Genomic DNA, 41,840 nt, shown 5'->3' with positions numbered 1-41,840 from the left:
AACCAAAAGCGTGCTGCGCAGCCACAGCTCGCCGCACACCGGTGGCTACAACGAACTGGCACTGGAGGACCGCGCCGGCCAGGAAAAAATCTACCTGCGCGCGCAACGCGATCTCGAACAACTGATCCTCCATGACAGCACCAGCCAGATCGGCAACGACCGCCGCGAACAGATCAGCCGCGACAGCCACAGCCTGATCGGCGGCGAGCGTTTTCAGCAGGTCGACAGCGACAGTGCCAGCCTGATCCAGGGCGATGAATCGCACACCACCCAAGGTGTGCGCCATACCGTGATCGGCAGCGACGAACTGATCAGCATCAGCGGCAACAGCAGTTCCACCACGGCGGGAACCCTGGTGATTCAGGCCGGGCCACACGCGCGCGTGACCGCCAGCCAAGTGGTAATCGATGCCGGTTCCAGCCTGACGCTGACGGCGGGCGGGCACCACATCGTGATCAATGCCGGGGGAATTTTCAGCAGCGTGGCGATTGTCGAGGGTGGCTCGCCAGTGGCGGGACTTGCGCCAAACCGCGCGCTGTCTGTTGGAGAGGCTGCCAGCGCTTTGCTTGACGCGCCATTGTTACTCCAATCGCAACGTTTGGCCCTGATGGCGAAACAACCGATTTGCGCGATATGCGAAGCCGCGAAACAGCCAAGCGAGCCTGCCAATGTTTAGGTTACCGCCACTGCCGGACGATTTGCCGTGGGCCATGCCGGCGTACCTGTTGGTGGACGGCGTCAGCGCGTCGAGCTTGCCGCAACCTCTGCACGATTGGAGTAATCCGACGTACTGCCTGTATCAAGGCACTCGCTGGCATGAGCTATCAGACATATCGCCGTGCTTGCTTGCCCTCACGGGCGAGTGTGATTCATTGCTGACGTACTACCAGCAAACCGCCGCGTTTGAATGGGGTTACCTGCTGTTCAGTCACGCTGATGCGCCGACACTTTGCGCGCATTGGCGTCGTCTGCTCACCGTTGAGCACCCCAGCGGCATTCAAGTCATGCCGCGCATTGCCGACCCGGCGGTGATTCATCCGTTGCTAAGCCTTGCGCATCAAGCACAGAGCGCGCGCTGGTTTGGCCCTGTCGATCAAGTGTGTTTGCCCGACAGCTTCCAGGCGGTTTGGCACCAACACACCCGCCCTGAACACGCACGACCTCACGCAGGCGAGATTTATCGACTGACGGACGAGGAACTCACGGCACTGGAAGAGGTGACGTTTCGCCGCGCGGTGTTTGCCTTGAATGATCACCTGCACACGTATTTTCCGGAGTTCAAGGCGTCAGCTTCTGCGCAACAGCGCTTGCGTCATATCGAGCGTTTGGCCCAAGAGGCTTACCAATACGGCTTCACGTCGGAGCAGGAAATTACCCTCTACGCCAATGTCTTTGGCTATCTGGGCGAACAACCTTTGGCCGCGCACGCGGACATTGTCGAGCTGCTGACAGTGCCCACCACGCAATCTCCCTTGAACCGTGTGCAACGCGCAGCCGAGCTGGCTTGCAGTCGTGCGGCTGACTCACAGGGAGGTCGCCGATGACCGCGCGCCAGCCGCCGCCCATCGACGCCAACGCCGCAGCCATGGCCACGCGCGCCAACGATGTGCGTTCAGCGCTAGGCCAATGTTCTTTGATGAGCCAAAAAATACAGTTGCTGCCGCTGCGCTACGGGTTGGTCGAACACCTTGACCCGTCATCCGAACTGTCCATGCCGCTCACACTGAACAGTCAGCCGCTTGGCATCCGGTTATTGCGCGACGGTTACCTGTACCTCATCGACAACGACACCCACTACCTTCACGAATACAGCATTGAAAAGGGCCGAATCACCAAGTTGCTGTGGAGCGATCAGGAAGTCGCAGGCGACACGCGCACCACTTCAGTCGGTGACCCTCACCTGGTTTTCCCCCGGCAGCACACGTTGTACGCCAGCTATTCGGAAATTCAGTGGACCGCTTACAAGTGTTCACAAGTGCTGAAAAACAGCGCTGAGCGCGAACGCTTGATGCAGTGCATCGAGTTGGCCAGTGCGTGCCCGGTCAATGGCGGCACAGACCTGTTGAGCCAGCAGCAGGCCGGAAAGTGGCTGGCGGAAGTGGCAGAAAACGCTACCCAGCCTGGCCCGATCGAGGCGTTACCCGACGGCGCCAACCCGCAAGAGAGTCAGCCCTATACATGGGAAAACACGGCGCTTTTTCGAGATGCCGCGATTGAAACCTTGACCAGTCAGGTGCTGGGGCCCTACCAGAACGATTTCCTGTTCGTGGTGCTGCGTGACGACATCGGTGTCATGCGCGATCTGGCCAGCGCACAACTGGAAGTCGCCGACTGGATTGGCCAATGGAGCGCCGACGATGCGAGCCAGCGCCAGTACCTGACGGGCGCTTATATCCAGTCCTTGTATCAGGTCAATTCTGCGCGTCTGGATGCCTTGGGCGCGGCCGATCCCGAGGCCCAGGCACTGATGCAAGACACATCGCCCGAGCAGCAGGCCGCTATCTATGAGCACCTTGATATCAGAAACGAATCGAGCGGCCCGAGTCGCTACGACGACATCGCGTTCTGGCGCAACTCGCCCAATCCGGGTGTGCAAGCCTGGTTCCGGATGTACGACTTGTTGGGTGTGGAAAAATGGCAAAAACACGCCAAAACCATCGGACGGCTCGAGCGGCAATCGAAAGACGCGCTGTTTGGCGACAAGATTGGTCAACGTGGTATCGATGATCTGGTGAACCGTCCCGCCATGGAGGCTTTTGTCGGTCGGCAACAAACGTTACTCAGTCATTGGCACCGAAGGCTGCAAAGCATTCGCGAAGACCGTTTGAACATGATCACCGACGGCCATTTTCATCGAGCGGCCTGGTACTACGATTTTCAACTCGACGCACAAATCAGGCATCGCCTGGAAACCGAATTTGTCTGCGTGGCAGCCCTGTGCTGGAATCGCGCCGCGACCGAACAACTGGCGGCTTACCTCGAGCAAAACCTGCTCACCCTCGTGCCGGGACTGGACACCCTGACCCTCGCCGACCAGCTCGATGTCGGCAAAAAACTGGCGGACCTGAGCAGCTTCTCGATCAAAGTCGGCACCGCCCAGGACAGCATTGCCAACGTCAATCTGCTCGCTAACCAGTTCAGCAGTTTGATGACCGAGCGATTGCCCAACTATGGGGATTTGAATACACGGTTTCAGGGGCTGCAGAGTTTGTTGGATGGGGCTTATAACCCGGCGAAGCAATTGAGGATTGCCGATAAGCTCGATTTATCTTTGCGTGACTTCCATCAGAGAAGCTACATCGATCCCAATAACTTCATACGCGACATCGGCGCACCCGCACGCCTGCAACTGCTGCGCGAGTTCTCTCGCAGCGGTTTGACGCTTCGCGCAGCCTCGGCTTACGAAATTCAAGCATTCAACAAGGCCCGGGATAACGCGCTCGCCCTGCGCGGCCAACTCCAGGAAACCTACAAACTGCGCCAGCGCGAGTTGGCACGGATCATCAGTGGTTTGGTGGCACCGGGCGCCGAGCAGATTCACAACCAGCGCATCAACCAACTCAAGGCTGCGCTGGCGCCATTGGAAGACAGCCTCAGCCGCGCATTGACCGTCGGCAGCGGCAACCCCGGACAGATTGGCACCGTGGTTGACGGCATGGCGCCGGCGCTGCGCGATGAAATGCACCGCACAGTGCGCGATTTCCGCGCGACCGGGACGTATGCAAAGCCCATGAGTAGTGCGCTCAAGTCCGGCGGGGATGGGGTTGCGCTGTTGTTGTTTGTGTTTCAGGGGCAGAAGTTTGTTGAGGCGTTGAGCAACACTTTAAAAAAGGAGGATCGCTCTTTATCTGACGCATCGGCAATCATTCAGTCTTTCGTAGCAATGTCGGCTGCTGGATTTTCTGCGGTACAGGGCCTGTCGGTAACGATTCTTCAGGCACATATCGAGCAAATGGACAGCGCCGCAGGCAAGCTCAATACCATGAGTCGTCTAGGGCGTTGGGCTGGCATTGCCGGGAGCGGTGCTTTTGGGTTCGGCGCTCTGGCCGCCACTGTTGATTTAGGTACGCACTCGCAGGAATGGGGGAAAGCGCTCGCCACGGGAGATCAAAAGGTGTTAGCTGCGACGAGCCTGCAAATGACTGGCGATGCCGTCCTAATTGGAACCAATACCTGGGGCGTTAAACATACTACGTCGATCATCATCAACGTCATGAAACAGCCCACCGAATTGCGTGCCCTGGCTTGGGCCGAGGCGAGCCCCAAGCTCTTGAGCATCGGCGTCAGAGCCAATCTGGTGGCGCTGATCGGCACGGCTCTGCAACTCACGGGCGAAGGTCTGCACAACTATTTCAATCTGGACGCTCTGCAAAAATGGCTGCAGGCCAGCGCATGGGGCATAGCCGATCGGCAACGCAGCCTGTCAGAGGATTGGAGCGAGTTGGCGAAGGTGGTACAACAACCGACCTGTGAGTTGATCCGCGAGGGTAAACGCACTTACCTGAGACTGGTGCTGCCCGGGGTTCGAACACGGGAAATGGACAGCCGTCAGTTGCAACTGCTGGCCTATCAGCAAACCCGCGATTTACACATACCCCGTCCCTACAGCGCTCATTTGCCGCCGCTGCGCTGGCAGGAATGCAGTGCGGCGTGGGTCGCCGTGGCGGTGGTAGTCAGTCAGGAAGATGAAGCGCTGACCCTGCATCTGCCCATCAGCGACACTTTGCAAACCTCGGATTTCGCCCTGGCCCTGAACATTGGCTACCAACTCGAAGCCGAGCGCGAGCTGATTCATCGCAGCTGTTTCGTGCTGCGTAATTTGTACATCCAGACCCATCGCGGTGTACGACTACCGGCCGAGGGTCGTTTCAAACTTGATCCGGTGGACACATTGCCGAGCGGCACAGGAAAGGCCCCTTACTGGATATTCACCCGCGACGAAATGGCGACAGTCGATGTTTAGAAACCTGTTCAAACGCAAGCGCAAATCCGCAGCCACCGAGCCCGCGCTGGACATTCGCAGTCAGCGGCCCCGTGCCGGGCAACGGCGGGTCAAGGGCCTGAATGAAACGTTGTTCCTCGCGCCGTTGCCGGTGTACACCGGGCAGGTGCAGGTTTCGCGTCGTAACTTTTCGGTCATGAACGAGACGTTTCTGGAGTTGGGGGGAAACAACTTCGGGATGGTGGAGGCAGGGAAGAGATTGGCGATACAGATTTGGATTCCTTTGTTTGTCGCTTTTGTGCTTCCGAGTCTTTTCATACTGTGTGGAGTGATTTTTTATCCAGAAAATTTCAGGACCCCGTGGCAAGAACTACTCATGTTTTTTGGAGTGGCGACCAAAATTGCTCTCGCATCCCTCCTGCCGATTGGAGCCTGCGTTTACGGCATGCTCTCCCCAGTCCTCACCTCCGCCAAAAGCTACCCGATCCGCTTCAATCGCCAACGCCGCGAAGTCTGCCATATCGACAACACCACCCACCGCGTGCTGATCGTGCCATGGGAAAGTGTGGTGGCCTGGGTCGCGAACAGTCAGGGCATCAGCAGCTACGGCGCAATGCGCGACTACACGTTTGGCATGGGGCTGGAGGACGAAGAAAACGACACCGTGCAGTTCGTGTTGTCGTCGCAACCCAGCGATGCGCATGCACTGGGCATGTGGGCGGCGATTCGCAATTACATGGAGGAAGGGGAGCTGGTGGACACGCCTAGCCCCATGCTCGCCGCGCTGGGGATCAAGTTGACCGAGGACGAACTCAAGCCTTATGAAGGCTTGCACACGTTTGAAATCGAACGCCTCGATGCCCGATTCATGGGCGACTTGGACGACAACATGGACGACGAGTATCGCAAACGTTACGGACATCCCCAGCCCACAAAATGGCCCCTGCGCTGGTGGTACGTCCGCCGCGTCCTGACTTTCTGGAAAATGCCCTACCTCATCGCTGAATGGGCCCACCGCAAGGGCCGTCCGACCTTGCCCGGACGGGTCCAAACCTGGTCGCAACCGCTGCCTCCCGATCAATGGGCGCAACCCAGCCCGGCAATGCAAAAAGCCAATAAATTGGTCAAAACCGCCATGGACAAGAACGGCGTGAACTTTGTCGACGCGTGCAAAGCCGCGGGGTTGCATTGAGAGGCCTTTTCAGGCGTTTCCGTAAAGTTGCCTACCGTCGCAAAAGCAGCCTTTCAGGAATATTTTTTATGCCTGAAATGCATCGTCTTTTTCACGTTTCGCTACAGGTCATACGGGACGTGGCTTCGACAAATTCGATTCTTTCAATTATTCGAATAAGTTCTATAAATAAGGTTAAAAATTACTTTAAGAGATAAGCATCCAGCCCAATGATTGTCCCTTCGGAACATTCCGCAGGGGGATCTACATGCGGGTGTCCCGGGTATTCGTCAAGAAACCGCAGGGAGTAAAACCATGGGCAATGTCCAGACCGCCGCCGGCGCGCATGAGGTGCTGTGGCGCCACGCGCCGAGTGGCGAGTTGGTCGACCTCGGCCGCGTGCATCGGGTGCCGTTGGGCCAGTTGCGTTTGCAGCGTGCGCCCAAGGGGATTTTGAGCCGTCGTGAAGCGATTCTGCTCGGCGTGCTCGCGTTGCTGGTGCATGGCGCGGTGATCTATTGGCTCAATCAGCAACCGCTCAAGGAATTGCCGATTGTGCCGCCGGAAATTCCGCCGATGACCATCGAGTTTTCGCGCCCGGCGCCGCCCGTGGTCGAGCCGCCACCGCCGCAACCGGTACAACCGGTGGTCGAGCCGCCGCCACCCGTCGAAGACGAATTGGCCGTAAAACCGCCGCCACCCAAACCGGTTCCGAAGCCTAAGCCAGTCGCCAAACCGCTACCCAAGCCAACGCCCAAGCCAACGCCGAAAGCGGTGGAGCAACCTCCCGCACCGCCACAACCGACAGCGCCGGTCGCCGCGCCTGCGCCACCGGCACCACCAGCGCCCGCACCGGTAACGCCGGCCTCGGCCAACGCCGCGTACCTGAAGAACCCGGCGCCGGAATACCCGTCGCTGGCTCAGCGTCGCGGGTGGGAAGGCACGGTGTTGCTACGAGTGCATGTGTTGGCCAACGGCAAACCGGGGGAAATCCAGATTCAGAAAAGCAGTGGTCGCGATCAGCTCGACGACGCGGCGCTCAGCGCGGTCAAGCGCTGGAGTTTTGTCCCGGCCAAGCAAGGTGAGGTGGCCCAGGACGGCTGGGTCAGCGTGCCGATCGATTTCAAGATTCATTAAACCGAAACCCAATTCGCGCCAAATGTTTACACGAGGGAATACATCATGACGTTACTGGCCTCTCCACTTGAATCCATCGAAAGCGCGGTGATCTGGCTGCTGGTGGTTTTTTCCGTTGCCACTTGGGGTTTGGCGTTGCTTAAAGGCGTGCAGTTCGGGCGTCTGAAAGCTCAGGATCGCAAGTTTCACAAGCAGTTCTGGGCGGCTTCGAGTCTGGATGCCGCCGCCGAATTGAGCGAAACCCAGCCCGGCGCCGCCGCACGGGTTGCCCAGGCCGGTTACGCGGCGATTCAGGTCGGTGAAGCGCCGCAGGCGCAGGATTTGAGCCAGGCGATCAATCATCAGGACCGGCTGGAGCGCGCCTTGCGTCAGCAGATCGTCCGCGAACGGCGTTCGCTGGAAACCGGGCTGGCGGTGGTCGCGAGTATCGGCAGCACCTCGCCGTTCATTGGTTTGTTCGGCACGGTGTGGGGAATCATGGAAGCGTTGAAAGGCATCAGCGCGGCCGGTTCGGCGAGCCTGGAAACGGTCGCCGGGCCGATCGGCGCAGCACTGGTCGCGACCGGTGTGGGGATCGCGGTCGCGGTGCCGGCGGTGCTGGTTTACAACTACTTTTTGCGCCGTTTGAAACTGACTGCGGCGGACCTCGATGACTTCGCCCACGACTTCTACAGCCTGGCGCAGAAGAGTTCGTTCCGACTGCTGATTCACCCGACGTCGCACAAAGTCGTGGCCCAGGGTGGCACGCACAAAGTGAAGGAGGCGTCCTGATATGGCGTTCTCCACGCAAGACAGTGATGAGGTGCTGAGCGAGATCAATGTCACGCCGCTGGTGGACGTGATGCTGGTGCTGCTGGTGGTGTTTATCGTCACCGCGCCGCTGCTGACCAACGCGATCCCGATCAACCTGCCGAAGACCGAAGCGGTTGCGCCGGTTGAGCAGAAGGACCCGCTGGTGGTGAGCATCGATGGCGCCGGCAAATTGTTTATCAACAAGGATGAAATCCAGCCGGACTTGCTGGAATTCAACCTCAAATCAGCGAAAGCCAAAGACCCGGAAGTGCGCGTGCAATTGCAGGCCGACGACGGGGTGAATTACGGCGAAGTCGCGCGGGCCATGGCCTCGATTGAACGGGCCGGAATTACCAAATTGTCGGTGATCACCGCGCGCTAGATTTTCCACAGTTTCCGGGGCCGTCTCCTTGGCAGGGTGCGGCCCTTTTTTTATTCGGGATCACCACAAAACCTGTGGGAGCCGAGCTTGCTCGCGATAGCGCTGTGTCAGTCGCCATCGATGTGGCCTGACCCACCGCTATCGCGAGCAAGCTCAGCTCCCACGGAGATCAGTTTTATATTCGATATAGGTCTTAATAAATAGCTTCTTATTCCTTAACGAATATAACTCACGTCCCTATACTCGGTCCGGAACAGACACGCAGCAGGAGAGTTCCCCCATGCGCAACGAATCAATTCGCTACCTGATTGTGCCGGGCTGGCAAGGATCGCCAGATGATCATTGGCAAAGCCACTGGCAGAACAGTTTGCCGAACAGTGCGCGCGTGGAGCAGGCCGACTGGCTGACGCCGCGTCGTGAAGATTGGGTCGCCGCGCTCGCCGAGGCGATTGCCGCCGACAGCACGCCAGTCATCCTGATCGCCCACAGCCTCGGTTGCATCACCGTCGCGCATTGGGCGGCGACCGCGCCGTCGCAGTTTTTGCGTCAGGTGCGCGGTGCCTTGCTGGTCGCGCCCGCGGACGTCGAGCGCCCGGCCTGCGCGCCGGCCCTGCGCAACTTTGCACCGATTCCGACGACGTTGTTGCCGTTCCCCAGCCAAGTCGTCAGCTCCGACAACGACAGCGCTGTCAGCGCACCGCGCGCGCTGGAACTGGCGCGCCACTGGGGCGCCGAGGCGGGGATTCTGTCCGGTGCCGGGCACATCAACGTCAAGTCCGGTCACCAGCGCTGGGAGCAGGGTTTTGCCTATCTCTATCGCCTGCAAAACCGCATGGAACATCACGCCCTGCGCCGCGCTTGAATTTCTTGTTTCTTTAAACGCCCCCGTCTCCCGGCGGTTTTGGGCGGGAGTCTGCCATGAATTTTGAAGCCTTCGGTCAGCCGCTGCTGACCTTTCCCGACGCCGAAAAAAGTCCCCTGAGCATCCGCGCCAAAGCGTTGGTGTTTGTCGATCCACGTTCACGCCAGTTGCGCGAGGAACTGGAGCAACTGGCTCCGCGCTCGGTGTGCGTGTTGATTCGCGGCGAAACCGGCAGCGGCAAAGAATTGCTCGCGCGCCACATCCATCGCGCCAGTGATCGCGGCGGTTTGTTCGTGTCGGTCAATTGCGGCGCGATCAGCCCGACTTATGCCGACGCTGAATTGTTCGGTTACGCCGCCGGCAGCTACAGCGGCGCGGCGAGCAGTCGCGCCGGGTGGTTTGGCTCGGCGAATGGCGGCACTTTGTACCTGGACGAAATCGGCGACTTGCCGCTGCCGATCCAGATCAAATTGCTCTCGGCGCTGGAGAACCACGAAGTCACCCGCGTCGGCGCGCAGCAGCCGAGCCCGGTGGACGTACGCCTGGTCGCCGCCACCAGCATCGACCTCGCGCAAGCGGTGGCCGCCGGAAAATTCCACGAACGGCTTTATCACTACCTCAGCGAAGGCCAGCTGGAACTGCCGGCCCTGCGTGAACGCGTGGGCGATATTCTGTCGCTGGCCGAATATTTTCTCGGCATCTACAGCCAACGCCTCGACCTGCCAGTGCCGCTGATCAGCGAAACGGCGCAACAGGTGCTGGAAGCGCACAGCTGGCCGGGCAACACCCGCGAACTGGAAAACGTCATTCACTTTGCGCTGCTGGTGAGCACCGGCGACGAAATCCTGCCCGAGCATTTGAACCTGCCAGAGGCGACGCCATCGTTGGAGCAGATCGAGCGGCAACTCAAACACATCCTCGCCAACGGATCCGCCGCCGAACAAGCAGCGCTAAACCAACTCCTGAAAAACACCGCCACCCTGTAGGAGCAAAGCTTGCTCGCGAAGCAGACGACGCGGTGCATCAGGCAGACGCCGTCCCCTGTAGGAGCAAAGCTTGCTCGCGAAGCAGACGACGCGGTGCATCCGGCAAGACGTCGTCCCCTGTAGGAGCAAAGCTTGCTCGCGAACCGAAACGACGCGGTGTATCAGCAAGGACGCCTTCGCGGGCAAGCCTCGCTCCTACGGCCAATGCGCGAGCCAGACGTGTATGAACAAAATGGAATATGAAAGTGAATAAAAGATATTGTTCGGGAATAAAAAATCCCGGTATTGTCCGCCTCACGCCAGCGATAGCACATCACTGGCACTCGTACTAATAGCCGTCGCCACTGGCGACCGTGATTTTCGATAAGGACACTGCATGAAAAAGGTTCTGTTGTTCACCGCACTGGCGGCTGCCCTGACTGCTGGCCTGGCCCAGGCCGGCGAGAAACTGGTGGTTGCGGCGACCCCGGTCCCACACGCCGAGATTCTGGAACTGATCAAACCGACCCTCGCCAAAGAAGGCGTGGATCTGGAAATCAAAGTCTTCACCGACTACGTTCAGCCGAACGTACAGGTCGATCAGAAGCGTCTGGACGCCAACTACTTCCAGACCCTGCCGTACCTGGACAGCTTCAACAAAGGCAAGGGCACTAACCTGGTCACCGTGATCGGCGTGCACGTCGAACCGTTCGGCGGCTACTCGAAGAAAGTCAAAAGCCTGGCTGACCTGAAGGACGGTGCCACCATCGCCATCCCTAACGAAGGCAGCAACAGCGGCCGTGCCCTGATCCTGCTGCAGAAGGCTGGCCTGATCGAGTTGAAAGACCCGAAAAACGCTTTGGCCACGCCGAAAGACATCGCCAAGAACCCGCGCAACTTCAAGTTCAAGGAACTCGAATCCGCCATGCTCCCGCGTGTGCTGGATCAAGTCGACCTGGACATGATCAACACCAACTACGCGCTGGAAGCAGGTCTGAATCCGGCTAAAGACGCGCTGGTCATCGAAGGCGCGGATTCGCCTTACGTGAACTTCCTGGTGGCGCGTCCGGACAACAAGGACAGCGACGCCATCCAGAAACTGGCCAAAGCCTTGACCAGCCCGGAAGTGAAAGCGTTCATCGAGAAGAAATACAGCGGCGCCGTACTGCCGGCGTTCTGATTCGACGCAGCACCAAACCCCTTCAAGGTTTCAACGCCGACGGCTGCTACAGCGTCGGCGTTTTTGCGTGCGCCGCAGACCCCTGTAGGAGCGAGCCTGCTCGCGATAGCGCCGGGTCAGGCGATGCAAGTTTCGAATGTCAGTCAGCCATCGCGAGCAAGCTCGCTCCCACAAGGATTTGTGTGATTCAGGAAATCTGATCGATCAACTTTTCTCCGCTCCTTTGCCGCTTTCAGCGCACATCCGCAGATAGTTTTTTGCGTGATATCAATATGCTTTAACGGTATTAAATTCTGCTTTTTGCAAGCCTTGGTGCCGCAGGGCAGCTCGGTGAAAACCCTGGACGACTTGGCGAGCCGCACGACCATCGTCACAACGGGCACCACGGCGGATATCTGGCTGACGAAAAATCACCCGGACTGGAAATTGCTCAAGTTCGAGAAAAACTCCGAGTCGCTGCAAGCACTGGCCAATGGTCGCGGTGATGCCTATGCGCAGGACAATCTGGTGCTATTCAGTTGGGCCAAACAAAACCCCGGCTACCGCGTGCTGGAGCAGACTCTGGGCGCCGAAGCACCGATTGCGCCAGCGGTGAAGAAGGGCAATATCGAACTGCGCGACTGGGTGAACACCGAGTTGGCGAAGTTGGGTGAAGAGAAGTATCTGTTCAAACTGTACGACCAATACGTGCGCAAGGAACTGAGCGTCGACACCAAGCCTGAGAGTGTGATTGTTGAGGGTGGGAAATGGCAGGGGTGATTCTCTGTTGGTTCTGCGGTGCGGCTGAGAACCAACCCCTCACCCCAACCCTCTCCCCAGAGGGGAGAGGGGAGAGGGGAAAGGGAGCCGATCTTCATGCTTTTCAAGGCCTGAGTTCAACTCGGTTTTTCAGGTCGATGCAGCTCTAAGAACACCTCGGTCAGTCCCCTCGCCCCTTTGGGGAGAGGGTTAGGGTGAGGGGTCATTCTCAAGCCAGACACTCAATCCGGCCAGTGCCACGCAGGTTCGTCCAGCACCCGCTGCCCGACAATCCCGGTCTGGCCCAGGGTTTTCTCCAGCACGATGCAATTGCACTCGGGGTCTTCCTGCAGCGCTGAAATCAACCGCCGCGCGTGCGACACCACCCACACCTGACACTGCTCGGACGCGCGGATGATCAAGCGCGCCAGCGCCGGCAACAGGTCCGGGTGCAGGCTGGTTTCCGGCTCGTTCAGCACCATCAGCGTCGGCGGCCGGGGCGTCAGCAGCGCCGCGACCAGCAACAGATAGCGCAACGTGCCATCGGACAATTCCGCCGCCGACAATGGCCGCAGCAAGCCTTCCTGATAAAACTCAATCGCAAACCGCCCGCCCTGTAGCGGCGCGATGTTCAGCCGCGCGCCGGGGAAGGCGTCGCTGATCGCGGCTTGCAGCGCCTCGGGATCGCCGATCTCGCGGATAGTCTGCAACGCGGCGGCGAGGTCGCGACCGTCGTGGTGCAGCACCGGCGTGCGGGTGCCCAGTTGCGGCTGGCGCACCGGGGCGTCGGCGTCGCTGCGAAAATGATCGTAGAAGCGCCAGCGGCGGATGAATTCGCGCAGGTGCATGACTTCCGGCGAAGTGCGGAAACTGCCGACCTGATCGAACAGGCTGTCGAAATTCGGCGTGTGCTGCGCCAGTACGTCCCAACTGCGCCCTTCGCGCGCGCGAATCATCGGGTCTTCGCGGTCCACCAGCAGGCTCGCGGGGCGATAGTGCGGGCCGGACCAGATGCATTCCTTTTTGATTTCCGGGTCGAGGGAAAAGTACGAAAGGGTTTTCTCCGGCAGGCCCAAGGCAATCGAATAACTGAAATCTTCCCCGGCAAACCCCAGGCGCAGGCGTTTGACGCCTTGGCGCACGGTGGCCTCAATCGGCACTTCACCGTTGCGCATGCGGCGGCTGATGGTTTCCGGCCCGGCCCAGAAGGTCGAATCGAGCCCGCCCTCACGGGCCAGCGCATTGATCACGCCACCCTGAGCGGTTTCCGCCAACAGGCGCAACGCGCGATACAGGTTGGATTTGCCGCTGCCATTCGGGCCGGTAATCAGGTTCAACCGACCCAGCGGAATCACCAATTTATTGATCGAGCGGTAATTGGCCACCGCGAGAGTCTTGAGCATGGGAAGCTTCCTGCTGCGTAGCGGGGCAGTTTGCCTTATCTTCAGCAGAACAGTGACCTGTAGCAGCTGGCGAAGCCTGCGTTCGGCTGCGCAGCAGTCGTCAAACCTGAGTACTCGGTCTACTGATACACCGCGGTGTCTGATTTCACGACTGCTTCGCAGCCGAACGCAGGCTCCGCCAGCTGCTACATGGATAGGCGGTGTGATCGCATTATTTAACGCGTTCAGTGCGGGCGTTGAACCCTGTTCTAAGCTCACAGTCGTATCGTCACTTGCACGTTCGTACCACGAAAAGGAGTCTGCATGGCGGGTACCGGGTTGAAAATTATGGCGGGGCTGGGCGTTGTTGCTCTGCTGACGGCATGTGGTGATAAAAAACCAGTCGAAAAAGACCTGCCACGGGTGTTCGTGCAAGCGGTGCAGCCGGCTGATTACGCCGCTACGGTGACGCTCACCGGCGATGTCCAGGCGCGCGTGCAGACCGAGTTGTCGTTCCGTGTCGGCGGCAAAATCATCGAGCGCAAAGTCGAGGTCGGCGACCGGGTTTCGGCCAAACAGGTATTGGCCAGGCTCGACCCGAAAGACCTGCAGACCAACGTCAATTCGGCCCAGGCGCAAGTCGTTGCCGAGCAGGCGCGGGTCAAACAGACCGCCGCCGCGTTCGTCCGCCAGCAAAAACTTCTGCCCAAGGGTTACACCAGCCAAAGCGAATTCGACGCTGCGCAAGCCGCCTTGCGCAGCAGCCAGAGCGCGCTGACCGCCGCTCAGGCACAACTGGCCAACGCGCGCGAACAACTGAGCTACACCTCGTTGATTTCCGAAGCGCCGGGCATCATCACCGCGCGCCAAGCCGAAGTCGGGCAAGTGGTGCAAGCCACCGTGCCGATCTTCAGCCTCGCGCGTGACGGCGAGCGCGATGCCGTGTTCAACGTCTACGAATCGCTGCTGGCCGAGCCGCCCTCGGACAAGTCGCTGGTGGTCAGCCTGCTGGGCAATCCGAACATCAAAACCACCGGCACCGTGCGCGAAATCACCCCGGCGGTCTCGGCGCAAACCGGCACCGTGCAAGTCAAAGTCACCCTGCATAGCCTGCCCGAAGGCATGCAACTCGGCTCGGTGGTCAGCGCCACGGCGAAAACCGCCGGCAAATCCGCCGTCGAGCTGCCGTGGTCGGCGCTGACCAAAAACCTCAGCGAACCCGCCGTGTGGCTGGTCGACGGCGACGGTAAAGCGCAATTGCACAACGTCACCGTCGGCCGCTACCTGACCGGCAAAGTCATCGTCAGCGACGGCCTCGACGCCGGGCAGAAAGTCATCATCGCTGGCGGCCAACTGCTGCACCCGGGAATGAAAGTGGAAATCGCCGAAAACACCTACAAGGATCTGGCGCCGGGGGCTGACCAATGAAGCGCCTGATGCTGCTGTCTGCCGGCCTGCTGCTGGCCGCGTGCTCGAAAGAAGAGGCGCCGCCGGAGCCGGTGCGCCCGGTATTGTCGATTGAAGTCAAAGCGCTGAATCAGGAAGATCTCGGGCGGTTCGCCGGGAGCATTCAGGCGCGTTACGAAAGCAATGTCGGTTTCCGCATCCCGGGGCGGATCGCCAGCCGTGAGGTCGATGTCGGCGCCGAAGTGCAGAAGGGCGCGTTGCTCGCCACCCTCGACCCGACCGATCAACAGAACCAGTTGCGCGCCGCCGAAGGTGATTTGGCGCGGATCCGCGCGCAGTTCATCAACACCCAGGCCAGCGCCCGCCGCCAGCAGGAATTGTTTGATCGCGGGGTCGGCGCGCAGGCGCAACTGGACATCGCCCAGACTGACCTGAAAACCACCCAGGCCTCGCTCGATCAAGCCAAGGCGTCGGTCGATCAGGCCAAGGATCAGCTCAACTACGTGCAACTGCGCGCCGATCACAAAGCCATCGTCACCGCGTGGAACGCCGAGGCGGGCCAGGTCGTCACCGCCGGCCAGCAAGTGGTGACGCTGGCGCAACCGGACATCAAGGAAGCGGTGATCGACCTGCCCGATAGCCTCGTCGATCAGTTGCCGGCGGACGTGGTGTTTCAGGTCGCCTCGCAACTGGACCCGAGCATCACCAGCACCGCGATCATTCGTGAAATCGAACCGCAGGCACAAAGTGCGACCCGTACTCGCCGCGCGCGCTTGACGCTGACCGACACCCCAGCGGGCTTTCGCCTCGGCACGGCGATCAGCGTAACGCTCAGCTCGGCGATCAAGCCGCGCCTCGAATTGCCGCTCAGCGCGCTGCAAGAGGTCGATGGCAAAACCCGCATCTGGGTCGTCGATCCGCAGAGCCAGACGGTTGCCCCGCGTGACGTCAGCCTGATCAGCCGCACCGATTCGACCGTGGTCCTGGCCAGCGGTGTGAAGTCCGGTGAGCGCGTGGTCAGTGCCGGTGTGAACAGCCTGAAACCCGGGCAAAAAGTCAAAATCGACGAGGAAAGCCCGCGATGAAAGGGAGTTTCAACTTATCCGAATGGGCCCTCAAACATCAGTCGTTTGTCTGGTATTTGATGTTCGTCGCGCTGCTGATGGGCGTGTTCTCGTACATGAACCTTGGCCGCGAGGAAGACCCCTCGTTCACCATCAAAACCATGGTGATTCAAACCCGCTGGCCGGGCGCGACCCAGGAAGAAACCCTCAAGCAGGTCACTGACCGCATCGAGAAAAAACTCGAGGAACTCGATTCCCTCGACTACGTGAAAAGCTACACGCGGCCCGGCGAATCGACGGTGTTCGTGTACCTGCGCGACACCACCAGCGCCAAGGACATCCCGGAAATCTGGTACCAGGTGCGCAAGAAGATCAACGACATTCGCGGCGACTTCCCACAGGGCCTGCAAGGTCCGGGGTTCAACGACGAGTTCGGCGATGTCTACGGTTCGGTGTATGCGTTTACCGCCGACGGCCTGTCGATGCGCCAGTTGCGCGATTACGTCGAGCAAGTGCGCGCGGCGATTCGCGACGTGCCTGGGTTGGGCAAAGTCGAGATGATCGGCGAGCAGGATGAAGTCCTGTACCTGAACTTCTCGACGCGCAAACTCGCGGCGCTGGGCATCGATCAGCGCCAAGTGGTGCAGAGCCTGCAATCCCAGAATGCGGTGACCCCGGCCGGCGTCATCGAGGCCGGGCCGGAGCGTATTTCGGTGCGCACTTCCGGGCAGTTTGCGTCCGAGAAGGACTTGGCCGACGTCAACCTGCGGCTCAATGATCGCTTCTATCGACTGGCCGATATCGCTGAAATCAGCCGTGGTTACGTCGACCCGGCAACCCCGCAATTCCGCTTCAACGGTCGCCCGGCCATCGGTCTGGCGATTGCGATGAAGAAGGGCGGCAACATCCAGGAATTCGGCAAGTCGCTGCACCAGCGCATGACCGACCTGACCGCCGACCTGCCGGTGGGCGTCGGCGTCAACAACGTCTCCGATCAGGCTGCGGTGGTGGAAAAAGCCGTCGGCGGCTTCACCAGCGCGTTGTTTGAAGCGGTGGTGATTGTGTTGATCGTCAGCTTCATCAGCCTCGGCGTGCGCGCCGGTCTGGTGGTGGCGTGCTCGATTCCGCTGGTGCTGGCGATGGTTTTCGTCTTCATGGAATACAGCGGCATCACCATGCAGCGGATTTCCCTCGGTGCCTTGATCATCGCCCTCGGCCTGTTGGTGGACGACGCGATGATCACCGTCGAGATGATGGTCACGCGCCTGGAAATGGGCGAAACCAAGGAGCAGGCGGCCACGTACGCCTACACCTCGACCGCGTTCCCGATGCTCACCGGCACGCTGGTGACCGTCGCCGGTTTTGTGCCGATCGGCCTCAACGCCAGTTCCGCCGGTGAGTACACCTTCACCCTGTTCGCGGTAATCGCGGTGGCGATGCTGGTGTCGTGGGTGGTCGCGGTGCTGTTCGCCCCGGTGATCGCCGTGCACATTCTCAGCGCCGAAGTGAAGCCGCATTCCGCCGAGCCTGGGCGCATCGGCCGCGCGTTCAACGCGAGCATGTTCTGGGCCATGCGTCATCGCTGGTGGGCCATCGGCATCACCATCGCGTTGTTCGCGGCGTCGGTGTTTTCCATGCAATTCGTGCAGAACCAGTTCTTCCCGTCCTCGGACCGCCCGGAGATTCTGGTTGACCTCAACCTGCCGCAAAACGCCTCGATCGAGGAAACGCGCAAGGCTGTGGACAGGCTCGAAGCGACGTTCAAGGACGACCCGGACATCGTGCGCTGGAGCACTTACATCGGCGAAGGTGCGATTCGTTTCTACCTGCCGCTCGACCAGCAATTGCAGAACCCGTACTACGCGCAATTGATCATCGTCAGCAAAGGCCTGGAGTCGCGCGCCGAGTTGAGCCAGCGCTTGCGCGAGCGGCTGCGCAAGGACTTCGTCGGTATCGGCAGTTATGTGCAGGCGCTGGAAATGGGCCCGCCGGTAGGGCGGCCGATCCAGTACCGGGTCAGCGGCAAGGACATCGATCAGGTGCGCAAACACGCCATCGCACTGGCCACCGCGCTGGATCAAAACTCGCATATCGGCGAAATCATCTACGACTGGAACGAGCCGGGCAAAGTCCTGCGCATCGACATCGCCCAGGACAAGGCGCGGCAACTGGGGCTGTCGTCGGAAGACGTGGCCAACCTGATGAACAGCATTGTCGTTGGTTCGCCGATCACTCAGGTGGACGATGACATTTACCTGATCAACGTCGTCGGGCGCGCCGAGGATGCCGAACGCGGCACGCCGGAAACCCTGCAAAACCTGCAGATCGTCACGCCGAGCGGCACCTCGATTCCGCTGCTGGCGTTCGCCACGGTGCGTTATGAGCTGGAGCAACCGCTGGTGTGGCGTCGCGACCGCAAACCGACGATCACCATCAAGGCTGCGGTGCGCGACGAGATCCAGCCGACCGATCTGGTGAAACAGCTGCAACCGACCATCGACAAATTCGCTGCCGATTTGCCGGTGGGTTACAAGGTCGCCACCGGCGGCACCGTCGAGGAAAGCGGCAAGGCGCAAGGGCCGATTGCCAAGGTTGTGCCGCTGATGCTGTTCCTGATGGCGACGTTCCTGATGATCCAGTTGCACAGCGTGCAGAAGCTGTTTCTGGTCGCCAGCGTCGCGCCGCTCGGGTTGATTGGCGTGGTGTTGGCGCTGATTCCGACCGGCACGCCGATGGGCTTTGTGGCGATCCTCGGGATTCTCGCGTTGATCGGCATCATCATCCGCAACTCGGTGATTCTGGTGACGCAAATCGAGGCGCTGGAGAAGGAAGGCCTTGAGCCGTGGGATGCGGTGTCGCAAGCCACCGAGCATCGTCGTCGGCCGATTCTGCTGACGGCTGCGGCGGCGAGTCTGGGGATGATCCCGATTGCCCGCGAAGTGTTCTGGGGGCCGATGGCCTACGCGATGATCGGCGGGATTATCGTCGCGACCTTGCTGACGCTGCTGTTTTTGCCGGCGCTGTACGTTGCCTGGTACAAAATCCGCGAGCCGAAGAAAGGAGCGCAATAAGGCGAGCGCTTCGCGCTTATCGCGAGCAAGCTCGCTCCCACAGTTGCCTGCATGCCCCTGTGGGAGCGAGCTTGCTCGCGATGGCGTCTTTTCAGGCTACGCCGGCTTAAGCCAAACACTCGCCAACCAAGGCTGTTGCTCGCGTGGCAATCCTGCCGGCCGGTAGTAATGCTCCAGTTCGACAAACCCGGCCTCGGTCAGCAACGCCTGCCATGCCGGCAGATCGTGATAAGCGCCGTAACGCGGACCGTTCCAGCCTTCCTGATTGGCCCCGCGCGGATTGGAGCTGAACAACACGCCAGCCGGTTTCAACGCCGCATGCAGCTCTTTCAATACTCGCGGCAATTCCTGACGCGGAATATGAAACAGCACGGCATTGGCGAAAATCCCGTCAAAGCGTTCGTCCGGTAGATCGAGCTTGAGAAAGTCCTGCTGCCAGACCTCGCAACCGCTGTCCTCGCGGGCCATCTGCGCAAATTTTTCCGAACCGTCGAGGCCGACGGCGATGTGGCCCATGCGCGTGAACGTCTGCAAATCACGCCCCGGCCCGCAGCCGAAATCGAGGATGTTGAACGGCGCGTCAGCCTGAATATGCCGCAGCAGCGCGTCGATGTTCTGCCGCACATCATGATCGCGCGTCCCTTCGCGAAAACTCTCGGCCACCGAGTTGTAGTGGCCGAGCGTCGTGGAAGTAATTTGCTGGAGGTCGTCGGGGGACTGTTTCATGGTCGGCTGCGCAGGCAATTGGGATTTGCCGAATATACGCCATCAACCTTGGGGCTGCTGCGCAGCTACTCGCGGGCAGGTTTTGTAGCGCTGCACCTGCGGACGATGACCTGTGGCGAGGGGGCTTGCCCCCGTTGGGTCGCGAAGCGCCCCCCAACATCCAATGAGGTGTGTCAGTTGAATAAGGTCGTCCATTTGGCGACTGCTGTGCAGCCGAACGGGGGCAAGCCCCCTCGCCACAATCAGCGTTTATTCAGGCCTTTCGCCAAGCGATCCCCGCCGAGCTGAATAATCGCCACCAACACCACCAGCAGCACAATCACCGTCAGCATGATCTGGCTGTCAAAACGCTGATAACCGTAGCGATAGGCAATGTCCCCCAGCCCGCCAGCGCCAATCGCCCCAGCCATGGCCGAGGAGTTGATCATCGTCACCAGCGTAATGGTGAAACCGCCAACAATCCCCGGCAGCGCTTCGGGCAACAGCACGTGCCAGACGATGTGCCAGCGGCGGCAACCCATGGCTTGCGCAGCCTCGACCAAACCGTGATCGACTTCGCGCAAGCTGACTTCGGCGATGCGCGCAAAAAACGGCGTGGCGGCAATGGTCAGCGGCACCACGGCGGCCCAGACGCCGTACGTGGTGCCGACGATCAGCCGGGTGAACGGAATCAGCGCGACCATCAGAATCAGGAACGGAATCGAGCGAAACAGGTTCACGAACGCGCCCAGCACGCGGTTCAGCGTCGGTGCTTCGTAGATGCCGCCCCTGGAGCTGGTGACCAGAATCACCGCCATCGGAATTCCCGCCAGCAGCGCAATCAACGACGACACGCCGACCATCAGGAAGGTGTCGATAAAACCTTGCAGCAAGCGATCAAACCACATAACCGACGACCTCCACGTGCTGCGCCCACTGACTGGCGCGCTGGCGTAATTGCTCGGCGCTGGCCGACGCGCCTGTCACCGCCAGCAGCAATTGCCCCAGCGCATGTCCCTGAATTCGCTCGACGCCCCCCTGCAGCAACCGCACGCGGCCACCGAGCGCGCCGAACAGCGCCGCCAGGTCCGGTTCATCGGTGGCGCTGCCGGTGAATTGCACACGCAACACCAGCGCCGCGTCCGCAGACTGCGGTTGCGCGCTCAAACGGCTTTGCAACTCTTCCGGCAGCGCGTGTTGCAGCGGCGCGAGCAAGGTCTTGCTGACTTCGTGCTGCGGGTTGCCGAAAACCTCCCACACCGGGCCTTGCTCGACGACGCGGCCATGTTCCAGGACGACGACGCGGTCGCAGATATCGCGGATCACCGCCATTTCGTGGGTAATCAGCACGATGGTCAAACCGAGGCGCTGATTGATCTCGCGCAGCAGCCCGAGGATCGATTGGGTGGTCTCCGGGTCGAGCGCCGAAGTCGCCTCGTCGCACAGCAGAATCTGCGGGTCGTGCACTAACGCGCGGGCGATGCCGACACGTTGTTTCTGCCCGCCGGACAGCTGCGCCGGGTAAGCCTTGTGTTTCTCTTGCAGGCCGACCAGTTCGAGCAACTCACGGACTTTCTTTCCGCGTTGATCCTTGGGCACACCGGCCACTTTCAGCGGCAACTCGACGTTCTGCCAAACGGTCTTGGCCGACATCAGGTTGAAGTGCTGGAAGATCATGCCGATGCGCCGACGCAGCGCGACCAGGCGGTCTTCGTCGAAGTCGCCGATGTCGATTTGATCGATCAACACGCGGCCGCTGCTCGGTTGCTCCAGCCGATTGATCGTGCGAATCAGCGACGACTTGCCAGCGCCGCTGCGGCCGATAATGCCGAACACTTCACCGCGCTGGATCGCCAGGTCGATGCCGTGCAACGCCGCCACCGGACCTTGCTTGCCGTTGTAGGTTTTGCCCAGGCCGATGAAGCGCACGTGGGCACTATTGAGGTCCGGGTACAGTTCGGTCTGTTGAGCTTTCTGAGGCTCTGGAATACCCAGTCGCCGTTGGATCGCGGCCGTCATGCTCAGCTTTCCCAGCCGGCTTGATAGAGCTTGCCGTGCGCCTTGTCGAGCGCGGCGCGGACGGCCGGCGAATGCTGGTAAATATCGACAAATTTGATCAGGCGCGGGTCGGTTTTGCTGTTCGGCTGGATCACGAACTGGATCACGTACTCCTTGTGATCGAGGCCATCGAACAGCAGCGCCGAACCGGCATCGAAGGTCTTCGCCAGGCGAATGTAGGCCGGGTAACCCTGAACCAGATCAGCGTCGTCGTAGGCGCGCACCAGTTGCACGGCTTCGACCTGGAGGATTTTGATTTTCTTCGGGTTGGCGATGATGTCTTCTTCGGTGGCTTTGTAGCCGACGCCCGGTTTCAGCGTGATCAAACCGGCCTTGGCCAGCAGCTGCAAACCGCGACCGCTGTTGATCGGGTCGTTGGCGATGGCGACGCTGGCGCCTTCCGGCAGCTCGTCGAAGCTTTTGTATTTTTTCGAATAGAGGCCGACGTTGTTGATGATCCCCGGGGCGAACGGCACCAGGTCAAACCCGGCAGCGGTTTTCGCATTTTCCAGGAACGGGATGTGCTGGAAGTAGTTCACGTCGATGTCACCGGCAGCGAGGCTGACGTTCGGCGCGATCCAGTCGGTGAACTCGACCAGCTCGACTTTCAGGCCTTGTTTGGAAGCCTCTTCGACAGCGGCTTCCAGCGGAATGGCGAACGCAGCGGTGGTGCCGACTTTCAGCGGCGCTTCGGCGGCGAACGTGATGGAACTGAAGAGGCCGAGGGCCAGGGCCAGTGCTTTGACTGGGTGGGAGAGGTAGTGCTTGGTCATGATGGTTATTCCAGTCAATTGTTTAATGTGTGAAGGCATCTTTGTGGCGCGGCGCTTGTGTGGCGAGGGGGCTTGTCCCCGTTGGGCTGCGAAGCGGCCCCCAAACCATTCAATAAGGGAAACCGGTGCACAGGTTTTGCGACTGCTTCGCAGCCGAACGGGGGCAAGCCCCCTCGCCACAGGGTTAGCGGCGGAACGCGGCGCCAGTGTGTTGCTGCGGCAGATGCGCTTCACCGTGAAACAGCTTCTCGCGCAGGCTGCCGCTGTCGTAGGCGGTTTTGTACGAGCCACGACGCTGCAACTCGGGGATCACCAGATCAATGAAATCGACATAGCTTTCCGGCGTGACAATCCGCGTCAGGTTGAAGCCGTCCAGGCCGGTTTCGGCGATCCACGATTCCAGCTCATCCGCGACTTGCTCAGGCGAGCCGACCACGGTGATGTAGCGGCCACCGAGGGCGTGTTGCTCAAGTAATTTGCGCCGGGTCCAGTCGTTGTTTTGCAGATTCTTGGTCGCCGACTGAATCGCGTTGCTCTTCACGTACTGGATCGGTTCGTCGATTTCGTACTCGGAAAAATCGATGCCGGTCGATGCCGAAAAATGCGCCACGCCGGCCTCGGCACTGGCGTAGCTCAGGTACTCGGCGTGCTTCTTCCAGGCCAGTTCTTCGCTGGCGCCGACGATCACGTTCAACCCCATGAACACCTTGACGTCCTCGGGATTGCGCCCGGCCTCGACCGCGCTGGCGCGGACCTTGTCCACCTGCACCTTGGTCGACGGTTTGTTCTGGCCGCTGATGAATACGCACTCGGCATGGCGCCCGGCGAACAGCAAACCGCGCTCCGAACTGCCGGCCTGAAACAACACCGGCGTGCGCTGCGGTGACGGTTCGCAGAGGTGATATCCCTCGACCTGATAGAACTCGCCTTTGTGCTCGACCTTGTGCACTTTCTCCGGTTGCGCATAGATCCGCTGCTTGGGATCGTTGAGCACTGCGTCGTTTTCCCAACTGCCTTCCCAGAGTTTGTAGAGCACTTGCAGGTATTCGTCGGCCTGATCGTAGCGGCGGTCGTGTTCGACCTGTTCGCTCAAACCCATGGCTTTGGCGGCGCTGTCGAGATAACCGGTAACGATGTTCCAGCCGACCCGTCCACGGCTCAAATGGTCCAGCGTCGACATGCGTCGGGCGAACAGATACGGCGGTTCGTAAGTCAGGTTGGCGGTGAGGCCGAAACCGAGATTTCGGGTGACGGCGGCCATCGCCGACACCAGCAGCAGCGGGTCGTTGACCGGCAGCTGGATCGACTCCTTCAACGGCACGTCCACCGAGTTTTGATAGACGTCGTACACGCCGACGATGTCGGCGATAAACAACCCGTCGAACAGTCCGCGCTCGAGCAACTGCGCCAGTTCGGTCCAGTATTCGAGAGTCTTGTATTGGGTCGAGGTGTCGCGTGGATGCGTCCACAAGCCGTGGTTGATATGGCCGACGCAGTTCATGTTGAACGCGTTGAGCAGGATCTTCTTTTTCGCCTCGGCCATCAGATAGTCCCCCGCAGCGGCGGGTTTTCATCGTTGAGGTAGTAATTGCCCACCGCGTGATACTTCCAGCGCACCGGGTCGTGCAGCGTGTGCACCCGCGCGTTGCGCCAGTGGCGGTCGAGGCCATGCTCGATCAACGTTGCCTGGCTGCCGGCCAGTTCGAACAAAGTGCTGCCGGCCGCGAGGGAGATTTCGGTGCTGATCGCGCGGGCCTCGGCGACTGCAATCGAGGCGGCGGCTACGGTTTGCGCGTTCGGGTTGGCTTGCGCCTGGTCGAGGAATTCACCCGAGCGTTCGAGCAAAGCTTCGGTGGCGTGCAGACGAATGCTCAAGTGGCCGAAGCTCTTGATCGTCAGCGGATCATCGATGGCTTTTTCGTGGGTGGCGTCGATCCACGGCCGGGTTTTGGTGCGCACAAAGTGCAGCGCATCTTCATACGCGGCGCGGGCGATGCCGGTGTCGATGGCCGCATGAAGGATCTGCGCCAACGGGCCGACGGTGGTCGGGCGTTCGAACGCGCTTTGAAATGGGATCACGTCTTCAGCGGCGACGTAGACGTCTTCGAACACCACCGAACCGCTGCCGGTGGTGCGCTGGCCGAAGCCGCTCCAGTCGTCGATCACGGTCAGGCCCTGGCTGTCGCGCGGCACGAACGCCAATTGCTGCACGCCGTTTTCATCCACCACCGAAGTGGGGATTCGCTGCGCGTAGATCGCGCCGGTGGCGTAGAACTTGCGGCCGTTGATGCGATAGCCGTCACCGTCGCGTTTGAGGCTGGTGACGCGGTCGTGCGCGGTTTTGGTCCCGAGTTCGGCGAGCGCATTGCCGAAGCGCTGGCCGGCCAATACTTCGGCGTACAGGCGTTTTTTCTGCTCTTCGCTGCCGTTTACGCGCAGCACTTCGAGGGCATAGAAATGGTTCTGCGGGATCTGTCCGAGCGAGCCGTCGGCCTGGGCAATCAGCGCGATGACCTTGGCCAGCGTGACGTTGGAAACCCCGGCGCCGCCGTACTGTTTGGGCACGCTGATGCCCCACAGGCCCGAGCGTGAAAACACTTCGAGTTCGGGGTGCGGCAAGCGGCGCTCGCGGTCGCGCAGGGCGCTGTCGCGTTTGAAATCGTCGGCCAGATCGCTGGCGACAATCAGGGCTTGCTCATCGCTGGTTATGACCGCGACGTGGTGAGAAAGGGGCATGTGTTTCTCCAGAGGTCTGGTTAAAAGTGTCTGGTCAAATCCAGGAATGGCGAGCCGGCAACGTGCCGTTGAGGTGGTAGCTGCCGACCGCGTGATATTTCCAGCGCACCGGATCGTGCAGGGTGTGCACGCGGGCGTTGCGCCAGTGGCGGTCGAGGTTGAATTCGGCGAGGGTGGCGCGGCTGCCGGCGAGTTCGAAAAGCTTTTCGCTGGCGAGCAGGGAGATTTCGGTGGTCAGCACTTTGGCTTCGGCCACGGCAATCGAGGCGCGCGCGGCGGACTCGGCGGTGAGCGGCGCGGCGTTGACCTGATCGAGCACTTGCCCGGCCTTGCGCAGCAGCGCTTCGGCGGCGTGCAGCTCGATTTTCAGTTTGCCGATGTCGGCGATCACGTAGAGGTCATCGCTGGCGCGTTCGACTTTTGCATCGATCCAGGGCCGCGCGCGGGTTTTGACGAATTCGATGGCGTCATCGATAGCGCCGCGAGCGATCCCGGCATCGATCGCCGCTTGAATCAATTGCGACACCGCGCCTTGGGTATTCGGGCTGTCGTTGATCTTCCAGTTATCCACAACGAGCTCGGCATCGACCCGCACGTTGTTGAGCAAAATGGTGCCGCTGGCGGTGGTGCGCTGGCCGAATCCGGACCAGTCATCGACGATGCGCAGGCCCGGCGTGCCACGCCGGACGAAGGCCAATACTTGCTTGCCGTCGTCGTTCAACGCCTTGACCGCGACCCAGTGCGCGAACAGTGCGCCGGTGGAGTAAAACTTCTGCCCGTTGATCACGTAGCCGTCACCGTCCGCGGTGATTCGGGCCTTGAGTTCAAGGGTGTTTTTGGTGCCGCGTTCAGGCCCGGCATTGCCGATGCGCCAGCCTTCAAGCACGCTTTTGAACAGCTGCTTTTTCTGCGCCTCGGTGGCGCTGCCGAGCACCAGATTGATAATGCCGAACTGGTTTTGCGGGATCTGCCCGAGGGCTGGATCGGCGGCGGAAATGATCGCGAACACCTCGGCGATGGTGACGAACGAAACCTGTGGCCCACCGTACTCGCGCGGGATGGCAATGCTGCCGAGGCCGCTGCGGGTGAACTGTTCGATTTCCGACCACGGCAACTTGCGCTGCTTGTCGCGTTTGGCCGCTTGCAGGCGGGCGACGTTCGCCAGCTCGTGGGCAGCCTTGATGGCTTGCGCGTCGTTGCGCAAAACCTGCGCGGGCAACAACAGGGGGGCGATGTCCAGATCACTCTGAACGATTGCATCTGCCAGACTGGACATCAGTGCCGCTCCTTGGCTGCACGCAATGCCCTGGCGATCTGCACTGGGGTGATTGTGTTCCGGACCATACCTACCTCACATCTCATGAAAAACGCCGCAAGGGTGGCGGCGAGCGAATAACAAGAATGTCCGGTGGTCCGGTGCATATACCCTAATCGCGTATAAAAAATTAATAAACTAACTTTTGGGAATATGCATAGAAGGGCGTATGTCCGCGGAGCAACAGTTGTTTGTGGGGCAACAGTCGGACTCCCTGCAGGAGTGAGAATGCTGTGGCAAGGGGCTGTGGCGATGGGGCTTCTGTGGCGAGGTGCTGTGGTGAGGGGGCTTGCTGTGGCGAGGGGGCTTGCCCCCGTTCGACTGCGCAGCAGGCGAGAACCAGGCTAATCGCAATTGCCGATAAGGGGCGCTTCGCACCCCAACGGGGGCAAGCCCCCTCGCCACAGAAGCTCATCAGCCACAGGAGCTCATCACTCACAGAAGCTCATCACCCACAGGGTTTCGGTGATGGTTTTACTGTTTGCGGTTTTCGGCGGCTTTGAGTTGTTCTCGCAGCGGCACTTTCAGATATGGATTGGCGCAGCCGATTTTCAGCGTCCGTGGCGGTGCCCAGCGCGAGTTGTTGCCAACGCGGTCGAGGATGCAATAAGTCACTTCCAGACGCAGGTCTTCGCCGGCCTCAAGGATGATCGCCGGCGGCACCCAGACCTGGATCGGCTCGCCGATATCGCCAGCCTTGAGCCTGGGCAAATCCATGCGCACATCGCCCCAGCGCAGCGTGATCTCATCATCGATGGCCATGTTCAAATACGGTTCGATGGTCAGCGGCACGCCGCGTTTGATCTGGTTGGGGTTCACGCCGTGGCGGCGGATGGTCTCGGGCAGGCTCACCGGCGCGAGGCTCTGGTTCTCGTCGCCACACAGCGCCGGCGCCTGGCCGCCCGGGCAATCGAGTTTGATCCGGACCAAGGTCGTCGGCGACAGCGCCGGGTCTTGTCCGACCTGCATCACGCGGTAGCGAATCTGCGCAATGCCGTTGCTGACGAAGCTCTCCGGCACGCGTAGCTGCAAGGCTTGGGCTACATCGCCAGCGATCACCGTGGTGCAAGCGACATAGCAGTCGTCCCAGTACAACTCGATCAGGTCGCCAGCCTCCATGCCGGAGTAGGGCGCGACGTCGATCAGCAGGTGCGCGGCGGCAGCGTTGTTGATGCCGCTCTTGTGCGATTGCGCCAGGGTCGGGGCCGCAAGTTCGGATATGTTCGAGGTACTGGTCATGGTGCTCTCCTTGAGGTCTTGCAGCGAAGTCCGTTTCTGGAAGATCAATCAGCGTGAATTACGGCGCAACAAAGTTGGTTGTAAATGTCGAATGGTTAAAGGTTGATTAGTTGCGATTGGCATTGGCTGGCGACTAGATAAGAGTGCGCCTGATTAACTGTCAATAGAGTTGATTAGTTGGTGGATCAATTTTCGGTTAATCAGAAATGTCCTACACGGTGAAGTTAAGAATCCTCAGCGCGGCGTCGAATAATCTGCATTTATTCACTGAAATAGGCCTCGCGCACGGCGAAGCACACGCGGGGCTGATCTACGCACCCGTCCGACTTTAAGCTGAATAAATTTATTGCAGGACATATATATGTACCGCACGTGCAGGCGCGAAGTTATATAGCTTGGCTTCGAGATAAGTCGAAGGTGTCGAGAAGTTGGCAATTTGCGTGGGGAGGGTGAATGCAACTTCCATCCATGGAAGTTAACAATCGGTATGGCGGGGTTTTAATGCTGGGTATTATTCAGAAACTTGCTGAGAAACTGCTTGGTTCGTTCTTCTTGCGGATTGGCAAACAATGCCTTGGCTTCACCTTGTTCAACAATCACACCCTTGTCGAAAAACACCACACGGTTCGCCACATCACGGGCAAAACCCATTTCGTGGGTGACGATGACCATAGTGCGATTCTCTTCGGCGAGGCTGCGAATGGTCGACAACACTTCGCCGACCAGTTCCGGATCGAGCGCCGAGGTGGGCTCATCGAACAGGATCACTTCCGGCTCCATCGCCAACGCTCGGGCAATCGCTACGCGCTGTTGCTGACCACCGGAAAGGCGTCGCGGGTAAGCGTCTTCCTTGCCCGCCAGACCAACCCTGGCCAGAAGCTTTTTGCCCAGGGCAATCGCTTCGGCCTGGGGCATTTTCTTCACCACGATCGGGCCTTCGATGACATTTTCCAACGCCGTGCGATGCGGGAACAGGTTGAAGTTCTGGAAGACGAAACCGACGTGCTGGCGCAAACGCCGCACCAGGCTTTGCTGCTGGTTCAGCGGGCGGCTGCCATCGATCTCGATGTCGCCGACCTTGATCCGGCCGCTGGTGGGTTCTTCGAGGAAATTCAGGCAACGCAGGAACGTGGTTTTACCCGAGCCGCTGGGGCCGATAATCGCCACGACCTCGCCTTCCTTCACTTGCAGATCGATGCCGTTGAGCACCACTTGACCCTTGAACTGCTTTGTCAGTTTTTCCACGACAATCATGGGGTCAGGACTCCTGGTCGTGCCGATTGACCCGTGCTTCCAACTGGTTTTGCAGGTGCGAAAGCACCGTGGCAAGGATCCAGTAGATCAGCGCGGCGGCCAGATACATGGTGAAGATTTCGAAAGTGCGGGCGGTGATCAGTTGCGCCTGACGGAACAGCTCCGGCACCTGAATAGTGGCAGCCAGCGCGGTGTCCTTGACCAGCGAAATGAAGCTGTTGCCCAGTGGCGGCAGCGCCGTGCGCATCGCTTGCGGAATGATCGCCCGGCGCAAGGTCTGCGCGCGGGTCATGCCGATACTGGCGGCGGCTTCCCACTGGCCGCGCTCGATGGAGCTGATCGCGGCACGGAGGATTTCGCAGGCGTAGGCGGCCATGTTCAGCGAGAAGCCGATCAGGGCGGCCGGCAGCGGATCAAGTTCGAGGCCCAATTGCGGCAAGCCGTAATAGATCACGAACAGTTGCACGAGCAACGGCGTGCCGCGAAAGAACGACACGTAGATGCGAGCAATCCAGCTCACCAGTTTGAAGCGCGACAAGCGCATCAACGCCAGGCCGAAGCCCATCACCAGGCCGAAAAACATCCCGCCCAGGCTGAGGATCACCGTGTAATACGCGCCCTTCAGCAGGAAGGGCGCGGAGTCCAGTGCGAGTTGGAAAGCGTCGCCCATTACTTGGTGACGTCAGCGCTGAAGTATTTTTCCGAAAGCTTGGACAACGTACCGTCGGCACGCAGCTTGTCGATGGCTTTGTTGATCGCGGCCAGCAACTCAGGCTCGCCTTTGCGCAGGGCGACACCGGCTTCCTGACGGGAGAACGCTTCGCCGGCGGCGGTGGTGTCCTTGGCTTTCTTCGCATATTCGAGGGCGGCGAGACGGTCGATCAGGATGGCGTCGATGCGGCCGACACGCAGGTCCTGGAACTTGGTTGGATCGTCTTCGTAAGTGCGCACGTCAGCGGTCGGGACGTTCTTCTTGACCCACTCTTCGTAGTTGGTGCCCAGGCCTACGCCGACTTTCTTGCCACCCAGGTCGGCGGCGGACTTGATGTTGAGGTCCGCAGCTTTCTTGGTCAGCACCAGCGCCTGAATCCCGGAAACGGTGTACGGCTCGGAGAAGTCATACTTCTTCTTGCGCTCTTCGGAGATGGTCACCTGGTTGATCACGGCATCCAGACGCTTGGATTCCAGCGCCGCGAGGATGCCTTCCCATTTGGTTGGTTGCAGTTTGACCTTCACGCCCAACTCTTTGGCCAGAGCTTCGGAGAATTCGACTTCGAAGCCGGCCAGTTTGCCGTCGGCGTCGACGAAACTGAACGGTGGATAAGTGCCTTCCAGGCCGACGTTGATCACGCCAGCGTCTTTGATTTTTTGCAGTTGCTCACCGGCAACCGCTTGCCCCATCAGGCCGGCGCTGAGTGCCAGGCCCAGCGAACCTACCAGCAGATTTCGACGTAGTGCGGAAAAATTCATGACAAGCCCCTGTTTTTTTGAAAGACGTTTTTTTATGAAAGACGGTTTCTTGTGAACGATGCTATTGGCAATGTTGGCAAAATCGGGATTTGGACGACTGCGATATCCTGCCCTAAAGCAGCTTATGCGTCTGCGCCAAATTCGCCTGCGGCGCGACTATATGACGATGCTGTTAGATAGGAAAATACTAAATAACAATTCTGTTATTCCTTTAAAGAATAAATGCATAGCGTGATGACCTGTGGCGAGGGGGCTTGCCCCCGTTCGGCTGCGCAGCAGTCGTAATCTTTACAAGAACTGGGCGCCGCTACGCGACGCAACGGGGGCAAGCCCCCTCGCCACAGGACGCCCCTAGCCACGGGGGTGTTCGTTTACAGGAAGTCTTTATAGGCAAACAACGCCGGGGCGCCGCCGGTGTGCAGGAAGATGATCGGGCCGTCGTCAAAACGTCCGCGACCAATGCCGTCAAGCAGCCCGGCCATCGCTTTGCCGGTGTATACCGGGTCCAGCAACAAGCCTTCCTGACTTGCCAGTAACTTGACCGCAGACAACGTCCCGGCGTTCGGTTCGCCGTAACGCGGGCCGAAATATTCGTCCCACAATTCAACTTTGAAACTCGCCGGCAGGCTCACACCCAGCAACTCCGCGGTGCGCTCGGCCAGGCCCTGAACCTTCGGCCGCTGATCTTCGTCGCTGCGCGAAACCGTCACGCCAATCACTGGCAAATCCGGCAAAACTTCATTCAACGCCAGCGCCAGACCGCTGTGAGTGCCAGCACTGCCCGAGGCCAGTACGACGGCGGCGAATTGCAAGCCGCTGTCCTTGATCTGCTCGGCCAGCTCCAGGCCGGCGCGCACGTAACCGAGCGCGCCCAACGCGTTGGAGCCACCAATCGGCACCACGTACGGATGTTTACCGCTGTTGCGCAGCCGATCAGCCAAGGCCTGCAATTGCTCGTCGGCGTTGTCGAGGTTCTCGACCAATTCGACTTTGGCGTCGAACAAATCCAGCAATAGCCGATTGCCGTTGCCGACATAGTTGGCGTCGTCCGTGCCCAGCGGGTTTTCCAGCAGCGCCACGCAACCCAGGCCCAACTTGGCGGCAATCGCCGCAGTCTGGCGCACGTGGTTGGATTGCAGCGCGCCAGCGGTAATCAGCGTGTCCGCGCCCTGCGCCAGCGCATCGGCGGCGAGGTATTCGAGCTTGCGCAGCTTGTTGCCACCCATCGCCAGCGGCGTCAGGTCATCGCGTTTGACGTAGACATCGCGGCCCAGCCAGGTCGACAGACGTTCGAGTTTTTCCAGCGCGGTAGGGTGGCCGAGCAGGTCGAGGCGGTTGAAGCGGGCGAGCGAATTTTTGATCATGGGTCCGTACTGGCGCATGAGAATCACAGGACTATAGGCACGCCCATTTATTCGGGCAACCGCCAGTCGCTTATATCCATCAGTTCTGATGACAGCACAATTGGTTCTTAATTCGCCCTCCGGACGTTGCCGTAAAGTGATCGCCGTCAGTGCGGCCAGACAGTCCGGCCGCCCGTGAGGAGTTTTCTACCGTGAGCGAGCGTTCCAGCCATTGGCAATTGCACACCATCGTCAGCCAACTGCGCACGGCGCGGGATCAGTGGCGCAGCCAGAACGGTCGCGTCAGTGGCGAGCAGGGTGGCCGCGAGTTGCCGTCCCGCGCGGCGATGGCGGAGATTCTTGAAGCCTTGTGCGGCGCGCTGTTCCCGATGCGTCTGGGGCCGGTGGACTTGCGCGAAGAGAGCGAAGATTTCTACGTCGGCCACACGCTGGATGTCGCGTTGAATGCGTTGCTGGCGCAGGCGCGGCTCGAACTGCGCTACGCCGCGCGCCACAGTGCGGCAATTGATCACCAGCACGACACTGAGCTCGAAGCCAGGACCATTTCGATCATTCAGGATTTTGCCCTCGCGTTGCCGGGGCTGCGCAGCCTGCTCGACACCGATGTGCTGGCGGCCTATCACGGCGACCCGGCGGCGCGCAGTGTCGATGAAGTGTTGCTGTGCTATCCGGGGATTCTCGCGGTGATTCACCACCGCCTCGCCCATCACCTGTACCGCGCCGGTTTGCCGCTGCTGGCGCGGATCAGCGCGGAGATCGCGCACTCGGCCACCGGCATCGATATTCATCCGGGCGCACAGATCGGCCGCAGTTTTTTTATCGATCACGGCACGGGCGTGGTGATCGGCGAGACCGCGATCATCGGCGAGCGCGTGCGGATTTATCAGGCTGTGACTTTGGGCGCCAAGCGTTTCCCGGCGGACGAGGACGGCCAGTTGCAGAAGGGCCATCCGCGCCATCCGATTGTCGAGGACGATGTAGTGATCTACGCCGGCGCGACGATTCTGGGGCGCATCACCATCGGCAAGGGTTCGACGATTGGCGGCAACGTGTGGCTGACCCGCAGCGTGCCGGCGGGGTGCAACCTGACGCAGGCGAACTTGCAGCATGATGACGGGACGCAGAAGTAGGGCCTGAATCTCGATTGGCTGAGCCGGCCTCTTCGCGGGCAAGCCTCGCTCCTACAGGTTTTGCGCCATTTTCAGGTCGGCGCAGGGACATGTAGGCGCGAGGCTTGCCCGCGAATGGCTTCAAGCCGGGCCGCAATAATGGCATTTAGCTCACTGAGCACTGAACGAATCCACCAAACCCCACGTCATACGCATCCTTGAGCTAGCGTAGTCAGGCGACCGCCGAGCCCTGCGATTAGTCCCCGGCGCCCGATTCATGTTTAACTTGAACGCTCATTCAAGTTAAACCGCCGGTTTGCTGCCCGCTCACAACAGGAGGCTTGCCCTTGCCGAGTCCGTTATTGATTGCCCGGTTCCACCCCTTTGAGGCGCACGTTTCATGAGTGCTCCGACTGCCCCACCAAGCGGCCAAGTCCGCATGAACCCGCCAGTGTTCTACTTCGCTGCGGGTTTTATTCTGTTATTCGGCATCATCGTCATCGCCATGCCCGCGCAGGCCGGTGCCTGGCTGCTCGAAGCGCAAAACTGGGCGGCCAACACGGTCGGCTGGTATTACATGCTCGCGATGACGCTTTATCTGGTCTTCGTGGTGGTCACCGCGTTATCTGGCTACGGCAAGATCAAACTCGGTGCCGACCACGACGAACCCGAATTCAGTTATCTGTCCTGGGCCGGCATGCTGTTCGCCGCCGGCATCAGCATCACGCTGTTCTTTTTCTGCGTGTCCGAACCACTGACGCATTTGGCGCAACCGCCGCAAGGCACCGCCGGTACGCCGGATGCGGCGCGCCAAGCGATGCAGATTCTGTTTCTGCACTGGGGCCTGCATGGCTGGGGCGTGTTCGCGTTCGTCGGCATGGCGCTGGCCTACTTCGCGTATCGGCACAACTTGCCGCTTGCTCTGCGTTCGGCGCTGTACCCGCTGATCGGCAAGCGCATCAACGGCCCGATCGGCTACGCGGTGGACGGCTTCGGCATCATCGCCACGGTGTTCGGCCTCGGCGCCGACATGGGTTTCGGCGTGTTGCACCTGAACTCGGGCCTCGACTACCTGTTCGGCATCGCGCACACGCAGTGGATTCAGGTCGGCCTGATCACGCTGATGATGGGCGCGGCGATCATTGTCGCGGTGTCCGGCGTCGATAAAGGCGTGCGGGTGATGTCCGACATCAACATGCTGCTCGCCTGCGCTCTTCTGCTGTTCGTGTTGTTCGCAGGTCCCACCCAGCACTTGCTCAACACTTTGATCCAGAACATCGGCGACTACCTCGGCGCGTTGCCGATGAAGAGTTTCGACCTCTACGCTTACGACAAACCGAGCGACTGGCTGGGTGGCTGGACGGTGTTCTACTGGGCCTGGTGGATTGCATGGTCGCCGTTCGTGGGCCTGTTCATCGCGCGAATTTCCCGTGGCCGGACCATCCGCGAATTCGTCTTCGGCGTGCTGTTGATTCCGCTTGGTTTCACCCTCGCGTGGATGTCGATTTTCGGCAACAGCGCCATCGATCAAGTGCTCAACCACGGCATGACCGCGCTGGGTATGTCGGCGGTCGATAACCCGTCGATGACCCTGTACTTGCTGCTGGAAACCTACCCGTGGAGCAAAACGGTAATCGCGGTCACGGTGTTTATCAGCTTCGTGTTCTTCGTCACCTCTGCCGATTCGGGCACCGTGGTGCTGTCGACCCTGTCCGCCAAGGGGGGCAACCCGGATGAAGACGGGCCGAAATGGCTGCGGGTGTTCTGGGGCGCGATGACCGCTTTGGTCACCAGCGCGCTGCTGTTCTCCGGCAGCATCGATGCACTGAAATCCGCGGTGGTGCTGACCTCGTTGCCGTTCTCGATGATCTTGCTGCTGATGATGTGGGGGCTGCACAAGGCGTTCTATCTGGAGTCGCAGAAGCAGATTGCGCAGATGCATTCGCTGGCGCCGGTCTCCGGTTCGCGCCGTGGCGGTTGGCGTCAACGCTTGACTCAGGCGGTGCATTTCCCGTCGCGCGATGAGGTTTACCGCTTCCTCGATACGACGGTGCGCCCGGCGATTGAAGAAGTGAGCGCCGTGTTCGTCGAGAAAGGGTTGAAGGTGGTCACTCAGCCGGACCCGGCCAACGACAACGTCAGCCTGGAAATCGGTCACGGCGAGGAGCATCCGTTTATCTATCAGGTGCAGATGCGTGGTTACTTCACGCCATCCTTCGCGCGTGGCGGCATGGGTTCCAAACAACTCAACAACCGCCGCTACTACCGCGCCGAAGTGCATTTGAGCGAGGGCAGTCAGGACTACGATCTGGTCGGCTACACCAAGGACCAGATCATCAACGACATCCTCGACCAGTACGAACGGCACATGCAGTTCTTGCACCTGGTTCGCTGATCAGCCGCCGGTGGCGCCCAGGTTTTGCTCAGCACCCTGAACAAAACCAGCGCCGCCACCGGCACACGCAGGAGCGAGCCTGCGGTTTCCCATCATCAAACCTCACGCTGACGATCAATCCGCATGGCGGCAGCGCTACACGGATTATCGGCCTGACGCCGCTCCCTGTAGGAGCGAGGCTTGCCCGCGAAGGCGTCATGTCATCCAGCAGAAATGTTGTCTGGCCGGTCGCTTTCGCGGGCACGCCTTGCTTCCCGCAGACGTGGACAGTGGGTCAGGCGCTTTCGCGTTCGATCACTTGGCATTCCAGCAGGTTCAGTCGTTGGACTTCGTCCTCCACCGCTAACACCCCCAGGCTTTGCAGCACGCGGGTGGCGGCGAGGACGCCGATTTCCAGTGCCGGGGGTTTGATTGTGCTGAGGCTCGGCAGGAGCATTTCGGCGAAGGGGTAATCGCCGAAGCCGAGCACGGCGCAGTCTTCGGGGATGTTCAGTCCGGCGCGCTGCCCGGCGAGCAATCCGCCGGCAGCCAGGTTGTCGTTGGCGAAGATGATCGCGTCGGGGCGCGGCGAGGTGTTCATCAGCGCTTGCATGGCCTGTTTGCCAGCCTCGAACGGCGCTCGATCAACATCCGGCGCGAACACCCACGGCACCAGCCCCAACTGAGCAACTGTCGCGGCGTAACCGTCACGGCGCTCCAGCGCGCTGAAGTCGCCCGGCGCGCTGTTCTGCACAAACGCGATGCGCCGATAACCTTTGCCATGCAGATATCGCGCAGCGGCCACGCCGACTTCAAAATGCGAAAACCCGATCTGCAAAGGCTCACGCTCAGGCTGGTAATCCCAGGTTTCGATCACCGGAATGTCCGCTTCGGCGATCATTTTTTCCGTGCCGGCGCTGTGAAAATGACTGGTCAGCACCAACGCCGCCGGCGCCCAGCCGAGGAACGCGCGCACCGCATTTTCTTCCTGCTCGGCGCTGAAATAACTCGAGGCCAATAACAACTGATATCCGTGCTGGCTCAGCGTGTCGCTGAAGCCCTGGATCGTGTTGGCGAAGATCGGCCCGGAGATGTTCGGAATGACCATGCCGACAATCTTCCCGCGTGCCGACGCCAGCCCGCCGGCCACCAGATTGGGCACGTAACCCAACTCCGCAACCACCGCCGCAATGCGCTCGCGACGCTCCGGCGATACCTGCTCCGGCTGATTGAAATAGCGCGACACGGTGATCGCCGAAACCCCGGCCTCACGCGCCACCGTATTGAGCGTGACGCGACCGGCGCCACGGCGTTTGCGAGGCTTGTCTGCACTCAACGGGCGATTCCTCTTAAAAACCAAAAAGCATATAAAAGTAATTTTTCAGTATTGGACGGTCTATGGCTGGCTTGCCGATACTGGCGATGTTAGCGCTAACAAAACGTTCTGTCTGCTACTCGCTCGAGCGAATGCCCAAGACACATTCACCGTCGCTGCCTCACAGAAAGGGCAGTGGTTCAGGGCACATTTTCGAGCGGGCAGACCATGCACAGCATTCCTGGGGAAATACAAAAACTGGCGCGATCGATTCGTGCTGCCACGCCACGCCGAGCGCATTTGGGCTGGTTGCTCGCCGGATTGAGCGCGCTGCCCAGCGCAGGCGCGTTTGCTGTCGAGACTGCGGATCAGGAACCAACGCTCAAGTCCGTCACAGTCACCGCTACCCGCCGCGAAGAGTCATTGCAGAAAGTCCCGGTGGCGGTCTCGGTGCTCGATGGCGAACAGCTCGAACGCGACAATCGCAACGGCGTCGCGAGCATCGTCCAGCAAGTGCCTTCGCTGAATTTCCGCACTGGCGCGTCGAACAAAGACACCTCACTGTTCGTGCGTGGCGTCGGCACCATTTCCACCTCGCCGGGCGTCGAACCGACCGTGGCCACAGTCATCGACGGCGTGGTGTATGCGCGTCCGGGGCAAGCGACGCTGGACCTGCTCGACCTCGAACGCATCGAAGTGCTGCGCGGTCCGCAAGGCACGCTGTTCGGCAAGAATGCTTCGGCCGGCGTGCTCAATATCACCAGCAAAGCGCCGAGCGCCGAGACTCACGGTTTCATCGATCAGTCGTACTACAGCGGCAACGAAAGCCGCACCCGTTTCGGCCTCGGCGGCAGCCTGATTCCGGACACGTTGAAGGGCTCGATCAGCACGTTGTTCGGCAGCTACGACGGCAACGTCGACAACCAGCACAACGGCCAGGAGGTCAACGGCTACAACCACCGAGGCGCGCGCGGCAAACTCGAGTTCACGTCGAATGACGAGGTCAAATTCACCGTCATCGCCGACTACATGCAGTCCCACGACGACGGCCCGAACGGCGTCGTCAGCAAGTCCCTGGCCCCGGCGTTCAGCAATGCGCTGAGCCCGGTGCGGCCGTCCAGCGACAATCGCGACATCAACACCGACACCCGCAGCCACGTCGAAGACGTCAACAAAGGCCTGTCCGGCCAGCTCGACTGGAACCTCGGCGATTACACCCTGACTTCGATCACCGCGTGGCGCGGCTGGGACAACACGCAGTATCAGGATGGCGACCGTCTCGGCAGCGTGACCGCAGCGTTTCCCGGCACCGCCGACAAGGGCGACCTGGCGTTCGATCAATACTCGCAAGAGCTGCGCCTGGCATCGCCCAAAGGCGAGTTTCTCGAATACGTCGGCGGCCTGTTCTACATGCACGGCAAGGACTACGAGACCTATCAGCGCACCTTGACCACCCCCACCAGCCTCAACCGTGGCGTCGCCGATTACAGCACCACCAGCGACAGCTACGCGGTGTTTGGCGAAAGCACACTGAACTTCACTTCGAATTTTCGCGGCATCGCCGGCCTGCGCTGGACCCACGACGATCTGGAATACGATCACCGCCGCGTTTCCACCACCGCCACCACCGTCAGCGGCATTCAACCGGCCACTAGCAGCTCGGGATCGGTGGACGAGGATGGCTGGTCCGGACGCCTCGGCGTGCAGTACGACTTGAGCGATACGGTGACCACCTACCTGACCTATTCGCGCGGCTACAAAGGCCCGGCGTACAACGTGTTTTTCAACATGCAGCCGCGCGACACCGAGGCGCTGAAACCGGAAACCTCCAACACCTGGGAGGCCGGAATCAAGGCCACCGCGTGGAACCATCGGCTGACCACCAACCTCGCGGTTTTCCACAGCGATTACGACAACTATCAAGCGAACTTCTTCGACACCGTCGCCGGCCAAGTGGTGACGCGGCTGATCAACGCCGGCAGCGTCAGCACCGAAGGCGTCGAGCTCGATTACGCACTGCAAGCAACCCAGCAATTGAAATTCTCCGGCGCGCTGGCCTACACCCGCGCGCGCATCGACGAATTCGCCTGCCCGGCGGGTGCAGCGGCTTCGTGCAACGTCAACGGCAAGCCACTGCCGTTCAGCCCGGACTGGAAAAGCTACGTGCGCGCCGACTACACGATCCCGCTGGATAACGGCCTCGATGTCGAATTCGGCACCGACTACAGCTGGCAGAGCGAAGTGCAGTACGACATCAGCCAGAACGCCGATACCAAGCAGGGCGCCTACGGCTTATGGAACGCTAGCGTCGCCCTGGCCGACTACAGCAATGGCTGGCGCGTCGCGCTGCTCGGCAAGAACCTCGCCGACAAGTCCTACTCGCCGCTGCTGGCGAGCGGTGGCAACTACATCTACCGCGCCGTGCCACGCGACGACGAGCGCTACTTCGGCGTGCAATTGCGCAAGGATTTCTGACATGCCTCGACAGCTCAAACTCGGCGCTTTCCTGATGGCCACCGGGCACCACGTCGCCGCATGGCGTCACCCCGACGTGCCGGCCGACGCCGGACTCGACTTCGCGCATTACAAACACCTGGCGCAGATCGCCGAAGCGGCGAAGTTTGACGCGTTGTTCATCGCCGACAGCCTCGCGGCGCCCATCGGCGAAATTGCCAGCCGCATGGCGCGCTCAGAGCACTTTGAACCCCTGACTTTGCTCTCGGCATTGAGCGTTGTTACAGAGCGCATCGGGCTGATTGCCACTGCCACAACCAGCTATAACGAGCCGTACCACGTAGCACGAAAGTTCGCCTCTTTGGAGCATCTTTCGGGTGGGCGCTCGGGGTGGAATCTGGTCACTTCCGACAATGCAGCCGAAGCGCAAAACTTCGGTCGCAACCAGCATATCGGCCACGCCGACCGCTACAGCCGGGCGCGGGAGTTCCATCAGGTGGTCACGGATTTATGGGACAGTTGGGAGGATGACGCTTTCGTACGGGACAAGCTCAGCGGTACGTACTACCAACCGGAAAAAGTACACGTGCATGATCATGCCGGTGAGCACTTTCGGGTCAAGGGACCGCTGAACGTCGCGCGTTCGCCGCAGGGGCAACCGGTGGTTGTCCAGGCCGGTTCTTCAGAGTCGGGGCGTGAACTGGCGGCGGAAACGGCTGAAGTGGTGTTCACCGCGCAGACATCCTTGGCTGGCGCCCGGGCATTTTATGCCGACCTCAAGGGACGCCTGGGCCGTTACGGGCGCAGCGCCGATTCGCTGAAAATCATGCCGGGGGTTTTTGTCGTGGTCGGGCGCACGGAGCGCGAAGCCCAGGAGAAATATGAAACGTTTCAGCAATTAGTCGAACCCGAGGTTGGCGTCGCATTACTTGGGCGTATGCTGGGCAACTTCGATTTGTCGAAGTATCCGTTGCACGGGCCGTTGCCGGAGTTGCCGCTGACCGAGAGCGGTCAGCAAAGCCGTCAGGCACTGCTGACCGAACTGGCGGGGCGGGAAAACCTCAGCCTCGCCGAACTGGGCCGCAAGATCGCCGGTGGCCGTGGGCATTACAGCGTGATCGGGACGGCGCAACAGATTGCCGACCGCTTGCAGGAATGGTTCGAGCACGGCGCGGCCGATGGCTTCAATGTGCTGGTGCCGCATCTGCCGGGCGGTCTGGAGGATTTTGCCAGTGAGGTGGTTCCGGAACTGCAACGGCGTGGGTTGTTCAGAACAGAGTACGAGGGCCGGACCTTGCGCGAGAACCTCGGATTGCCAAGGCCCGGGAACAGATTTGTGTAGCGCCTCTGTGGGAGCAAGGCTTGCCCGCGATGGCGATTTCAAGTCCGCTATCGCGAGCAAGCTTTGCTCCTACAGCTCCTACAGATTCCAGCTAAAACAGACAAGAGAGGATTCGATGACTTACACCGCTGCCGAAAACCGCTATGACTCCATCCCTTACCGCCGCGTTGGCCGCAGCGGTCTGGTGCTGCCGGCACTGTCGCTGGGGCTGTGGCACAACTTCGGCGACAGCACGCCGATCGACACCCAGCGCTCGTTGCTGCGCACCGCGTTCGACCTGGGCATCAACCACTTCGACCTCGCCAACAATTACGGCCCGCCGTACGGCAGCGCCGAAACCAATTTCGGCCGTTTGCTGCGCGAAGACTTCAAGCAGTATCGCGACGAACTGATCATCTCCAGCAAGGCCGGTTGGGACATGTGGCCAGGCCCGTACGGGCAGGGCGGCGGTTCGCGCAAATACGTGCTCGCCAGCCTCGACCAGAGCCTGCAACGCCTGGGCCTCGACTACGTCGACATCTTCTATTCGCACCGCTTCGACCCGGACACCCCGCTGGAAGAAACCGCCAGTGCCCTCGCCACTGCCGTGCAGCAGGGCAAGGCGTTGTACATCGGTATCTCGTCCTATTCCGGGGTGAAAACCCGCGAAATGGCCGCGCTGCTGCAAGAGTGGAAAGTGCCGCTGTTGATCCATCAACCGGCGTACAACCTGCTCAATCGCTGGGTCGAAAAAGACTTGCTGGATGTCACCGACGAACTCGGCACCGGGGTGATTGCCTTCACGCCGTTGGCTCAAGGGTTGTTGACCGACAAATACCTGAACGGCATTCCGAAGGACGCGCGGGTCAACCGTCCGGGCGGCGGTTCGCTGCAGGAATCGCACTTGTCCGAAGCCAACATCGCGCACGTGCGCGGGCTCAACGAGATCGCCAAGCGCCGTGGTCAGAGCCTTGCGCAATTGGCACTGGCCTGGACCCTGCGCGACCCGCGCGTGACCTCGGCACTGATCGGCGCGAGCCGCCCGGAGCAGATCATCGAAAACGTCGGCGCGTTGAAGAATCTGAGCTTCAGCGCGGAAGAACTGGCGGAGATCGACCGATTTGCCCAAGAGGGCGGGATCAACCTTTGGGAGAAGCCTTCGACGGCTGAGTGATGCTTGGATTGGGGTGGGTCAGTTAGATCCACCCCTCACCCCAGCCCTCTCCCCAAGGGGGAGAGGGGAAAGGGAGCCGATCTTTA

The 41,840-nt window shown here is 60.5% G+C and carries 31 protein-coding genes and 2 pseudogenes; 19 read left to right on the top strand and 14 right to left on the bottom strand.

The features are described from left to right. The 11 genes and pseudogenes from BI292_RS18655 to BI292_RS18605 form a co-directional block, all read left to right on the top strand. A pseudogene (locus tag BI292_RS18655) lies at positions 1-676 on the top strand (type VI secretion system tip protein VgrG); the annotation flags it as partial. Then, entirely contained in the window at positions 669-1,544 is an 876-nt protein-coding gene (locus tag BI292_RS18650) for a DUF4123 domain-containing protein (protein ID WP_101208740.1), read from the top strand. The pseudogene BI292_RS18655 and the gene BI292_RS18650, both read left to right, overlap by 8 nt. After that, positions 1,541-4,963: a toxin VasX gene (locus BI292_RS18645; protein WP_101208739.1), complete on the top strand. Its 3,423-nt coding sequence runs from the start codon at positions 1,541-1,543 to the stop codon at positions 4,961-4,963. The genes BI292_RS18650 and BI292_RS18645 overlap by 4 nt, the downstream gene beginning before the upstream one ends. After that, positions 4,956-6,134 (top strand): DUF6708 domain-containing protein, encoded by a 1,179-nt coding sequence (locus tag BI292_RS18640; protein ID WP_256592710.1) that lies wholly within the window; start codon positions 4,956-4,958, stop codon positions 6,132-6,134. Before BI292_RS18645 ends, BI292_RS18640 begins: the two co-directional genes overlap by 8 nt. A 294-nt stretch (positions 6,135-6,428) precedes the next feature. After that, positions 6,429-7,250 carry an energy transducer TonB gene (locus BI292_RS18635; RefSeq protein WP_101208738.1) on the top strand — a complete coding sequence of 274 codons (822 nt, stop codon included), beginning with the start codon at positions 6,429-6,431 and terminating at the stop codon, positions 7,248-7,250. 45 nt (positions 7,251-7,295) lie between these two features. Beyond that, positions 7,296-8,021, top strand: a complete 726-nt coding sequence (locus BI292_RS18630; protein ID WP_092275061.1) for a MotA/TolQ/ExbB proton channel family protein — start codon at positions 7,296-7,298, stop codon at positions 8,019-8,021. Between the two features lies 1 nt (position 8,022). Next, positions 8,023-8,424, top strand: coding sequence for a biopolymer transporter ExbD (locus BI292_RS18625; RefSeq protein WP_003220570.1), 402 nt, complete (start codon positions 8,023-8,025; stop codon positions 8,422-8,424). A gap of 280 nt (positions 8,425-8,704) precedes the next feature. After that, on the top strand, positions 8,705-9,286 hold the full coding sequence (locus BI292_RS18620) for an alpha/beta hydrolase (RefSeq protein WP_092275058.1): 582 nt from the start codon (positions 8,705-8,707) through the stop codon (positions 9,284-9,286). A gap of 56 nt (positions 9,287-9,342) precedes the next feature. Next, positions 9,343-10,272, top strand: a complete 930-nt coding sequence (locus tag BI292_RS18615; RefSeq protein ID WP_101208737.1) for a sigma 54-interacting transcriptional regulator — start codon at positions 9,343-9,345, stop codon at positions 10,270-10,272. 376 nt (positions 10,273-10,648) lie between these two features. Continuing rightward, positions 10,649-11,431, top strand: coding sequence for a MetQ/NlpA family ABC transporter substrate-binding protein (locus tag BI292_RS18610; protein WP_092275051.1), 783 nt, complete (start codon positions 10,649-10,651; stop codon positions 11,429-11,431). Between the two features lie 300 nt (positions 11,432-11,731). Further along, positions 11,732-12,190 (top strand): annotated as a pseudogene (locus BI292_RS18605) (glutamine ABC transporter substrate-binding protein); the annotation flags it as partial. Positions 12,191-12,411: 221 nt separating this feature from the next. On the opposite strand, the gene BI292_RS18600 reads toward BI292_RS18605, so the two are convergent. Continuing rightward, positions 12,412-13,572, bottom strand: a complete 1,161-nt coding sequence (locus BI292_RS18600; protein WP_101208736.1) for an AAA family ATPase — start codon at positions 13,570-13,572, stop codon at positions 12,412-12,414. Positions 13,573-13,875: 303 nt separating this feature from the next. Here BI292_RS18600 and BI292_RS18595 point away from each other — a divergent pair, with 303 nt between their 5' ends. The 3 genes from BI292_RS18595 to BI292_RS18585 are packed head-to-tail and all read left to right on the top strand — an operon-like array spanning position 13,876 to position 19,093. Beyond that, positions 13,876-14,979: an efflux RND transporter periplasmic adaptor subunit gene (locus BI292_RS18595; RefSeq protein WP_101208735.1), complete on the top strand. Its 1,104-nt coding sequence runs from the start codon at positions 13,876-13,878 to the stop codon at positions 14,977-14,979. Beyond that, positions 14,976-16,043 (top strand): efflux RND transporter periplasmic adaptor subunit, encoded by a 1,068-nt coding sequence (locus tag BI292_RS18590; protein WP_101208734.1) that lies wholly within the window; start codon positions 14,976-14,978, stop codon positions 16,041-16,043. The genes BI292_RS18595 and BI292_RS18590 overlap by 4 nt, the downstream gene beginning before the upstream one ends. Further along, positions 16,040-19,093, top strand: a complete 3,054-nt coding sequence (locus tag BI292_RS18585; RefSeq protein ID WP_101208733.1) for an efflux RND transporter permease subunit — start codon at positions 16,040-16,042, stop codon at positions 19,091-19,093. The genes BI292_RS18590 and BI292_RS18585 overlap by 4 nt, the downstream gene beginning before the upstream one ends. A gap of 96 nt (positions 19,094-19,189) precedes the next feature. Here the strand turns inward: BI292_RS18585 and BI292_RS18580 are convergent, their stop codons facing one another. The 12 genes from BI292_RS18580 to BI292_RS18520 all read right to left on the bottom strand — a co-directional run bounded on the left by BI292_RS18580 (position 19,190) and on the right by BI292_RS18520 (position 32,007). Continuing rightward, positions 19,190-19,819, bottom strand: coding sequence for a bifunctional 2-polyprenyl-6-hydroxyphenol methylase/3-demethylubiquinol 3-O-methyltransferase UbiG (locus tag BI292_RS18580; RefSeq protein ID WP_101208732.1), 630 nt, complete (start codon positions 19,817-19,819; stop codon positions 19,190-19,192). Positions 19,820-20,061: 242 nt separating this feature from the next. Continuing rightward, a complete protein-coding gene (locus tag BI292_RS18575) occupies positions 20,062-20,706 on the bottom strand; it encodes a methionine ABC transporter permease (RefSeq protein ID WP_092275030.1) in 645 nt (214 codons plus the stop codon). Further along, positions 20,696-21,817: a methionine ABC transporter ATP-binding protein gene (locus tag BI292_RS18570; protein ID WP_101208731.1), complete on the bottom strand. Its 1,122-nt coding sequence runs from the start codon at positions 21,815-21,817 to the stop codon at positions 20,696-20,698. The genes BI292_RS18575 and BI292_RS18570 overlap by 11 nt, the downstream gene beginning before the upstream one ends. Positions 21,818-21,819: 2 nt before the next feature. Continuing rightward, positions 21,820-22,629 (bottom strand): MetQ/NlpA family ABC transporter substrate-binding protein, encoded by an 810-nt coding sequence (locus tag BI292_RS18565; protein ID WP_092275024.1) that lies wholly within the window; start codon positions 22,627-22,629, stop codon positions 21,820-21,822. 184 nt (positions 22,630-22,813) lie between these two features. Then, on the bottom strand, positions 22,814-24,172 hold the full coding sequence (locus tag BI292_RS18555) for an LLM class flavin-dependent oxidoreductase (protein ID WP_101208730.1): 1,359 nt from the start codon (positions 24,170-24,172) through the stop codon (positions 22,814-22,816). Then, positions 24,172-25,365, bottom strand: a complete 1,194-nt coding sequence (locus BI292_RS18550) for an SfnB family sulfur acquisition oxidoreductase (RefSeq protein ID WP_101208729.1) — start codon at positions 25,363-25,365, stop codon at positions 24,172-24,174. The genes BI292_RS18555 and BI292_RS18550 overlap by 1 nt, the downstream gene beginning before the upstream one ends. Positions 25,366-25,399: 34 nt before the next feature. Continuing rightward, entirely contained in the window at positions 25,400-26,641 is a 1,242-nt protein-coding gene (locus tag BI292_RS18545; RefSeq protein WP_101208728.1) for an SfnB family sulfur acquisition oxidoreductase, read from the bottom strand. 513 nt (positions 26,642-27,154) lie between these two features. Continuing rightward, complete coding sequence (locus BI292_RS18540) at positions 27,155-27,919, bottom strand: hypothetical protein (RefSeq protein ID WP_101208727.1); 765 nt, start codon at positions 27,917-27,919, stop codon at positions 27,155-27,157. Positions 27,920-28,417: 498 nt separating this feature from the next. Continuing rightward, positions 28,418-29,173 (bottom strand): L-cystine ABC transporter ATP-binding protein TcyN, encoded by a 756-nt coding sequence (gene tcyN / locus BI292_RS18535; protein WP_101208726.1) that lies wholly within the window; start codon positions 29,171-29,173, stop codon positions 28,418-28,420. Between the two features lie 4 nt (positions 29,174-29,177). Further along, complete coding sequence (tcyL, locus tag BI292_RS18530; RefSeq protein ID WP_092275008.1) at positions 29,178-29,843, bottom strand: cystine ABC transporter permease; 666 nt, start codon at positions 29,841-29,843, stop codon at positions 29,178-29,180. Beyond that, positions 29,843-30,643 carry a cystine ABC transporter substrate-binding protein gene (tcyJ, locus tag BI292_RS18525; RefSeq protein ID WP_092275005.1) on the bottom strand — a complete coding sequence of 267 codons (801 nt, stop codon included), beginning with the start codon at positions 30,641-30,643 and terminating at the stop codon, positions 29,843-29,845. The genes tcyL and tcyJ overlap by 1 nt, the downstream gene beginning before the upstream one ends. Positions 30,644-31,014: 371 nt before the next feature. Continuing rightward, positions 31,015-32,007: a D-cysteine desulfhydrase gene (locus tag BI292_RS18520; RefSeq protein WP_101208725.1), complete on the bottom strand. Its 993-nt coding sequence runs from the start codon at positions 32,005-32,007 to the stop codon at positions 31,015-31,017. Positions 32,008-32,198: 191 nt separating this feature from the next. Between BI292_RS18520 and epsC the strand changes: the two genes are divergently transcribed. Beyond that, entirely contained in the window at positions 32,199-33,137 is a 939-nt protein-coding gene (gene epsC / locus BI292_RS18515) for a serine O-acetyltransferase EpsC (protein ID WP_101208724.1), read from the top strand. A 418-nt stretch (positions 33,138-33,555) separates the two neighbouring features. Next, positions 33,556-35,511: a choline transporter BetT gene (gene betT / locus BI292_RS18510; protein WP_178076597.1), complete on the top strand. Its 1,956-nt coding sequence runs from the start codon at positions 33,556-33,558 to the stop codon at positions 35,509-35,511. Between the two features lie 274 nt (positions 35,512-35,785). Here the strand turns inward: betT and BI292_RS18505 are convergent, their stop codons facing one another. Further along, the gene (locus BI292_RS18505; RefSeq protein WP_101208722.1) at positions 35,786-36,826 is read right to left on the bottom strand and encodes a LacI family DNA-binding transcriptional regulator; all 1,041 of its coding nucleotides are present in this window, start codon (positions 36,824-36,826) and stop codon (positions 35,786-35,788) included. Between the two features lie 207 nt (positions 36,827-37,033). Between BI292_RS18505 and BI292_RS18500 the strand changes: the two genes are divergently transcribed. The 3 genes from BI292_RS18500 (at position 37,034) to mgrA (ending at position 41,754) form a co-directional block, all read left to right on the top strand. Then, complete coding sequence (locus BI292_RS18500) at positions 37,034-39,280, top strand: TonB-dependent receptor (protein ID WP_101208721.1); 2,247 nt, start codon at positions 37,034-37,036, stop codon at positions 39,278-39,280. A gap of 1 nt (position 39,281) precedes the next feature. Further along, positions 39,282-40,601, top strand: a complete 1,320-nt coding sequence (locus tag BI292_RS18495) for an LLM class flavin-dependent oxidoreductase (RefSeq protein WP_101208720.1) — start codon at positions 39,282-39,284, stop codon at positions 40,599-40,601. A 115-nt stretch (positions 40,602-40,716) separates the two neighbouring features. After that, positions 40,717-41,754, top strand: a complete 1,038-nt coding sequence (gene mgrA / locus BI292_RS18490) for an L-glyceraldehyde 3-phosphate reductase (protein WP_092274984.1) — start codon at positions 40,717-40,719, stop codon at positions 41,752-41,754. Positions 41,755-41,840: the final 86 nt, after the last annotated feature.

This window comes from Pseudomonas sp. 43NM1 (assembly GCF_002836905.1).
Lineage (GTDB): Bacteria > Pseudomonadota > Gammaproteobacteria > Pseudomonadales > Pseudomonadaceae > Aquipseudomonas > Aquipseudomonas prosekii.
This window is presented reverse-complemented; position numbering and strand designations above follow the sequence as displayed.

Coding starts and splice junctions, on each gene's coding strand:
- BI292_RS18635 (WP_101208738.1), top strand. CDS start 6,429: ATGGGCAATGTCCAGACCGCCGCCGGCGCGCATGAGGTGCTGTGGCGC.
- BI292_RS18540 (WP_101208727.1), bottom strand. CDS start 27,919: ATGACCAGTACCTCGAACATATCCGAACTTGCGGCCCCGACCCTGGCG.
- BI292_RS18500 (WP_101208721.1), top strand. CDS start 37,034: ATGCACAGCATTCCTGGGGAAATACAAAAACTGGCGCGATCGATTCGT.
- betT (WP_178076597.1), top strand. CDS start 33,556: ATGAACCCGCCAGTGTTCTACTTCGCTGCGGGTTTTATTCTGTTATTC.
- mgrA (WP_092274984.1), top strand. CDS start 40,717: ATGACTTACACCGCTGCCGAAAACCGCTATGACTCCATCCCTTACCGC.
- BI292_RS18615 (WP_101208737.1), top strand. CDS start 9,343: ATGAATTTTGAAGCCTTCGGTCAGCCGCTGCTGACCTTTCCCGACGCC.
- BI292_RS18610 (WP_092275051.1), top strand. CDS start 10,649: ATGAAAAAGGTTCTGTTGTTCACCGCACTGGCGGCTGCCCTGACTGCT.
- BI292_RS18495 (WP_101208720.1), top strand. CDS start 39,282: ATGCCTCGACAGCTCAAACTCGGCGCTTTCCTGATGGCCACCGGGCAC.
- BI292_RS18520 (WP_101208725.1), bottom strand. CDS start 32,007: ATGATCAAAAATTCGCTCGCCCGCTTCAACCGCCTCGACCTGCTCGGC.
- tcyJ (WP_092275005.1), bottom strand. CDS start 30,643: ATGAATTTTTCCGCACTACGTCGAAATCTGCTGGTAGGTTCGCTGGGC.
- BI292_RS18645 (WP_101208739.1), top strand. CDS start 1,541: ATGACCGCGCGCCAGCCGCCGCCCATCGACGCCAACGCCGCAGCCATG.
- BI292_RS18590 (WP_101208734.1), top strand. CDS start 14,976: ATGAAGCGCCTGATGCTGCTGTCTGCCGGCCTGCTGCTGGCCGCGTGC.
- tcyN (WP_101208726.1), bottom strand. CDS start 29,173: ATGATTGTCGTGGAAAAACTGACAAAGCAGTTCAAGGGTCAAGTGGTG.
- BI292_RS18570 (WP_101208731.1), bottom strand. CDS start 21,817: ATGACGGCCGCGATCCAACGGCGACTGGGTATTCCAGAGCCTCAGAAA.
- tcyL (WP_092275008.1), bottom strand. CDS start 29,843: ATGGGCGACGCTTTCCAACTCGCACTGGACTCCGCGCCCTTCCTGCTG.
- BI292_RS18545 (WP_101208728.1), bottom strand. CDS start 26,641: ATGTCCAGTCTGGCAGATGCAATCGTTCAGAGTGATCTGGACATCGCC.
- BI292_RS18580 (WP_101208732.1), bottom strand. CDS start 19,819: ATGAAACAGTCCCCCGACGACCTCCAGCAAATTACTTCCACGACGCTC.
- BI292_RS18640 (WP_256592710.1), top strand. CDS start 4,956: ATGTTTAGAAACCTGTTCAAACGCAAGCGCAAATCCGCAGCCACCGAG.
- BI292_RS18600 (WP_101208736.1), bottom strand. CDS start 13,572: ATGCTCAAGACTCTCGCGGTGGCCAATTACCGCTCGATCAATAAATTG.
- BI292_RS18625 (WP_003220570.1), top strand. CDS start 8,023: ATGGCGTTCTCCACGCAAGACAGTGATGAGGTGCTGAGCGAGATCAAT.
- BI292_RS18650 (WP_101208740.1), top strand. CDS start 669: ATGTTTAGGTTACCGCCACTGCCGGACGATTTGCCGTGGGCCATGCCG.
- BI292_RS18620 (WP_092275058.1), top strand. CDS start 8,705: ATGCGCAACGAATCAATTCGCTACCTGATTGTGCCGGGCTGGCAAGGA.
- BI292_RS18585 (WP_101208733.1), top strand. CDS start 16,040: ATGAAAGGGAGTTTCAACTTATCCGAATGGGCCCTCAAACATCAGTCG.
- BI292_RS18550 (WP_101208729.1), bottom strand. CDS start 25,365: ATGCCCCTTTCTCACCACGTCGCGGTCATAACCAGCGATGAGCAAGCC.
- BI292_RS18555 (WP_101208730.1), bottom strand. CDS start 24,172: ATGGCCGAGGCGAAAAAGAAGATCCTGCTCAACGCGTTCAACATGAAC.
- BI292_RS18575 (WP_092275030.1), bottom strand. CDS start 20,706: ATGTGGTTTGATCGCTTGCTGCAAGGTTTTATCGACACCTTCCTGATG.
- BI292_RS18565 (WP_092275024.1), bottom strand. CDS start 22,629: ATGACCAAGCACTACCTCTCCCACCCAGTCAAAGCACTGGCCCTGGCC.
- BI292_RS18630 (WP_092275061.1), top strand. CDS start 7,296: ATGACGTTACTGGCCTCTCCACTTGAATCCATCGAAAGCGCGGTGATC.
- BI292_RS18595 (WP_101208735.1), top strand. CDS start 13,876: ATGGCGGGTACCGGGTTGAAAATTATGGCGGGGCTGGGCGTTGTTGCT.